Raw genomic sequence first — 47,800 nt, forward strand, 5'->3', positions numbered from 1 at the left:
TCCCCGCCGAGCCGCCGCGCCGAGGGGGCGAGGAGGACCTGCCCGCCGCCGGTCAGCGGCATCCGACCGAGCCGCCCCGGCCCGCGCCGGGCAACGGAGCGCTGCCCCGCACCGGCCGGCCGTCCCGGTTCACCCCGTTGGCGACCGCCGGCCCCACCACAGACCAGGCCGGGCCTGGCGTGGGCTGGCCGGCAGCGACCCGGCCGGGCGACGTCGACGGCCCCGCTCCGGGTAACGGCAACGGTGGCCCCCAGGCCGCCCCTCGGCGTTCCTTCTTCGACCCCAGCCCGGCCCGCGACCCGGCCGCGAGCGGGGGACGCCCCGGTGACCGGGCGGCCCCGCCGACCCGGTTCGGGCGAGGCAGCCAGCCCTTCCCTCGCCGCCGCCCGGCCGACGCGCCGGCCGACGAGACCGCGACGCGGGCCTTTCCGATGGCGACGGACCCGGCAGCCACCCAGCCGATACGACGGCCGGAGGGCGGCCTCGGCGCGTCCCGCCGGACGGACGCGCCGCCATCCGGCGAGGAGATCACCCAGCCGCTGCCGCCGCGCCGGCACAACCCGCTGGCTGAGGAGCCCACCCGCGCGTTCCGGATGGCCGGTGAACCTCCCCTGGCCGGTGCGCCCGGGCGGCCATCGGCGGAGGAGACGCAGGCGATTCCCCAGGACCGGCCGGGCCGGTTCGAACCGGCGGAGGATCTGCCGGTGTCCGTCGCGGAACCGGTCTCCGGGCCGCCCGCGCCGCGCCGCGGCTTCACGCCCATCGTCATCGAGGGCACCATCATCGAGTCCCGCGACCTCACCGACCCGGTCGAGAGCAGCGCGCCGGTCGACGCGCCCCGGCGGCCCAGCCCCGCCGAGGCCGCCCCGCCACCGTTCGGCTCGGCGCCCCCCGGTCCGGGCCTGTTCGGTCCGTCGTCACCCAGCCCTGCCGAGGCCGCCCCACCACCGTTCGGCTCGACGCCCTCCGACCCGGGCCTGTTCGGTCCGTCGTCCTTCGGTTCCAGCCCATCCGGGCCCGCGTCGTTCAACCCCGGTCAGCCGGCCCCGAGCCCGTCCGCTCCGCACCCGGTGATTCCGACAGAGGTCAGCGCTGCCGGCGGTGGCCTGGGCGACCCGCGAATCGACGGTCACGTCGACGCCCCGCTGCGTGACGACCGCGCCGACAGTGCTGTTTCCTCGGTCGGCCCGGCCGGTACGGACCAGCCCGGCGGCGAGGGCAGCGGCGCGAGCGTGATCGCGGACGACGTTCCGCGCCCGCCGGCCGACGAGCCGCCGCCGGTCGAGTTCGAGCCGGCCAACACGGTCGAGGAGGACCTGCTCAGCGCCGCCGGCTCGGGCAGCACCGACACGTTCCTGTCCACCCTGCTGCTGGCCCGGGTGCTACTGCCGGCGGCACCCGAGTCGGTCCGGGGAAGCCGCCCCGGGGATCCCGGCTTCGTCTGGCGTACCGGGCAGCTCGACGGCGAGACGTACGTGGTGGTCTACACGTCGTCGGAGCGCCTCGCCGACCATGTCGAGGGGGACGTCGACACGGTCCGGGTGAAGTTCGCCCAACTGATCCGGCGCTGGCCCGACGAGGACTGGTCGTTCGCGGTCAACCCGGGTACGCCGGTGGGTGCCAAGTTGCCCGGTGAGCAGATCGTCGCGTTGGCCAACTGGGCCGCCGAGGTGGGGCTCGGGGACGACCTGGAAGTGGACCAGGTGGAAGCGCCGGCCGTGGCCGAACCCGCCGCCCGTCCCCGGTACGCCCCCGCCGCGGTCGACCCGACCCGGCCGACGGTCATGCAGAAGGCGATCGCCCCCAGCCAGCTCGCGTACTACCTGGATCGTGGGTACGACCGGGTTTCCGGGTTCGTGCACCGGGCCGGTGAGCTGTCCCACCTGACCACACCGGCTCAGCTGCACGAGGCGCTGGGCCTCAGCTACCCCGGCTCGCCGTTCGCCCCGGACGCCGAGGAGATCTACGTGCTGCGCTGGCCGGCGCACCGGCCGAGCCTCTACCGCATCCCCTACGGCGGCCAGAACGAGCCGGCGATGCGAGCCATGGAGGGTTGGGTCATCGAACGTCCGCCGTTCCGGGGCAACGGCTTCGCCCCTGGTGAGAGCAGCGACGTGGTGGCGGAGTTCAAGGTGGACAGCGCACGGCTGCCGCACGGCGCCCAACTCTGGCGCATCGGCGCGGACGGCAGCGAGCGGGTGGTCGCCGAGCTGGACACCGACTCGGTCACCTGGCGACGGGTCGGGGAGGCGTGATGCGCGACGGTTACGTGGCCCGTTGGCAGGGCCGGGAATACCAGGCCAGCCCGGACGGCGACAACATCCGCCTCTACCAGCCCGAGCCGGGCGAGGGCTTCGAGGAGGTCCGCGCGGGCCGCTACGTCCGGGTGCTGCCGGCGAGCGAGATCGAGGATCTGGCGTACGTGCGGACCACCTGCACCTGGAAGGGGCAGCCGTTCATCGTGCTCGGGGAGCACGACGCCTGGCTGCGGGTGGAGTACACCGGTGGTCGCTGGCCGGTGGCCGAGGCGATGCGGCTGGAGGTCTTCGACTTCGGCGTCTACCAGGGTTGGGCGCCGGCCGCCGAGGTCACCGACCTGCGGGAGCAGCGGGTCTGACCGGTCAGGTCTTCGCCCACCGCAGGATTTCGCCGAGCACCAGCTCCGGTGCCTCCAGGTGCGGGAAGTGCCCCACCCCGTCGAGCAGTCGCCACTCGTACGGGGCGACGACGTACCGGCCGGAACCCAGCGCGGTGCGGGGCAGGGAGGCGGCGTCCAGGGCGCCGTGCAGTTGCAGGGTCGGGGTGGACAGCGGCTTCTGCATCAGCCGGACGAACCGGTAGCCGTGCAGCCGCAGCAGCGAGCGGAACGCCCAGCGGTAACCCTCCAGCGCGCAGAACGCGGCCTGCGGGATGCACATCGCCTCCCGGCACCGCTCGGCGTACGCCTCGAAGTCCGGCCCGGCCACCCACTGTGGGCCGCCCCAGCGGCGCATGATCTCGCCGACGGCCGCAGCCCCATCGCGGGTCAGGACGTGCTCGTAGCGGGGTAGCTGGAACTTCAACGCCGGCGTGGAGGCGGTGAACTGCCCGCGCGGGTCGGCGAAGATGGCGGCGCGCAGTCGCAGCGGGTGCGGTGCCCCCAGCACGACGAGCCGGCGAACCAGGGACGGGTGGAACGAGGCCACCGTCCAGGCCACCATGCCACCGAGTCCGCTGCCGACGATCGTCGCGGATCGTTCACCGAGCGCGCGGATCAGTCCGGCGATGTCGGCGGCGAGGGTGTAGCCGTCGTACCCCCGGGGTGGTTTGTCGCTGGCACCGTAGCCGCGCAGGTCGACGGCGACCGCCCGGAAGCCGGCGTCGGCGATCGCCGGCAGCATCTGGTGCCAGGCCCACCAGTGCTCTGGGAAGCCGTGCAGGAAGAGCACCATCGGCCCGGTGCCGCCCTCGACCACGTGGAACCGGCTGCCGTTGGCGCCGACGAAACGGTGCGTCCACGGCCCCTCGGTGAGGACACAGGACTCGTCGACGGCCCCGCCGCGCTGGTCGGTCATGGCAGACAGCCTAGGACCCGGTTGCCGCAGGCGACCCTGGCGGTCGCGTTGAACAGGGGAAAGCCCCGGGTTGCCCCGGACCAGGACCAGGGGGCTCGGGGTCGACTGTCAGTGGAGAAACCCGGCCCGGGACGTCCGGGAGATGGCGCACAAAGCGCGACGCCCGGGCAGATGACCTGCCCGGGCGTCGCTGGTTGGTGCGGGATCAGTGGTCAGCTGACCCGGATCTTCATCGAGGTGCCGTCCTGCTCCAGAACCTTGATCTTGACACCGGTAGCGGGGAGCTTGACGCCGTGGTTCGGCAGCTCCTCGTAGAAGTACTTCTTGGTGTCGTCGAACAGCGGCTCAGCGGCCTGGCCACGGATGTACTGCGGCTGGCTGTTGAGGTGCAGGGTGAACGAGTCCGCCTTGTTCAGGCTGAACGGTGCGTCGTACATCTGGACGCGGGCCCGCCACGGGGCCCCGGTCAGGTTGTAGATCGGGCGCGGGTGCGCGTCGATGTACAGGTTGCGACCCTCACCCGGGTGACCACCCGGGTTGGACGCCGACGCCGGGGCGGTGTTGTTGTCCGACCAGCGGGTGTTCCAGTACGAGATGAGCAGGCCCTCCTGGTACGCGTAGTGGTCCACCCAGTCCGGGCGGGTGTTCGCGTAGCCGAAGAAGTACGGGCCGGTCTTCAGGTACTTGTCGTACGAGACGTACGAACGGTTGCCGGCGATGTAGAAGTTGTCGAACAGCCGGGTGTAGGTCGCCCCGACCACCTGGAACTTCTCCAACGACCAACCGGCGTCGGTCTCGGCGCCGTCACTGAGCACGGTCTGACCGTCGGCGGTCACGGTGATCGCGTCACCGAAGAAGCCGCCCTCGGAGACGCCACCGTCGGTGACGTAGTGCAGGCGAACCTGCGCCACCTTGCCGGCGACCGCGGTCAGCGGGATGTTGATGTCCGCCCAGGCGCCCTTGCTGGTGCCGGCGAGGGCCGGACGCCCCGCGCCGTCGACGCCGATCGGCGTGCCATTGGCGGTGCCGTCCAGGTCGATCCAGGTCTTTCCGCCGTCAGTGGACGCCTCGAAGTAGAGGTAGTCGTAGCCGGCCTCGATGCTGTACTTGCCCTTGAGCGACATCGCCGCTGCGGACTTGCCGGTGAGGTCGAACGTCCTCGTCATCTTACTGTCGAGGTTGTCCTCATTGCCGGAGAAGTACTGCTTGGTGCCCTCGAACGGCGCACCGTAGTTGAACGTGTACTCCCGTTGCGGGAGCACGACCACGGCGGCCTGGGCCTTGTCCGAGTTGTACTCCTGCGGACCGAGCTCCAGGGAGCGCTTCTGCCCCGCCACGATCACCTCGTAGTCGAGCCAGCCAAGCTGGAGCTTGTTCCACGCGCCGAGGTCGCCGCCCCGGTCGCCGATGCCGGCGTCGTTCTTGGCACCGAGCCGGCTCTGGGCCATCAGGGTCCAGTGCTCGTTGCTGTTGTCCGCCGGGCCGTAGTCGTCCGGCAGGCCCAGGTCGTGGCCGTACTCGTGGTAGAAGACGCTGCGGCCGCCGTTTTCCGGCTGGATCGTGTAGTCGCGGATCCAGACGCCGGTGTTGCCGATCTGGGTGCCGCCGATCGGGAAGTTCGGCGGGCCGACGGGCGAGCTGTTGAACGCCGACCAGCGGTGGCTCCAGATCGCGTCCTCACCCTGCTGCGGGTCACCGTCGGCCTGGTCGCCGCCGGAGTGGACGATCTGGAAGTGGTCGATGTAGCCGTCCGACTCGTTGAAGTCGCCGTCGCCGTCGAAGTCGAAGCGGTCCCACTGGTCGAAGGACTTCATCTCCGCGGCGATCTGCGCGTCCGTCCGGCCCTTGGCCTTCTGGTCGGCGACCCACTGGTTGGCGGCGTCGGCGATCAGGTTCCAGGTGTTCGGGCAGACGTTGTCGGCGCAGACGGCCCGGTCATCCTGCGGGTCCGGCTCCTGGCCGGGCTCCGGGTCCGGGATCGGGTCGTCGGAGCGACCGTAGCGGGCCTCGTTGTACTTGACCTTGACCCAGTCGGTCACCTCACCGTCGACGGTGTAGCGACCCGAGGACTGGGCCTCGTAGTACTGCTTGAGCGACTCGTCGCCCGGGTTGGTGCCGAAGTAGAGCTGGCGGAAGTGCTCCGGGCTGAAGTCCGGCTGCCAGATGGTGGAGTTGTCCACGGCCCGGTTGGGCTCGGGGATCTTGTTGTGCAGCGGACCCTCGAACGTCGTCGGTCCGGCGATCTCCGGGTTCATGTCCTTGTCCGGGTAGGACGGGTGCCGCTCGTCCCCGAACTCGGCCAGGATCACGAAGATCTTGTCGGTCCGCTCGCGCTTGAGCTCGACGTACTGGTCCTTGGTCTGCTTCGCGCCAGCGGTGGTGCGGGCGTTGGCGCCCAGTCCGGCCGCCTTGGCGACCTCGCCGACCTTGACGACAGTGCTTCCGTTGCGCTCGATCGGCTTGCTCCGACCGCTCAGCACGTCGCTGAGCCCCTGCTCACGCAGTGCGCGGCGCTTCTCCTCGAGCTTGTCGGGGAGTTCATCCTTCAGCGCCTGTGGTTCGGCAGCGGCCGGTGCTGCGGCCGGCAGTTTGGGCTGAGGCGCCGCCGAGGCGGACGGGCCGAAAGCCAGGCCTGTCGCCGTCAGTGAGAGCCCGAGCAGACCCACTGCGACTTTGCGCACGTGGTACCTCCGGTTTGAGGGAACCGGCCCAACGGGGTACGGGCCGGTGGGAGATCGATCCCACTAGTGGGACCATTGGTGAACATAGTTACTGGCGGGACGGGTGGGAAGACGAACGCGTCGATTTGTTGCAAGATTTTGTTGGGAATGCTTTTCACCGTCACACCCCGCCGGTTCATCAGCCGCGTTGACCAGCGCGGCTCCGGGCGCGAACGTATACAACGACATTTTTCGATCAAGCCGATCGCACATACGACAGTGGGACCGGCAGCGTCTCCGCCACCGGCCCCACCGTCAGTTCTCGACCCGTGAAACCGTTACTTCTTGGCCGGGGTCACGTAGATCATGGCCGACGAGTTGTCCCCGGCGGCCTTCTTGATCGTCAGCGAGACGCCGTAGTTCACGCCCTGGTCGCCGGGGTTGCCGGTGCCCAGCACGATCGCGCCACCGCCCAGGGTCACGCCGTAGAACTCCGGCGCCGGGCTGCCGTCCGGGTTGGTGACCCGGGTGGTGTACGGCGCGTTGTCGCGCGACGGCAGGACCACCGACGCGTCGTTGTCCCGGGCGTAGGCAGCACCATCACGCATCTCGATGCCCGGGTACCAGCCCTTGGCGTCGGTGAACGCCTTCACCGGTGCCAGCCCCTTGAACTTCGTGCAGTACGCGCTGTACGGCTCGTCCGCCGCCTCCAGGCACTCGGTGAACGGGTACGTCCGCTGCAACGTGAAGGCCGCGTTCGACGACTGCGGACGGCTCGGCAGGTTGTCCGTCACCGACGGGTCCTTCACGGCCGCCTCACCGGTGCGCCGCAACGGGTCGAAGTGCGAGTCGACGATGAGCAATCCGCCCTTCGCGCCGTAGCTGGGCAGCGCGGTCATCTGCCCGGTGACGTGGTTGACGTCGCCGAGCGCGGTGTCCCGGTACCAGACCAGCATGCCCGGAGCGTTGTAGGAGATCCGGTCGACCTTCCACGCCTCGTGCGAGTAGATGGTGTCGTAGGCGTACTTCAGGCCCTTGTCGAAGCCGTCGAAGTTGCGCCACTCCGCCAGGTAGTACTGGGCGTGCACCTCGGTGCCGCTGGAGACCTTCCAGCCCCCGCCGGTGGTGTCGACGAAGGTGCCGCCGGTGGCCGTCCAGCCGTTGGCGCCGCCCTCGACGTCGTCACTCCAGGTGGTGGCGCCGCCGCCGGTGACCGAGAAGTCGTCGACGAACCAGTTGCGCTCCTCGAACGCCTCGTCGGTGGCCAGGCGCAGCCGCACCTGGACCGTCGTCCCGGCGTACGCCGACAGGTCGACGTAGTCGTGCCGCCAGCCGTCGGTGCTGCCGGTCAGGCCGTACTTCTTGCCGCCGAAGTCGTTCATGCGGCCGTTCGGGTCCGGGTAGCCGTCCGGCGTGGTGACCACCGTGCCACCCTCGTCGTACACCTTCTGCTCGGTCCAGGTCGTACCGCCGTCGGTGGAGAGCTCGACGAAGCCGTAGTCCCAGTCCTCCTCGATGATGTAGTTGTTCCACATCCAGAACTTCGAGTCGGCCGCCGCCGGCACGTCGACCGAGCGGCTCAGCTTGACGTCGGCCCACTCCTGATCGTTGTTGCTGTGCCACATCTTGGTGCCGCTGTGCGGGGTGGCCAGCGTCGTCACCTTGTCCGGCAGGTCGACCTTGATGCCGTCCTCGGAGTCGATCGGGGTGCGCGACGTCTGCCCGAGCTTCACCTCGCGCGGGTTCGACCCGGGGCGGATGGTCAGCGGGTCGGCCCAACCGAGCACCCACTTGTCCCAGATGCCCATGTGCGTCGGCAGCGCCTGGAAGATCTCACCCGAGTGCGAGCCCGAGGCCATCAGGTCCCAGAAGTCCACGTCGGAGTCGGCGTTGCCGGACGTGTCGTAGAGGTCCGGCAGACCCAGGTCGTGGCCGAACTCGTGGGCGAAGACGCCGACGCCGGCGTCCTCCGGCTGCACGATGTAGTTCGACGCCTTCAGGTTGGTGCCCGGGATGGTGTAACCACCGGCGACCGTGGAGGAGTGCGCCCACACGGCGTAGACACCCTCGGCGCCGCCGCCGCGGGACTTGCCCTGACCGGCGTGCACCAGCACGAGGTGGTCGATCACGCCGTCCGGCTCGAAGACGTTGCCGTCACCGTCGCGGTCGGCCTGGTCCTCGATGTCGTAGTCGGCCCACGGGAAGTTCGGGTCCTTCGCGACGAGCGCGTCGATCGCGTCGGTCGCCAGGCGGCCCGCGCCGGCCGGGTTGTCCGGGTGGCCGTTCATCGACTGCTCACGGCCGGGAACCCACGCGCCGGTCTCGTCCTGGAAGCAGCGGTTTGCCGCGTACCAGCCCTCCGAGTGCGGCACGGTGATCCACGGGCTGGCCTGCCCGTCCACCGTGTACGCGTTCTTGGACATCTCCAGGTACATGTTGTGCATGGTGCGACCGGACAGGTCGATGCCCTTCTTGCCGTCCGGGCCCTTCAGGTCCGTGCGGACCCGCTCGGTGATGCCCTTCTTGCTGTAGAGCATCTTGTTGTAGTGCTGCGGCGAGAAGTCCGGCACCCACATCGAGTTGTTGTCCTCGTGGGGCAGGCGCGCCGGGTCTGGGATCTTGTTGTGCTTCGGGCCGTTCTGGACCGTGCCGGGGACGCAGGTGCGGTCCTCGAACACCGTCTTGGGGACCATCACGCCGGTGAAGTCGTCGTTGGCCTTGTCGTTGAACTCCACCAGCAGCGTCAGCAGCTTCGCCGTCTGGGTGGTCGGGGCCTTCTTGAACTTGCGGGGGTTCTGACCCGTCTTCAGCGACTTGGCCTCGTCCTTGGCCAGCTGCCGTGCGGTCACCGGGTTGCCCCGGGCGTGCTTCTGATCGAACGCGCGCGCGGACTCCGCGGCAGGGGTGTAGATGCCACCCTTGCCCTTCACCTCACGGCCGGTGGTGTCCGGCTGCACCTCGGGCTCGGCGTAGTTGATGTAGTGCTCGTCGGCGCCGATCACCGCCTGGGGGGTGGCGGACGGCGACTGGGCCGCCGCGCTGCCACTCACGGTCAGTGACGTGGCCGCGAGGGCGATGGCGGGCAGTGCGACGAGTAGTCGTCGCCGCGCCCTGGACTGCGGTTTGTGGTTCATGCCGCTCCGTTTCTCGGGCATGGGGAGGAGGACGTTGGGTTGGTCGAACATCGATGTGATGCATGTCGAACTCTTCCAACCTGCGTGAACCTAAAGCACAACCGGCCGAAAGGACAGAGGTGATCTACGCCTGTGCCCGTTCAGCTTCTCCCGACTCCCCCGACCGACCGATGTGACAGCGCCGAGGCGGCACGAACCGAACCCGTAAGACATGACGGAGGGTGGCGGCCCGCACGGACCACCACCCTCCAATGAGTACGCCTACCGTCAGTCCTCGTCGGACTTCGTACCGCTCATCCCCGAGGAGATCAGGTCCATCACCGAGGAGTCCTGCAACGTGGTCACATCGCCCAGCGACCGGTTCTCCGCCACGTCCCGCAGCAACCGGCGCATGATCTTGCCGGAGCGGGTCTTCGGCAGCTCCGGCACCAGCATGATCTGCCGCGGCTTGGCGATCGGGCCGAGCGTCTTCGACACGTGGTTGCGCAGGTCGGCGATGAGCTGCTCGCCCGCGTCACCAGCGATGTCCGTGCTGCCCCGCGGAATGGCGAACGCCACGATCGCCTGACCGGTGGTCGGGTCGGTCGCGCCGACGACCGCAGCCTCGGCCACCGACGGGTGCGACACCAACGCCGACTCCACCTCGGTCGTCGAGATGTTGTGCCCGGACACCAGCATCACGTCGTCCACCCGGCCGAGCAGCCAGATGTGCCCGTCGTCGTCCTTCTTCGCACCGTCGCCGGCGAAGTACATGCCCTGGAAACGCGACCAGTACGTGTCGATGAACCGGTCGTCGTCACCCCAGATGGTGCGCAGCATCGACGGCCACGGCTCGCGCAGCACCAGGTAGCCGCCGCCACCGTTCGGCACCGACTGGCCCTGGTCGTCCACCACGTCGGCCACGATGCCCGGCAGCGGCGTCATCGCCGAACCCGGCTTGGCCGCGGTCACCCCCGGCAACGGCGAGATCATGATGGCGCCTGTCTCGGTCTGCCACCAGGTGTCCACCACCGGCAGCTCGCCCCGGCCGATGTGCTGCCGGTACCACATCCAGGCCTCCGGGTTGATCGGCTCGCCGACGCTGCCCAACAGGCGCAGCGAGGACAGGTCGAAGCCCGCCGGGATGTCGTCGCCCCACTTCATCATCGTCCGGATCAGGGTGGGAGCGGTGTAGAGGATGCTCACCCCGTACTTGTCGATGATCTCCCAGAACCGGCCCTTGTGCGGCGTGTCCGGGGTGCCCTCGTACATCACCTGGGTGGCGCCGTTGGAGAGCGGGCCGTACACGATGTAGGAGTGCCCGGTGACCCAGCCGATGTCGGCCGTGCACCAGTAGACGTCCGTCTCCGGCTTCAGGTCGAACACCGCGTGCGTCGTGTACGACGCCTGGGTGAGGTAGCCGCCGGTGGTGTGCAGGATGCCCTTCGGGCGGGCCGTGGTGCCGCTGGTGTAGAGGATGAACAGCGGGTGCTCGGCGTCGAACGGCTGCGCGGTGTGCTCGGCCGACGCGGTCTCCACCGTCTCGTGCCACCAGTGGTCCTTCTCCGACCACGCCACGTCCTCGCCGGTGCGGCGGACCACGAGCACGTGCTCCACCGACGGGGAGTTCGCCACCGCCTCGTCCACAGTGGGCTTCAACGCCGACGGCTTGCCCCGCCGGTAACCACCATCCGCGGTGATCACCACCTTGGCGCTGGCGTCCTGGATCCGGTTGCTCAACGAGTCGGCGGAGAAGCCACCGAAGACCACACTGTGCGCGGCGCCGATCCGGGCGCACGCCAACATGGCCACCGCCGCCTCCGGGATCATCGGCAGGTAGATCGCCACCCGGTCGCCGGCGGTCACCCCCAGATCGGTGAGCGCGTTCGCCGCCCGGCAGGTCAGCTCGTGCAGGTCCGCGTACGTGATGGTGCGGGTGTCGCCCGGCTCGCCCTCCCAGTGGATCGCCACCTTGTCGCCCCGGCCCGCCTCGACGTGCCGGTCCAGGCAGTTGTACGCGACGTTGAGCTGCCCACCCACGAACCACTTCGCGAACGGCGGGTTCGACCAGTCGAGCACCTCATCCCACTTCTTCGACCAGGCCAGCCGATCGGCCTGCTTCGCCCAGAAGGCCAGCCGGTCGGCCTCAGCCTCGGCGTACGCGTCGATGGTGACGTTGGCGTGCGCGGCGAGTTCGGCCGGCGGGGGGAACTGGCGCGTCTCGTTCAGCAGATTGGCCAATGCCTCGCTCATGCCGTGACTCCTCATCCTCGGGGTGACCTGGGTCTCGATGGCACGAGGGTAGTCGCGGGGCCTGCGACCGGCCACGGCTGCCCGCCGCGTCGCGCCGAGTGGCCCCCGCCGCGCGCCCGGCGGCCCGTCCCCGGCCCGGTCGCTGGCGGGGCGCCTTGATCGACTCGGGTTCATTGAAGTCGCGGTGTCTGCCTCGCCCGGACATCGCGACTTCAAGAAGTCCGTGTTGACCTTGCCCGTGCCGGGCCGAGACGGGTGGTCCCTGTCGCGTTGCGGGCGGGTGCGGCCCGCCGCGCCGGGCCGGGTCGTTAGCGTGGCGGGGTGACCACCGACCCGCTCGCCCCGTTGCTCGCGCTCGCCGACATCACCGCCGCCGTCGAGCAGGCCCGCGCGCGGTTCGACCAGGCGCTCGGGCACCGGGCGCTGCGCCGGCACGGTGGACAGGTCGCCGCCGAGGTCAGCCTGCGCTCCGCGGTGGCCAGTGCGGCCCTTGAGGGGGCCGGGCATGAGCGTGAGGCGGTCCGAGCCGGCACCGTCACCGACCCGGTGCTCCAGGGGGCGCTGCGGGTCGCCGGAGCGCTGCCGGGCCTGAGCGAGCTGTGGCCGAAGGCGCCCCGCCAGGCGCTCGCGAAACTGCACGTGCTCGCCGCACGGGACCTGGTGTCGGAGGCCGAACTGGGCCGCCCGGTCGCCGACCCGGTGGTCGCCACCCGGCTGGACGGGCTGGCCGGCCTCGTCGCCGGCGGCACCAAGGTCTCCCCGTTGGTGCTCGCCGCTGTCGTACACGGGGAGTTGCTGAACCTGCGCCCGTTCGCCGGGCCGTCCGGCGTGGTGGCCCGTGGGGCCGCCCGGCTGGTGCTGCTCGCCAGTGGCCTCGACCCGCGTGGCCTGCTCCCCGTCGACGTGGGGCACCGCGAGCGGGAGCCCGAGTACGTCGGCGCGGCCGGTGCCTTCGCCACCGGCACCCCGGACGGGCTGCGCTCCTGGCTACGCCACTACATGGCCGCCGTCGAGGTCGGCACCGACCAGCTCACCGCCATCGGAGACGAGATCCTCGCCGCCGCCTGAACGGTTGAACGGGTGGAGTCAGGCGGTGGTGGCGGCTCGGGTGCGACGATGCCGGCCGTACCAGGCGATGCCGATGGCCACTCCCACCCCGACCCCCAGGGCCGCCGCGGCCACCGGGACCGCGGGCCGTTCCCGCAGCCGCCGGCCCAGCGGGATCGGGTGCCGGAACTCCAGCACCGGCCACGCGTTCTCGGAGGCCAACTTGCGTAGCTGCCGGTCCGGGTTGACCACACTCGGGTGGCCGACGCACTCCAGCAACGGGCGATCGCTGTACGAGTCGGAGTAGGCGTACGAATCAGCCAGGTCATAGTCCCGGGCGGCGGCCAACTCGCTGACCGCCTCGACCTTGCTCGGGCCGGCCGCGTAGAACTCGACCTCGCCGCTGTACCGGCCGTCCCGCACCGTCATCCGGGTGGCGATCACGTCGGTCACCCCGAGCAGCTCGCCGATCGGCCGGACCATCTCCTCGCCCGACGCCGACACCAGCACCACGTCCCGCCCAGCCGCCTGGTGCTCCTCGATCAGGGCGGCGGCTTCGGCGTACACGTAGGGGTTGATCAGCTCGTGCAGCGTCTCCGCGACGATCTGACGGACCTGCTCCACCTGCCAGCCCTTGCAGAGCGCAGCCAGGTAGTCCCGTGTTCGGGCCATGGTCTGCTCGTCGGTGCCGCCCAGCCGGAACATCAGCTGCGCGTACGCCGACTTGACCACGTCACGCCGGGTGATCAGCCCATCCCGGTAGAACGGACGACCGAACGCCAGGGCGCTCGACTTGGCGATGACGGTCTTGTCCAGATCGAAGAAAGCGGCACTTCGGCCCACGGCGCGAAAGTCTAGCCGGATGGTCTATCGTCGGCGGGTGCCCGGGGTCATGCCACCCCTCAGACCTGCGGGCTCTCCGCTCCGCGTGATCACGCTCACACTCTGCGAGGAGATTTTCGCAGTGAGTGGAGGCAGCACCACTCGACGTGACGGGCCCGCTCAGGCAGACTTGTCCGTACGACGAGCTTTCACATCCTCGAAACAGGCAGACCCTCAGCGGTTGCACCCCCCGTGACCGCTGAGTGGTTCGGCTCGACCCCCCCGGAGCCGAACCTCCGACGACCCCCGTCTCCCCCCGACGGGGGTCGTCCCTTTCTGCTGGAAACGCTCCACCACAGCTCACAAGTCGTCCTCCGGGCCGTCCAGACCGTCCAGGGACGGCGTTTCTACGGCCGGAGGCAGCAGGGAGGCAGCAGGGCCGTCGAACGCCTCCAGGACCCGAGCGGCGTAGTCGTCCGGGGTGTGGGTGTACCGGTTGAGCGTCGTTGATGCCTGTTCGTGGCCCATGACCCGCTGCACCAGGTTGATCGGGACGCCGTCGGTGACCAGCCAGGTGGCGTAGGCGTGCCGCAGATCGTGGAACCGCATCCCGCCGACAGCCTTGGCCGCGACGCACGCCCCTGCCTCCCGTTCGGTGGTGAACTCGGCTGACCACTCGATGCCCTCCCGATCGGGCCACGTAGCGCGGTACCGGTACGTCTCAGGACCTGCGTGACAGACCGGTCTCAGGACCTGCGTGACTCGTCCGGCTGGACGATCTACGGCCAGTCGTAGGTTCTTCTGATGGGCGGTTGTGCCGTGCGGCGTGACGGAGCAGGAGAAGAAGCCCGAAGACGCCCGATATCGCGAGGGCGGTCAGGCCAAGGATGGCTGCGGCTGGGACTTCTCGTGTAGTGCCGTAACCCGCGCCTGCCGCGACAATTCCGGCGGCGCCCGCCGCTGCCGACACCTGGGGCAGTGTGAGCAACGGGAGCACGCCGCGTTCCGACCAAGTGGACAGGCCTCTGACAAGGATGACGGCCAGCGCGACAAGGCAAGGCCACACCATCCAACGAGCGTCCATCGACCTGCCGGTGTCTACCGCGAACCAACCAAGCAGCACCACGATCGCGACCGGGAGGGTCACAAGGTGTATCGCGACGGTTAGGGTCCGGCGATGGCGCCTTCGATATTGCCTGGCCAGGTGCCGTGCAGGAGCACTGTCCGGATTCACGGTGAGCGCCCGCTGGATGAGCTCCTTGAACCGCGCTACGTCGCGATCGACCTCGACGACGTTCCGGGCGAGCAGGCTCAGCGCCTCGTGGTCATCGGGCGCAAGCTCCACCGCGCGCTTCGCGTCGGCATACGAATCCCCGTCCCGGTTGAGCATGAGAAGAGCGAGCGCCCGGTAGCGGTAGGCAGCCACGTCCTCGGGGTCGATTTCGATTGCTCGACCAGCCGCATCGACCGCAGCGGCATGGTCGTCGAGACCAATCAAGGCGCCGGCGAGGCGGTGCCAGGCGATGCCGTCATCCGGGTGCGCGTTCAGGTGCTCGCGCAGCAGTTCGATGGCGGGCCCGAACTGCTCGGCCCGAACCAGCTCGCGCGCACGTTCGACCGCATCAACGCCGTCTCCGGACTGCGGTTCCATGCCGCTGCTCCTATCCCCGCCTGATCAGCCAGTGGAGAAGTATCGCCCAGATCTGCGGCGCCCGTCAGTACGAAAGTGCCACTCACTCACGCCGGCCGCGTCAGTTGAGGTTGGGCCCCTGGGCTTCCCCCGGTAGCTCGGAGGACGATCTGCATGGCGGCTTGGGCGGGAGTCAGGTGCGTGGTGTCGACGACCTCGGCCTCGGCATGCAGCCACGTGCGGGCCGCCTCGGCGTAGGGCTCGAGGTACTTGAGGCGGAAGGGAGACGGAACGGGGTGTTCTCCCTCGATGCGCCTGCGAAGGGTGTCTTGATCAGCGTGGAGGACGAAGTGCCTTACCGGGATGGCGTGTTGGGCGAGGCCCGTACTGATCTCGTGCCAGTACTGCTCGACCAGGACAGTCATGGGTATCACCAAAGTGCCGCCGGTGTAGTCGAGCACGCGGCGGGCGGTTTCGACGACGAGCTGTCGCCACGGCGGCCAGTGCTGGAAGTTGTCCGTCTCGGGCAGCCCCGGCGTGATGTCCATAAGCGTCTCGCCGACCTTCTCGGCGTCGAACACCCGTGAATCCGGGATCAGTTGCTGCACGAGCGAGCTGGTCGTCGTTTTGCCCGCGCCGTGGGTGCCGTTGAGCCATACGATCACGGAACACATTAACGCGCGTGAGTAACCGGACGATTTGCACCGGACCTGTAAGCGAGCGTCAGGCAGCGAGGCAGCAAAGAGGCAGAGCGAGCGCCGGTGCTGGTCGGCCTTGAATGGCAAGCGACGAGGGCCACCACCTGCTCGTTGACGCGTGCCACCACCAGTTGGCAGCGGTCGACAGCGTGGGACCGCATCCCCCCGACGGGGTCGTCCCTTTTCCATGGGAGCGCGCCACCGCAGCAGTAGTTCGCGATATGGGGCCCGTTCGCGCTATAGAAGCCGGGTTCGTCGATGAGCGGTACTGCTCGCCCCGAGTGTCGGCCCTGCCCGGTCGTGGACCATGCGACCGCCGCCTGCCGTGTAATTTGCCAAACGGGACGAGCTGAGGAGGACACAGGTGGCAGCAGGTGGCTTCTCGTCGAAGCGGCTGGCCCGGGTGCGGGGGTTTCTTGAGCACCGCGTCGAGTCCGGCTTCGTCCCGGGCATGGTGGTCGTCCTCGCTCGGCACGGCGAGGTGCACGTCGAGGCGACGGGTCATCTCGCGTTCGAGGGTCCCGGGTCGCATACGCCGATGGCGGTCGAGACGATCTGTCGCCTGGGCTCGATGTCGAAGCCGATCGTCGCCGCGTGTGCGATGACCCTCGTCGAGGACTGCACCCTCCACCTCGACGACCCGGTCGACGATCTCCTCCCCGAGTTGGCGGACATGACAGTCCTCGCCGATCCCCACGGCTCACTGGACAACACCGTCCCGGCGGAACGCCCGATAACACTGCGGGACGTCCTGGACGGCACCCTTGGCACCGGCATGGTCCCCGCCGAGCCGGGAACGGTGCCGATCGCCGACGCGCTGGACGCACTCGAGTATCAGTCGCCGGACGAGTGGATCCGCCAGCTCGGTGACCTTCCGCTCGTCCACCAGCCGGGTGAGCGCTGGATGTACGACACCGCCGCCAACGTGACCGGTGTGCTCATCGCCCGGGCCACCGGCATGTCCTTCGGGGATGCCATCCGTGAGCGGGTCTGCAAGCCACTGGGGATGTCCGACACCGCCTTCAGTGTGGGTAGCGAGAGCATCGGCCGGTTCACGACGGCGTACGAGCAGGACAACGCCGTCACCGGCGAGCCGATTGTCGAGGACGCCCCCGACGGGCGGTTCAGTCGACCGCGGATGTTCGAGTCCGGTGGCGGCGGGCTCGTCTCGACCGCCCAGGACTACCTGGCCTTCGCCTCGGCGCTGCTCGCCCACGGCGCCCACGGCGGCGAGCGCGTGCTGTCGCGGCCGGCGGTGACGCTGATGACGAGCGACCACCTGACCCCGACGCAGAAGGCCATCTCCGGGTTCTGGCCCGGATACTTCGACGCCATCGGTTGGGGCTTCGGAATGTCGGTCCGGACCCGCCGCACCCACCTCGGGCCCTCGGTCGGCAGCTACGGATGGCCCGGCTTCTACGGCACCGCCTGGTACAACGACCCCGCCGAGGACCTGACGACGATCGTGTTCATGCAGCGGGCGCACGCGGGCGACCAGCGGCTGCCGATGTGGCACGACTTCTGGACCACCGTCTACCAGGCGATCGACGACTGACCGCAGCGTTCGTTTCCCGGTGGGCGGCACCCGCCCTCGGCCGAGCGGTAATCCCGGGGCCCTCAGCGACACAAGCCACTGTGAGAGTCGCCGAGGCAATGGGGGTTCGGGTGGGTCCACCGAAGAAGCGGGACGAGGGCTGGTTCACCAGTCTCTACGCCGCCGAGTACGAGCACATGGTCCGATACGGCCTGCGCCGGCTCGCTGACCGGGATGCGTCAGCGGAGCTCGCCCAGGAGGTCTTCGTCGTCGCCTGGCGTCGCCGCGCCGAGGTGCCGGAGCGCAGCCTGCCCTGGCTGTACGGGGTGGCCCGGCGTCTTCTCGCGAACCAGTGGCGGTCGCGACGTGCCGCACCGGACCTCCTCTCGATCACCGATGTCGACCTCGAGCGACTGGCCGGATCGTCGGGTGCCGACACGAGCGTCGGGGTCGCCGACATCCGGACTGCTCTGGCCAACCTCAACGACCTCGACCAGGAAATCCTCCGGCTGGTCGGCTGGGAGGAGCTGACGGTGTCCGAGGCGGCCAGGGTTCTCGGTTGCACAGGGCCGACCGCCGCAGTGCGCCTGCATCGCGCCCGCCGCCGTCTTGCCGAAGCGATGTCGGACCGGCCCGCGCAGACCCGGCGTAGCCCGGTGTTGATGACCATTCGAGAGGATCTGTGATGTTCGGAGCAGAGCGAACCCGTACTCTTCTCGGCCCGGCCGACCCGGCCCGGAACGCCGCCGTCGGGCCACCGCTGGTCTCGGCGCGCGAGCTGATCGACCGCGCCGACGCCACCGAGACGGTGGCCGGGCGCCGTCGGGTACGCCCGACCCGCCGGCTGGTCCTGACGGCTGGGACTCTGGCGGTCGCGGCCGGTGCCGTGGCGGTGCTCCAGCCGTTCGGCGGGCCCGCACCGGACGCCCCGGGTGGGCCTGGAACCCCAGCGGGATTGGTGCTCGTGCCGGTCGCGTACCAGTTCGACGCGGATCCGCCAGCCGCCGGCCCCCAGCTGCGCATGCTGGCCGACAAGATCAAAGACGCGGCGTACGACCACCAGAGCGGGCGCTACATGTATCACCACACGAAGGTGTGGGGCGATCCGGTGATGACCTCCGCCGACGGTCGCCACCACGTCGCCTTCGCCGGGGCCTCCAAGGTCTGGCAGGCCGCAGACGGGACCGGCAGTCAGATCAACACCCAGTTGGAGCCGCAGTATCCCGACCAGGCGTCCCGGGACTACTGGCAGCGGAATCTCGATTCGCGTCCGGCGGTCGAGGGCACCCCTGCTCCGGCAATGATCCCGCTGCCGCCGGAGGAGCTCAGGCCGCCGTCGGCCGTCCCGGCCGAACTGCGGGAGCTGCTGAAGGTCGAGTACGGCGCGGGGGCGGCGAGCAAGGAGGTCAGCACGCTCTATGGCCGGTACGTCGTACCGCGTGCGACCCGAGCGGCAGTCCTGCGGGTCCTCGCCGACGTGCCCGGCTTCCGCTGGCGCGGGCAGGTCACGGACCGTGCCGGCCGCAATGGAGTCGCCGTCACCTTCGACGACCGCGAACACGACCAGCAATCTCTTCTGGTCTTCGATCCGAGGACTGGCGAACTGCTCGCCCATGAGCTGTTGACGCTGTCGCCCGTGCGGATCAGCTCGTACCAGGTGATCCTCGATACCGCCTGGACCGACCGGGTCGGCTGACGTCCGACTTGCGAGGCCGCTCCTCTCGGGAGCGGCCTCGCTGTCTTTCCCGCAGCGGCAGTAGCTGCGGAGTTACCTGCGTTCGTAGCAGATCGACTGTCTCGGCGGAGGTTTTCCACAGGCCACCAGGTTGTCCACAGGCGACGAAATCGGGACGGCTCGTGAGGCGGATTCCGAGCACTGTCGGCGGCATACCAGAGCCCGACCGCTGGAGGCCGCGATGCCACCCCGTACCACGGTTCCGCCGATCCGCCGGCTCCCGCTGGTCGTCACCGGCGACGACGATCTGCTCGATGATGTGCTCCGGCTCGCCGCCGTCGGCGGCACCGAGGTGGAGCTCGCCCGCGACCCAGCGGCTGCCCGTACCCGGTGGCTTCCCGCGCCCCTGGTGCTGCTCGGCGCCGATCAGGCGCAGGCCTGCCTGCGCGCCCGGTTGCCGCAGCGGCCCCGGCTGGTGCTGCTCGGTCGGGCTGGTCAGCTCGACCCCGGCTGGCAGATCGCCGAGCTGATCGGGGCCGAGCACGTCGCCACGCTGCCGGCCGCGGAGCCGTGGTTGGTGGACCGGTTCGCCGAACATGACCCGGACCGTCCGGCCGGCGTCGGTGCCCGGGTCGTCGCGGTCCTTGGTGGTCGGGGCGGTGCGGGAGCGAGTGTGCTCGCCGGTGGTCTTGCGGTGACCGCCGCCCGGGCCCGGCTGCGCACCCTCCTGGTCGACGCCGACCCGCTCGGCGGTGGCCTCGACCTCGTGCTGGGCTGGGAGCAGTTGGAAGGCCTGCGCTGGCCGTCGCTCACCAGCGCAGACGGACGGGTGGACGCCCCGGCGCTGGTGCAGGCCCTGCCCAGCCGGGGTGATCTCGTGGTGCTCTCCTGGGACCGCGGCGAGATGCTGGCGTTGCCCGCGACGGCCATGGCGGCGACCGTCGACGCGGCCCGACGTGGGCGGGACTTCGTGGTGATCGATCTGCCCCGACAGTTGGACGACGCGGCAGTGGTGGCCCTGCAGGCCGCCGACCAGGCGTTCGTCGTCGTACCGGCCGAGTTGCGCGCCACCGCTGCGGCCACTCGGGTGGTGGCTGCGGCCGCCCCGCACTGCGGCGCGCTCTCGGTGGTGGTGCGCGGGCCTGCCCCCGGGCGGTTGCGGGCCTCCGAGGTGGCACGCGCGCTGGGCCTCCCCCTGGCCGGCACGTTGCGCCCGGAGCCGGGGCTCTGCCGTGGGCTGGAACGGGGCGAGGCGCCGGCCGCCGGGGGCAAGGGCCCACTGGCTGCGCTCTGCCAACGGATCGTCACCGACCTCACCGGCGTGCCGGCTACGGGTGCGGCATGACCGCCGGGCCGGAGGACGACACCCTCGCCGCCCGGGTACGGCAGCGGATCGCCGCCGCCACCACCCCGGTCACCGCGGCGGCCATCGTCTCCGCGGTACGGGCCGAGCCCGCCGCCGCAGTGCTCGGCGACACCGCCATGCTGCGGATCGCCGACCGGGTGCGCGACGACCTCGTCGGGGCCGGGCCGTTGGCGCCGCTGCTGGCCGACCCGGAGGTCACCGACGTCCTCGTCAACGGCGCCCGGGTCTGGGTCGACCGCGGGTCGGGGCTGCACCAGGTCGCCGTCCCGATGGGCTCGGTGGAGGACGTCCGCCGGTTGGCGCAGCGGCTGATCGCCAGCGCGGGACGGCGGCTCGACGACGGCTCCCCGTACGCGGACGCGCGGCTCCCCGACGGCACCCGACTGCACGCCGTGCTGCCGCCGGTCGCGACCGAAGGTCCCTACCTGTCGCTGCGGACCTTCCGGCACCGGCCGTTCACCCTCGACGAGTTGGTGCGCCAGGGGACGGTGCCGCGACCGTTGGCACCACTGCTCGCCGCAGTCGTGGCGGCCCGGCTGGCGTACCTGGTGACCGGGGGCACCGGTTCTGGCAAGACGACACTGCTCAACACCCTGCTGGGGATGGTGCCGGCCACGGAACGGATCGTGCTGGTGGAGGACGCCGCCGAGCTGCGTCCGGGGCATCCGCACGTGGTGGGGCTCCAGGCACGCACCGCCAATGTGGAGGGGACGGGCGTGGTCAGCCTGGCCGACCTGGTCCGGCAGGCGTTGCGGATGCGCCCGGACCGGCTGGTGGTCGGGGAGTGCCGGGGCGGTGAGGTGGTCGACCTGCTGGCCGCGCTCAACACCGGCCATGACGGGGGTGCCGGCACCCTGCACGCCAACACGCCGTCGGACGTGCCGGCCCGGTTGGAGGCCCTGGGCATGTTGGGTGGGCTGCCTCGCGCCGCGCTGCACGCCCAGGTGGCCGCCGCGTTGCAGGTGCTGTTCCAGGTGCGACGCAGCGACCGGGGCCGCGTCCTGGAGTCGGTCTGTCTGCTACTGCCCGAGGGGCCCGAACGGATGGTGACAGTGGTGCCCGCCTGGGTGCGTGGCAGTGGGCTCGGGCTCGCTGCCCGTGCCCTCGGGGCGCTGCTGCGGGAGCGTGGGGTGGCGGTGCCGCCCATCCTCAGCGAGCCCTGGCCCGGATCGGCGGGTCCGGCATGACCGCCGAGACGATGCTGGTGGCGGCGCTGCTCCTGGTCGCCGCTGCGCTGGTGGCGTGGCCCATGCGGACCATTCGGGCCCGTCGACGTCGCGTGCTGGCACCGGGGCGGAGGGCCGCCGTCGATCCGGATGACGCCCTGGTGCAGTGGATCAGGGAACTCGGTCGCACGCCGGACGGGCCGGTGGAGCCCACCGGCGCTGCGCCGACCTCGGGTCATCCGGTCGGCATCGGGTTCGAGTCGGCAACTACTGCGGGTGCCAACGGAAGGCGTACGGCACTCGGCTGGCCCGAACGGGACGTCACCCGCAGCCCGAGGTGGCCGGGAACGGCAGGCGGGTTCACGCGTCCGGAAGGCCCGACGCGCCCGCCGGCCCGTCGGGATCCCCGACGCCCGACCGGCACCGCTCGCCCAGAGGTGGACCCCACCATGCTCGACGCCGAACGACGGCCGAGCGCATCGGCGGCCACGATCACGATCGGTGTCAGCGGTGTGGACGTAACCGGTCGGAACGATGTCTCCGGTCCGGCAACCGCAGACGGGCACGGCGACCTGGACGCCGACTGTCCGGGCGACGTGGCCGCCGGGGCAGCGGCCGACGGGTGCGCGATCGCCGGTTGCCGCGCCCACGGGCGCGTCGGCCCGACCGAGAGAAGGCCGGGTACGCCTCCGTCGGTGCGCATCCCGCGATCGACGGCCCGCGTCCTGCCGGTGGTCGGTCTGCTCGGCGGCGGTGTGGGTGCCGTGGTCGGCGGTCCGGTGGCCGCGGTCGCGGTAGCCGGGTACGGCACGCTGGCCGTGCGCGCCGCGCTGCGTTGGCGAGCGAATCGGGGTGCCGAACGGGACCGACGACGTGGGCTGGACCAGCTCTGCGGCCTCGCGGCGGATCTGCGGGCCGGCCTGCCCGTCCCACGCGCTCTCGAGGTCGCGGCCGGCGAGCATGACGGGGCGAGCCGCCTACGTCAGCTGACCTCGGCGGCGGTGCGGCTGGCCGACCGGACCGGCGCGCCGCTGGCGGAGCTTGTGGAGCGGATCGAGGCGGACGCTCGGGCGACCGACCGGGGTCTGGCCGCGGCGGCGGCCCAGGCGGCCGGGGCTCGGGCCACGGCCTGGCTACTGGCGGCCCTGCCGGTTGGCGGGATCGGGCTGGGGTACGGCATCGGCGTCGACCCCATGGCGGTTCTCCTGCACAGCACGGTCGGCGGCGCTAGCGCGGTTGTCGCGGTCGCCCTTCAGATCGTGGGCCTCCTCTGGGCGGAACGGCTGGGCGCGACGCCGGGGCGGGCCGGATGATGGCCCGCGGCCCAGCCGGCCCGCCCAGCTCAACCAGGCGGCGGCGGCCGGACGCGATCCGGCTCGTGGCGGTGCTGGCTGGGCTCGCCACGGCCATCGTCGTCGAGGGCTGGTTCGGGCTGCTCGGTGCTCTCCCGGCCGCGTTCCTGCTCGATGTCCTGTTGCGGCGGATCGAGTCGCCCGCTGTGCGTAGGCGGCGGCAGCAGGAGGCCGCTGACCTGCCGCTAGCCGCCGACCTTCTGGCGGCGGCGATGCGGGCGGGCGTTCCGGTGGATCGCTCGGTGTTGGCCGTCGCCGAGGCACTCGACGGACCGCTCGCCGGTCGGTTGGCCCGGGTTGGCCGCACGCTGCTGCTTGGTGGTGGCCCAGCGGAGGCCTGGTCCGCGCTGGACGGCGTGCCCGGCGCGGAGCGCCTGACCGCGGCGGCGTTGCGCTCGGCCAACAGTGGAGCCGCCCTGGCCGGCGCACTGACCCGGCTCGCCGACGACCTGCGCGCCGACCGGGCCACCGCCGCCGAGGCATCGGCCCGCCGGGCGGGTGTGCTCATCGTTCTGCCGCTGGGGCTCTGCTTCCTGCCGGCGTTCATTCTCGCCGGACTCGTGCCGGTGATCGTCGCCGTTCTCGGCGATGTGCTCTGACCCATCGAGAAGGGGAAACAGTCATGCGCAAACTCATCGCTCGCCTGCGCGGCGATGCCGGAATGAACACGGCCGAGTACGCCGTGGGCACCCTCGCAGCGGTCGCCTTCGCCGGGATCCTGTTGAAGGTGTTGACCTCCGGCAACGTCCAGTCGGCGCTGACCGCGGTCATCGACCGGGCACTGAAGTGATCGGGCGCCGGCGGGCCGGCCGCGATCCAGGGTCGAGCGTTCCCGGGCTGGCGGCACGCCGCGGGCGGAGGCTTTCCGTCCTCGCGCGGACCGTTGGCGGGGACCGGGGGTCCTTCACCGCCGAACTGGCGGCCGGCCTGCCGGCGCTTCTCCTGCTCCTGCTGGCCGGCCTGACCGCTGTCAACGCCGTCAGCGCACAGGCGGGCTGCCTGCACGCGGCCCGGGAGGCGGCGCTCGCCGCCGCCCGGGGCGCGGACGGCAGCGAGGAGGGTGGCCGGGCGGCGCCGCCGGGGGCGGCGGTTTCAGTGTCCGTCGACGGTGACCGGGTCCAGGCGACGGTACGCGCACCCGTCCGGACGTTGGGCGGCCAGCTACCGCGAATCACCGTGGTCGCCACCGCCGTCGCCGCCGTCGAACCGGGCACGCACGAGGGGAGTTGGTAGTGCGACGAACGGGCGATCCATCATCCCGCTCCGGTCGAGAACCGGCTGGCGGACGGCTCGTTGGTGGTCGGTCGGCCCCGGAGCGAGGTGGAGCTACGGTCCTGCTGCTGGCGATGGGGCTCGTCTTCGTGGTGTTCGGGACGTTCGGCGCCGCCATCGTCGCCGCCGGAATGGCGAGTCAGCGGGCGGCGGTGGCAGCCGATCTCGGCGCGCTGGCCGGGGCGGCGCGTGCGCTCGACGGCGACGCTGTGGCTTGCGCATCTGCGTCCGACCTCGCCGGTCGCAACGATGGCCGGCTGGTCGGCTGTCACCTCGACGGGCTGGACGTGCTGGTGACGGTCGAGGTGGCGTTCACGCCACTACCCGGCCTGACCCGGGTGGCTGCGGCGAGCGCCCGCGCCGGCCCGGTGCGGGGCTGACCCTCGCGGCGGCGTCTCTGCTCACCGCCGCCGCGTCCGGCACAGGGCGCGTCCGGCACAGGGCGCGTCCGCGGCAGGGCGCGTCCGGCACACGGTGCGTCCGCGGCAGGGCGCGTCCGGCACACGGCGCGTCCGGCACACGGCGCGTCCGCGGCAGGGCGCGGCCAGCGCAGCGCGGCCAGCACAGGCCGCGGCCTGTGGAGTCCCGGCTGACCCGCGTCGCGGCATCAGGTGCAGGTACGGGCCGGCGCGTGGTCGAAAGACCCAGGGGTCTGGTGGGTTTGGTGGGCGCTGTGGAGCTGAATCGTTTACGACATCAAGGCGATGCGTTTACGACATCAGCTCCAGAGGGGGATCGGACCCGTCAGGGGCCGAGTCGCCAACGGCCTGCCGGCCGGGAGCGCGGTCCAACGGCCTGCCCGGCCGGGAGCGCGGCCAACGGCACGCCGCCCGAGAGGGGGCCCAACGGCACGCCGCCCGAGAGTGGGGCCCGACGGCCTCCCGCCCAGGGATTGCGGCCCGACGGCCTGCCGGCCGGGACTGGTCGAGGTCCAGGTCCCGGCCGGCAGCCGAGGATTGGGTGGCTGCGACGGCGACCACCGAGGGTCACCGCAGTGCCCTGGTCCGGGCCGGGTGTGTCAGCGGGCCTGGAGCGCGTCGAGGGCGACGGCCATCGCGATGACCAGGCGACGGTCGATCTGCGGGTTCTGCACCTCGACGATGTACTTGTCGCGCAGGCCCCACTTCTTCACCACGGTGAAGACCGGCTGGCCGTTCGCGGTGAAGTCGAAGTGGTACGGCAGCCAGGACAGCGAGTCGACGAATCGGCGCAGCAGTGCCACGGGCATGCTGCGCTCCTGGCCCGTCACCTGCGGCAGGCCGCTCTGCTCGACGTGCCAGGTGGAGCGCAGCAGCGACTGGGCGAAGTCCTTGCGGAAAAGGCCGATCGGGTTGCCAGCGGCGTCGGTGACGTCGTACGTGGCGCCGAGGTCGATGCGCTGGCGGGCCTTGAAGCCGAGCAGAGGCTGCTGCTTGGAGTCGTCCGTGTAGATGGTCACCTGCTCCTTGAAGGCGAGCCGCTTCTGCTGCGCGAACGCCAGCAGTTCACCCTCGGTGCCGTCGGGGGAGACCGCCCGGACCTCGTACTGGTTGACCATCATGCGCAGTCGCTGGCGGATGTGGAACTGGTGCTGGCCCTGCAAGTTGTCGAGCTGCATGTGTTCTCCTCTGGGGTTGGTGCGCCGGAGTCTCGCACAGCCCGACAACCGTCGCGCCCCTGCTGCCCATGATCAGTTGCTGGGTAGCCGTCGAGGTCGCCGGACGACTACCCAGCACGGAGTGATCACTGGTGCCCTAGCAGGATCAATCCGGGAGACCTCAGCGACTGTCGACGGAGGTCGCGGCCCGCAGCGCCCAGGTGTTGAGGACCTGGTGGATGCCGCGCAGGCGCTCGTTGATCTGTTCCAGCCGTTCCGCCTGGGCCAGGGCGGCCAGTGCCGACCCCAGCGCGATCTGCTGGTCGAGGGTGAGATTGTCCTGGTCGATGGTGTAGAGCAGGTCGACGGTTTCGGCGATGGTGTCGGCCACAGCTTCTCCTCGGGCACGGGGGGCGATAGCAACATTGGCATCGATGGAAGCGCTCCCACATCATTGTGCCCCGTGCCATGCCGATTCATGCAAGCCGCTCAGTCCGGCAGGTTCGTCAGCACCACGTCGAGCACCCGGATCGCGTCCGGCTTGGAGAGCGGGTTGTTGCCGTTGCCGCATTTCGGTGACTGCACGCAGGACGGGCAGCCGGTGTCGCAGCCGCACTCCGCGATCGCGTCCCGGGTGGCCCGCAGCCACGCCGCCGCCGTCCCGTACGCCCGCTCGGCGAATCCGGCGCCACCCGGATGCCCGTCGTAGACGAAGACGGTCGGTGCCTCGGTGTCCGGGTGCAGCGCGGTGGAGATCCCACCGATGTCCCACCGGTCGCAGGTCGCCATCAGCGGCAGCAGACCGATCGCTGCGTGTTCGGCGGCGTGCAGCGCACCCGGCACGTCGGCCGGCTGGACCCCGGCGAGGGCCAGCGACTGCGGTGACAGGGTGAACCAGACCGCCACCGTGCGCAGCTCCCGGGTGGGCAGGTCGAGCGGCCGGGTGTCGATCACCTCGCCGGTGGCGATCCGTCGCCGCTGGTACGACACCACCTGGCTGGTGACGTCCACCTCGCCGAGGAACATGCCGACCGGCCCTGCGTCCACGTAGGAGCGCACCGACACCACGGACAAATCGGTGACGTCGCGGGCGTGGGTGGACCAGTCCGGCTCCTCGGCGCGCACCAGCGCGCACCCGTCGGCCAGGTCGAGCTGGTCGACCACGTACGAGACGCCCTGGTGCAGATAGACCGCGCCGGAGTGCAGCAGGAAGTGCGACGAGCCGCCGTCGACAGTGCCGAGCAGCCGGCCGGTCGACGACTCCACCACGGCGACCGGGGCGCCGCCCTCGCCGCGCAGGTCCACCTCGGGCCGCTCCCGGTGCCGCCAGTACCAACCGGTGGGCCGCTGCCGCAGCGCCCCCGCCGCGACCAGTTCGTCAACTGCCTCCTTCGCCCCCTCGCCGAAGAGCACCAGGTCGGCCGGGGTGAGCGGTGCCTCCACCGCGGCGCAGGCGAGCTGCGGTGCCAGCACGTACGGGTTGGCCGGGTCGAGCACCGTAGCCTCCACCGGCGCGCCGAAGATCGCCTCCGGGTGGTGCACCAGGTAGGTGTCCAGGGGGTCGTCCCGGGCTACCAGCACCGCGAGGGCCTCCTGCCCGGAACGCCCGGCGCGGCCCGCCTGCTGCCACAGCGACGCCCGGGTGCCCGGGTAGCCACAGATCAGCACCGCGTCGAGCCCGACCAGGTCCACGCCCAGTTCCAGCGCGTTGGTCGAGGCCAGGCCGAGCAGGTCGCCGTGCAGCAGGGCCCGTTCCAGCTCGCGCCGTTCCTCCCGCAGGTAGCCGCCCCGGTAGGCGGCCACCCGGTCGCCGAGCCCCGGCACCGCGTCGTCCAGCGCTCGTCGCGCGTTGGCGGCCACCACCTCGGCGCCCTTGCGGGAGCGGACGAACGCGAGGGTGCGTACCCCCTCGGCGACCGTGTCGGCGAGCAGGTCCGCGGTCTCGCGCAGCGCCGACCGACGGACCTGGTGAAGCTCGTCGTGCTCGCCCGTCGCCTGCGGCGGCACCGGGGAAGAGGCCGACGTGTCGGGTGGCAGCAGCGGCGGTTCCCAGAGTGCGAAGGTTACCCCGCCGCGGGGGGAGGCGTCCTCGGTGACCGCTGTCACCGGCAGGCCGGTCAGCCGTCCGGCCGCGGTGGCCGGGTCGCCGGAGGTGGCCGAGGCGAGCACGAACACCGGCGTGGCCCCGAACCGGGCGCACTGCCGACGCAGTCGACGCAGCACGTGCGCGACGTGCGAGCCGAACACGCCCCGGTAGGTGTGGCACTCGTCGATCACCACGTACGCGAGTCGGCGCAGGAAGCCGGACCACTGGGCGTGCCCGGGCAGGATGCCGTGGTGCAGCATGTCCGGGTTGGTCAGCACGAACCGGGAGTGCCGGCGGATCCACTCCCGCTCGGTGCGCGGAGTGTCCCCGTCGTAGCAGGCGGGGCGGACCCCCTCCAGCTCCAGCGCGGCGACGGCGCGCAACTGGTCCGCGGCGAGGGCCTTGGTCGGCGCCAGGTAGAGCACTGTGGCCCGGGGGTCGGCGAGCAGTGTGGCCAGGGCGGGCAGCTGGTACGCCAGTGATTTGCCGGACGCGGTGCCGGTGGCGACGATCACGTGCTGGCCCTCGTACGCCAGGTTGGCCGCCTCGGCCTGGTGCTGCCAGGGCGCGGCCACGCCGCGCCCTGTGAACGCGGCGCGCAACTCCGCCGGTGCCCACGACGGCCACGGCGCGGGCACCCCGGCGCGGGCCGGCACCCGCTCGACGTGGGTGACCGGGTCGGCGGCGCCCCGGGCGCGTAGCCGGCGCAGCAGGTCGGCCGGCGCTGGCCCGGGGCCGGGACCAGCGGATACGGTGGCCGCGGACGACGACTCCAGGTCGTGGCGCGGCGTGCCGCGCGCGGAACCGAAGTCGTTGGAGGTCACGCCCTGCACTCTCGCACTGGTGTTCGGAGATGAAAAGTCGGACACCGGGGTAAGGGGAAGCCTCCGCTGGCGTTCGCAGGCCGCCCCGGCGGTAGTGGTTAGATGCCCACGAGAGTTTACGGCTCTGGCGAGGAGGACCGATGGAGCTGTCACTGGCGACCCGCACCGTGGGCGAGCACACGGTGCTCGAGGTCGGTGGTGAGGTGGACGTCTACACCGCGCCCCGGCTCCGTGAACGACTCCTCGAACTGATCGACGGTGGCGCCCGTCACGTGGTGGTCGACCTCGGTCGGGTGGATTTCCTCGACTCCACCGGGCTCGGCGTGCTGGTCGGCGCGCTCAAGCGGCTCCGCTCGGCGAGCGGTTCGTTCGCGCTGGTCTGCGACAAGGAGCCGTTGCTCAAGATCTTCCGGATCACCGCGCTGGACCAGGTGTTTCCGCTGCACCCGACGGTCGACGCGGCGGTCAGCGCCGACTCGGCGGGCGCCGGCGCGTGATGGCGACAGTCAAGCTTTCGTTCTCGCCCGCTCCGGTGCACGTGCGCACCGCCCGCCTGGTCGGCGTCGCCGTTGCCCGGCGGGCCGGGGTGCGGGAGGACCTGCTGGACGAGGTGCGCCTGGCCATCGGTGAGGCGTGCACGCGCGCGGTGGCCCTGCACCGGCAGTACGGCCTGGCCGACCCGGTGCTGGTGGAGATGTCCGACGGTGGCTCGTACGCCGTGCGGGTGGTGGACCGGGCGCCGATCGAGGCGGGTATCGGTCTGACCGCGCTGCCGCCGGACGAGTTGGCCAACGAGTCGCTGACCGATGAGGCGCTGACCACCGGCGTCGGCTTCGCGCTGCTCGCGGGTTTCGTCGAGGACCTCCAGGTGCGCCCGGTCGACGAGGGCATCGGCACCGAGGTGCGGATGGTGTGGCCGGTCGGCCGCTGACGAGTTCCGCTGCGTAGGCCGCGTCCCCTGCTGGGGATGCGGCCTTCTTTGCATGGATGGGGCCCTATATCAGATTTCGTTTCATAACACAGCGACGAAGATCATCGCGACACGGTGCCACCTGGGTGTGACCTCCAACACTGCGGAGGGCTACAGTACCCGGGTTGTCAGCAAGTGACCTATCCCGCAGCCAGCGGGTATGGGTGTTCATCGCTGGTCCGCTGGTGGGTTGGCGCGCGCTTGCGAGTCCGCATCCAGGCGTCGGTCAGTGCGTCTCCACTCACCGGCGCGATTGTTCGGTAACAGGAGGACACAGATGTCCGAGACCTTGGCCGCCGACGGCGGCGGGCTTTCCCTTACCGGAAGCAATGTCACCTACGTCGTCATCGCCGCGGTTGTCGCGCTGGTGGCACTCGGTTTCGCTGCCGCCCTGACAAAAACGGTGCTGGCCGCTGGTAAGGGCACCGAGAAAATGCAGGAGATCTCGGGGGCGGTCCAGGAGGGCGCCTCGGCCTACCTGCTCCGTCAATTCCGCACCCTGGCGATCTTCGTCGTCGTCGCCGTCGTGCTGCTCTTCCTGCTTCCGGTGCACGACACCGATGGCAATGAGCTGGCTGTGAAGATCGGCCGCTCGCTCTTCTTCGTGGTGGGCGCCCTGTTCAGCGCGTTCATCGGCGGCGCCGGCATGTGGTTGGCCACCCGCGCCAACCTGCGCGTGGCCGCCGCCGCGCGGGAGCGAGTAGGCGGCCGCGAGGCCGCCATGAAGATCGCCTTCCGGACCGGCGGCGTCGTCGGCTTCCTCACCGTCGGCCTCGGCCTCTTCGGTGCGGCGCTGGTCGTCCTCGTCTACCGGGGTGACGCGCCCACAGTGCTGGAGGGCTTCGGCTTCGGCGCCGCGCTGCTCGCGATGTTCATGCGGGTCGGCGGCGGCATCTTCACCAAGGCCGCCGACGTCGGCGCCGACCTGGTCGGCAAGGTCGAGCAGGGCATCCCCGAGGATGACCCGCGCAACGCCGCCACCATCGCCGACAACGTGGGCGACAACGTCGGTGACTGCGCCGGCATGGCCGCCGACCTGTTCGAGTCGTACGCGGTCACGCTGGTCGCCGCGCTGATCCTCGGCCGCGCCGCCTTCGGCGAGCAGGGCCTCGTCTTCCCGCTGATCATCTCCACCATCGGCGTGCTGATCGCGATCATCGGCGTCTTCATCACCCGGCTGCGCGCGACCGACCGCAACGCCCTGACCGCGATCAACCGGGCCTTCTACCTGTCGGCGGTGCTCTCCGCGGTGCTGGTGGCGATCGCCGCCTTCGCGTACCTCCCGGCGACTTTCGGCGAGTTCGACAGCGGGCTCACCGACGCGCCCGGAAACCCCCGGCTGGTGGCCATCGGCGCAGTGGTGATCGGCATCGTGCTGGCCGCCGCGATCCAGGCGCTGACCGGCTACTTCACCGAGACCAACCGGCGACCGGTGCAGGACATCGGCAAGAGCTCGCAGACCGGTGCGGCCACAGTGATCCTGGCGGGGATCAGCATCGGCCTGGAGTCGGCGGTCTACTCGGCGCTGCTGATCGGCGCCGGCGTCTTCGGGGCGTTCCTCCTCGGCGGCAGCTCCATCACGCTGTCGCTGTTCGCGGTGGCCCTGGCCGGCACCGGCCTGCTCACCACTGTCGGCGTGATCGTCGCGATGGACACCTTCGGGCCGATCTCCGACAACGCCCAGGGCATCGCCGAAATGTCCGGCGACATCGACGAGCACGGCGCGCGCACGCTGACCGAGCTGGACGCGGTCGGCAACACCACCAAGGCGATCACCAAGGGCATCGCGATCGCCACTGCGGTGCTCGCCGCGACCGCGCTGTTCGGCTCCTACACCGACTCGCTCAGCAGCGCGTACGAGACGGCTGGCGTGGGCAACGTCGACAACGAGATCCTCAACGCGCTGAACGTGGCGAACCCGCGCAACCTGGTCGGCCTGATCATCGGCGCGGCTGTGGTCTTCCTCTTCTCCGGGCTGGCCATCAACGCGGTGTCCCGCTCGGCCGGTGCCGTGGTGATGGAGGTCCGCCGGCAGTTCCGTGAGCTGCCCGGCATCATGGACGGCACCCAGCGCCCGGAGTACGGCAAGGTCGTCGACATCTGCACCCGGGACGCGCAGCGCGAGCTGATGACCCCCGGCCTGCTCGCCATCCTCGCGCCGATCGCTGTCGGCTTCGGCCTCGGGCCCGGCGCGCTCGCGGCGTACCTGGCCGGTGCGATCGGTGCCGGCACCCTGATGGCGGTGTTCCTGTCCAACTCCGGTGGGGCCTGGGACAACGCCAAGAAGCTGGTCGAGGACGGCGCGTACGGGGGCAAGGGCTCCGAGTCGCACGCCGCCACTGTCATCGGCGACACCGTCGGCGACCCGTTCAAGGACACCGCCGGCCCGGCGATCAACCCGCTGATCAAGGTGATGAACCTGGTCTCGCTGCTGATCGCGCCCGCCGTGGTGGCCTGGAGCGTCGGCGACGACCGCAACGTCGGCCTGCGGGTCGGCATCGCGCTGGTCGCGACGCTGATCATCGTGGCGTCGGTGGTGTTCAGCAAGCGCAAGGGCATCGCGATGTCCGACTCGGACGCCGATGGCAACACCGGCGCGGGCAGCACCGATCACCGCCCGGAGACGGTCAACGCCTGATCCACTAACGGCCCGGGGTCCCCGGTCGACGGCTACGTCGACCGGGGACCTCGGGCCGTCCGGCCCGATGCCACACCTGGCCAAAGGCCGTACGCTGCAACGCATGCGTACGTGCCGGGCGTCTGCCGCCGGAAAGCTCACGGTGGTCCTGGCCACGATCGTCGTCCTGGCCGGCTGCGGCGGGGGTCCCAGCCCACGGGCCTGGGCGGCCTCGGTCTGCGGCGCCCTCACCCCGTGGCGCTCCGAGATCAACAAGCTGACCAGCAGCACTGACGAGCAGATGACCGCGCAGACCACGCCGGCGCAGGCCAAGGAGAACCTGGTGCGGCTCTTCGATGGGGCGGAGCAGGCCAGCGAGGCCGCGCGCCGCAAGGTGGAGAAGGCGGGCATCCCGGAGGCGGAGAACGGCGAGGCCATCTCCGCGGGTTTCCGTAGCTCCCTGGGGAAGATGCGGGACGCGTACGGTCGCGCCCGGGACACCATCGACGGCCTGGGCACCGGCGAGCCGACCGTCTTCTACGACGGCGTGCGGGCCGCCGTGGAGACCCTCAACAAGGAGTACGACGCCAGCGCGTTGGACACCAGCAAGCTCAACTCCGAGGAGTTGAAACAGGCATTCGACGAGGTGCCGGAGTGTCGCTGAGCGGGCTCGGTGACACCGGGAAGGCACAGCCGCCCCCGGCGCTGTTCCCCGCGCCCGAGTCCGACACGCCCACTTCCGGGCGACGCCGCGGCGGCGCGCCGCAGAACCGCTCCTCGCAGGACGGCCCAGGTCAGCAGACTGACGACGCGGGCCGGCAACTTGTCTTCTTCGGCGCGGACGCGGCCGAACCGACCGTCGCCGACCTGGCCGGGCTGCTCGCCGGGCCGGGTGAGGTGGTCCGGATGGGCGGCACCGCCCGGCTCTCGGTGCAGGTGGACGCCGCCTGGCGGGTGCACGTGCTCGTCGCCGAACTGGCGTCACGTGGGCTGGCGGCGAGCTGGGAGCCGACCGAGGGCGCGCGACACGCCGTGCGTACGTCGTACACCCGGGTCTTGAAGCCGCTCGCGGCCGCCTGGCTGCACGGTACGACGAAACGCCCGCCGGCCGCCTTCCACCTGACCGGCCGGCGGTTGCGGCTGTGGCTCGCCGCCGCGGGGACGCCGGAGCCTCCGGACTGCTTCCTGTTGCGACTGGGCGCCGACGACAAGGAGTGTTGGGAGCCGATCGGCGTGGCGCTCGCCTCGGCGGGGCTGGCTGGGACGCTGCTCGGCCCAGGTGAGGGCGGCCCGGCGTACCGGATCGCCGGCCGGCGCCGGTTGGCGCGGCTCGCCGAGCTGGTGGGCGGAGCGCCGGGCGCGGCGCCGGCCGACGCCTGGCCGACCCGCCCCTGAATCGGTCATTCCGCCCAGGTCGGCGGTGCCGGTCGGGTGTCCGGTGCCGGACAGCCGGCGGGTTGATCCAGGCGGAAAACGGGCGGGTCGGGCCTCGGTCGTGGGTCCGCCATCGTCACAGTGACCCGCTTCGAGCCCTACCCACGGTGTACGGTGGCGCCGTCCGGCAGTGCCGAGCGCGGCGGGGCGGCGTCGACCGCCGCGTCGAAGCGGTTTGCGGCCCGCGAAACCCGAAACGCGGGCGGCGCGTTACGTTGGACATCCGGACCGCCGGTGCGACGGCGGGGTCGAAAGCGGTCGCTGTCCGGGCGCCGGCAGGCCACGAGCAGGAGTGAGGTCGGGGAGAGACGTGCCGAGCAACGCTGGAACCACCCGTCTGGTCATCGTCGAGTCACCGGCGAAGGCCAAGACGATCTCGGGCTACCTTGGCCCGGGGTACGTCGTGGAGGCCAGCTTCGGTCACGTCCGCGACCTGCCGCGCAACGCCGCCGACGTGCCGGCCAAGTACAAGAAGGAACCCTGGGCCCGGCTCGGGGTGGACGTCGACAACGGCTTCCAGGCGCTCTACGTCGTCTCCGCCGACCGTAAGCAGCAGATCAGCAAGCTGGTGAAGCTGGCCAAGGAAGTCGACGAGATCTTCCTGGCGACGGATGAGGACCGCGAGGGCGAGGCGATCGCCTGGCACCTGGTCGAGACCCTCAAGCCCAAGGTCCCGGTCAAGCGGATGGTCTTCCACGAGATCACCAAGCCGGCGATCCAGGCGGCGGTGGCCAACCCCCGGGAGATCGACCGCGATCTGGTCGACGCTCAGGAGGCGCGCCGGATCCTCGACCGCCTGTACGGCTACGAGGTCTCCCCGGTGCTGTGGAAGAAGGTCATGCCGCGGCTCTCGGCAGGCCGGGTGCAGTCCGTGGCGACCCGCATCGTGGTCGAGCGGGAGCGGCAGCGGATGGCCTTCCGCACCGCCGAATACTGGGACATCCTGGCCACCCTCGCGGTGGCCAACTCCGGCGAGGGCCCGCGTGCGTTCAACGCCACCCTGATCGCCCTGAACGGCGACCGGATCGCCACCGGTAAGGACTTCGAGCCGACCACCGGCCGTGTCCGGGCTGGCGCTGGCGTCGTGCACCTCGACGAGAGCGGTGCCCGGGGTCTCGCGGCCCGACTCGACGGACGGCCGTTCACCGTCACCCGGGTCGAGGAGAAGCCCTACCGTCGCCGCCCGTACGCGCCGTTCATCACCTCGACCCTCCAGCAGGAGGCGGCCCGCAAGCTGCGCCTGTCCTCGCAGCAGACGATGCGCACCGCGCAGCGCCTGTACGAGAACGGCTACATCACCTATATGCGTACCGACTCGGTCAACCTGTCGGAGACCGCCATCTCGGCGGCCCGCCGACAGATCGTCGAGCTGTACGGCGAGCGCAGCGTTCCGCCGGAGCCGCGCCGCTACACCGGCAAGGTGAAGAACGCGCAGGAGGCACACGAGGCGATCCGCCCGGCGGGGGACAACTTCCGTACCCCGGGCGAGGTGGCCAAGGAGCTGTCCGCCGAGGAGTTCAAGCTCTACGAGCTGATCTGGCGGCGCACCATCGCCTCGCAGATGACCGACGCGGTCGGCTCCAGCGTGTCGGTGCGCATCCGGGCGGTCTCCACCTCCCAGGAGGAAGCCGACTTCGGGGCGACCGGCAAGACCATCACGGACCCGGGCTTCCTGCGCGCCTACGTCGAGTCCAGCGATGACGAGAACGCCGAGGCCGAGGACGCCGAGCGCCGGCTGCCCACCCTGGTGAAGGACCAGCCGCTGACCGCCGACGAGCTGGCCGCGCAGGGCCACCACACCCAGCCGCCGTCGCGCTACACCGAAGCGTCGCTGGTCAAGGCCCTGGAAGAGCTGGGCATCGGCCGCCCGTCCACCTACGCGTCGATCATGCAGACGATCCAGGACCGGGGGTACGTCACCAAGCGCGGCCAGGCGATGATCCCGACCTTCCTGGCCTTCGCGGTGATCGGGCTGATGGAGCGGCACTACCCCCGCCTGATCGACTACGACTTCACGGCCACCATGGAGAACGAGCTGGACGAGATCGCCGGCGGTGACCACGCGGCTGTCGACTTCCTCACGGCGTTCTACTTCGGCAGCTCCAACGGCGCCGGTGACCAGGACATCGCCCGTTCCGGCGGGCTCAAGAAGCTGGTCACCGAGAACCTCAGCGACATCGACGCCCGCAGCGTCAACTCCATCCCGCTCTTCACCGACGACGACGGCCGCGAGGTCGTCGTGCGGGTCGGCCGCTACGGGCCGTACCTGCAACGGGAGCTGCCCGGCGGCGAGCAGCCAGCACCGGCTGCCGAGGGCGAGGAGGGCGGCACCCAGGGTGACCGGGCGCCGATCCCCGAGGGCCTGGCCCCGGACGAGCTGACGCCGGAGAAGGTGCACGAACTGTTCCTGGGCGGCAGCGGCGAGCGCAAGCTCGGCGACGACCCCGGCACCGGCGAGCCGATCGTGCTCAAGTCCGGCCGGTTCGGCCCGTACGTGTCCAGCGGCGAGCGGAAGTCGTCGCTGCTGCGTACGCAGACCCCGGACTCGCTGACGCTGGAGGAGGCGCTCAAGCTGCTCAGCCTTCCCCGGCTGATCGGTGTCGCGCCGGACGGCGTCGAGGTCTTCGCGAACAACGGTCGCTACGGCCCGTACGTCAAGCGGGGCGAGGAGTTCCGTTCGCTGGAGTCCGAGGACCAGATGTTCACTGTCGGCCTGGACGAGGCGCTGGCTCTTCTGGCCGCCCCGAAGGCCCGTGGACGGCGAGCCGCGGCACCGCCGTTGCGCGAGATGGGCGTGGACCCGGCGACCGAGAAGCCGATGGTGATCAAGGACGGCCGGTTCGGCCCGTACGTCACCGACGGGGAGTTCAACGCGTCGCTGCGGCGCGGGCAGACTCCCGAGGCGCTGACCATCGAGGAAGCGTCCGAGATGCTGGCCGAGAAGCGGGCGAAGGGCCCGGCGCCGAAGAAGAAGGCGGCGGCGAAGAAGGCGCCCGCGAAGAAGGCCACGGCCACCAAGAAGACGGCCGCCGCCAGCAAGTCCACGGCCGCGAAGAAGACCACCACGGCCAAGGCGACGGCGGCGAAGAAGGCTCCGGCGAAGAAGGCCGCCCCGCGCAAGGCCGCGACCAGCACGGAGTAGCCCCCGCGCCGGGTGGCGCTTGTTCCGACGCTCCAGATCTTGGACAGTTTCCGTCTTGCCTGAACGGAAACTGTCCAAGATCTATTTTGTGGTGTTCCGGGTCACGTGTGAGGCTGAGGCCTTCGCGGTTTCGCCGGTACCGCCGTACCGTATGGCCATGCCGACAAGGAAGAGGCGTGCGGGCGGAGAGAAGCGGGAGGCCGTCCTCGACGCGGTGGCGGGTGTGCTGGCCACCCGCGGGTACGAGAACACCCGCTTCACGGACGTGTCCGCTGCCGGCGGGGTCGCGATCAGCACCCTGCAGACCTACTTCGGCTCCCGCGAAGACATGATCATCGAGGCCATGCAGGCGTTCACCGACCGGGAGGTGGAGGCCCTTCGGGCGGTGTCCGCCACCGAGGCCGATCCGTGGCGACGACTTGTCGCGCTTGTCGACCGCAGCCTGCACAACTCGGAGAGCACCCGGCAGGTCCTGGTCGAGTTCTGGCGCTCCGCGATGCGCGACGACGAGCTGCGCGACTACAGCGCCACCGTGCAGCAGCGCTACCGGGAGCCCTTCCTGGCCGCCGTCCGGGAGGGCGTTGCCCGGGGGGCGTTCACGCTGGCCCACGACGCCGAGGCGGTGACGGACCTCCTGCTCTCGGCGCTGGCCGGTCTGATCATCTCGCGGGTCCAGCACCACCCCACTCCGGCACCCGCGAACTTCCGCGACGTCCTACTGGTTCAGCTAGGACTGATGCTGGGCGTCAACGACTCCGAACCAACACCCGAACGGATCGAGGCACGATGACCACCGTCGAGATCACCCGGTTCCGCGTTCCCGCCGAGCGCGCGGACGATCTGCTGGCCGCGCGGCCGGCGATGCTGCGCGACTTCCAGGCCGATCGCGCAGGCTTCCTCGGCGCACGGCTGATCCGGTTGGCGGCCGACGAGTGGCTGGACATCGTCTTCTGGGGTTCCTCCGAGGACTACGCCGAATCCCGCCGTCGGGGCGCGAACCGGCCCGGCATCCAGACATTCTTCTCGCTGATCGATTCGGTGATCAGCACCGAGGAGGGCACGACGACCGACGTGGTGGGTGCGTGATGCGTGCCGCGTGGTACGACCGGCAGGGTCCGGCGCGCGAGGTGCTCGAGGTCGGCGAGCTACCCGACCCGTGGCCAGGCGAGGGCGAGGTGAGGGTCCGGGTGTCGGTCTCCGGAATCCACGTCGGTGACCTGGGTAAACGGCAGGGCTGGTGGGGGTCCACGATGACGTTCCCCCGGGTCGTCCCGCACGGAGACGGCGCCGGAGTGATCGATGCGGTCGGGCTGGGCGTTGATCCGTCGCGGATCGGCGAACGGGTATGGGTCTATCTCGCCCAGTCGTACCGCCCCTTCGGCACCGCCGCCGAATACACGGTGGTGCCCGCTCGGCACGCCGTGCCGCTGCCCGCCGGGGTGCCGTACGAGCAGGCGGCCGGGCTGGGCATCCCGGGCATCACCGCCCACCGGGCGATCTTCGGCGACGGGCCGGTGACCGGCCAGCGGGTCCTCGTCACCGGAGCCCTCGGCGCGGTCGGGCGGGCCGCGCTCGCGGTGGCCCGTCGGGGCGATGCCATCGTGATGGCGACAGTACGCAGCCCGGAGCAGGTCGAACACGCGCTGGCCGCGGGAGCGCACCACGCGCTCGACACCGCCGGTGGAGACATGGCCACCCGAATCCTCGACTACACAGGTGGGGAACCGATCGATCGGGTCGCCGAGTTGGCGTTCGACGCGAACATGGCGACCAACCTGGAGGTGCTCCGCAACGGCGGGGTGATCGCCACCTACGCGACCGGCGCGGCCGAGCCAACCGTCCCGTACTGGCCGCTCGGCTTCAAGAACATCACCGTCCGGTTCCTCAGCAACGACGACTTCCCGGAGGCAGCGAACGAGGCCGCCGCCGGTGAACTGACCTCCGCGCTGGTCGCCGGCGATCTGCGTTACCCCATCGCCGCCCGCCTTCCGTTGGCGGAGATCGCACAGGCGCACGAGCTGGCCGAACACAGCTCGGCCAGCGGCCGGATCGTCCTGGACATCTGAAGGGCCCCCAAACGACCATGATCTGGACAGCCGGTTTCCGTACCGCGGTGATCAGTCCGTACGAGCAGCTCCAGTTCGGCCAACCCCGGCGCTTCGCCGACCAGACCGTTCGTCAGGTGCTGCACCTGGCCGGCGGCGGGGACGCCCTGCGTGTACGCCTGACGAACCGCTACGGCCGCAGTCCGTTGACCATCGGGGCCGCCACTGTCGCCGTCGGCGACCGGCAGGCGGCCCTCACCTTCGGCGGTGCCGAGCGCGGCGTCGTGCCGGCGGGCGAAGAGACCGTCACCGACCCGGTCAGCATTCCCGTCGCGCCAGGCGCCGACCTTGTCGTGAGCCTCTACTTCGCGGAGCGGACCGACCTGGCCACCTACTCCCACAAGCCGGTCGAGGTCGCGCGGATAGGCGGTGGCAACCTGGTCGCCTCGCCCGTCCTGCCGAGAGGGGAGCAGGTCGAGGCCCGGTTCTTCATCGCGGGTGTGGACGTGCTCGCCGCCCCGGACACCGCCGTCGCGGTGGCCTTCGGTGACTCCTGGTTCGAGGGGGTCGGCACCACGATCGGCGCGAACCGTCGATCCGTCGACCTTCTCAACCGGCGGTTGAAGCGCGGGTGGGTGGTCAACCAGGGCATCGCCGGGAACCGTCTCCTGCGCGACGGCGTCGGCGAACACGGGCTGGCGCGCTTCGACAGAGACGTTCTCTCCATCCCCGCCCTGACCCACGTTCTGGTCCACTTCGGAATCAACGACCTTGGTCTTCCGGTCATGTTGGGCGAGCCGCCCGTCACCGCCGACGCCCTCGTCGAGGGCTTCCGTGCGCTGGCCGACCGCGCCCACGACGCCGGTCTGCGGATCGTCGTCGCCACCATCGGCCCGTTCGCGGGCGCCGGCCCGGAGATCAGCACCCCGGCGGGCCTCGCCACCCGACGCGAGGTGAACGACTGGATCCGTACGACGGACGCCTTCGACGCCGTCTTCGACGTGGCGAGCGCTGTCGCGGACCCGCACGCCCCCGACCACATCCACCCCGCGCTGGACAGCGGCGACGGCATGCACCTGAACGACAGGGGCGCGGAGGCGATGGCCGACGCGGTGAACCTGGACGACCTCGCGCTCTAGCGCTGGTCACCGCGATGGCGCCTACCGACGGGAGCCGTCAGACCCCGAGGACGTGGTTCAGGTGGGCGTTGGTGAAGACACGGTCGGGGTCGAGCCGGTCGCGGACGGCCTGGAAGTCCGCGAAGCGGGGGTACGCCGTGGCCAGTGAGGCGGCGTCGCGGTAGTGCAGCTTGCCCCAGTGCGGGCGACCGCCCAGCCCGGCGGCCACCTGCTCGAAGGCCCGGAAGTACGGCTCGTACGGCATGCCGACGTACTGGTGCACGGCGATGTAGGCGTTGTCCCGGCCGTAGCCGTGCGACAGCCAGATGTCGTCGGCCGCGGTGAACCGCACCTCCACCGGGAAGAGCACCTTGAACGGCAGGCCGTCCACGATCCGCTGGAGCGCGGCGAGCGCTTCGGGCAACGCCTCGCGGGGCAGGCCGTACTCCATCTCCACGAAGCGGACCCGACGCGGAGTGCAGAAGACCCGGTCGGAGCGGCCGGTGTACTGGCGTTCGGTGAGGGCGCGGGCGGACACCGCGCTGATCCCCGGGGCCAGCGCGGGCACGGCCCGGCCGAGTCGGCAGGCACCGGCGAAGACCCGGTTGGACAGGAAGTCGTCGTCCACCCAGCCGCGCCAGCGGGACAACGGCCGGTCGTTGGCGGGTACCCGGTCGTTGGCCTTGACCTGGACCCGGGACGTGTACGGGAACCAGTAGAACTCGACGTGGTCGTGCCGGCCGATCAGCTCGGGCAGTTCGCCGAGCACGTCGGCCAGTTCGGCCGGTCGTTCGTGGGCGCGCAGGACGAAGGCGTCCACGCAGCGCAGGGTCACCTCGACCAGGACGCCGAGCGCGCCGAGTGACACCCGGGCGGCGGCGAGGACGTCGGGATGCTCGTCGGCGGAGCAGCGCAGCACCTCGCCGGTGCCGGTGACCACTGTGATCGCCTCGACGAAGGTGGAGAGGCACCCGTAGCCGGCTCCGGTGCCGTGGGTGCCGGTGGAGATCGCCCCGGCGACGGTCTGCGCGTCGATGTCGCCGAGGTTGGGCAGCGCGAGGCCGTGCCGGGCGAGCAGGCCGTTGAGCGCGTGCAGGGTCATGCCCGCCGGCACGGTGACCAGTCGGTGGGCGACGTCCACGCTGACCATGGTGTCCAGGTCGGACAAATCCATCCGACGGTCGTCGGCGAGCGCGACGGCGGTGAACGAGTGGCCGCTGCCCGTCACCCGGATCCGACCGCCGTCGGCGGCGACAGATCGGACGGCTTCTGCGACCTCGGTCGGCGAGCCGGGGCGCAGGATCGCGTTGGCGCTGCCACGCTGGTTCCCGGCCCAGTTGGACCATCCAGCCCCGAGCGGTGCGGTGCGAACCATGCGCGCTCCTCATTCATGAATATGAACTGACTTCATATCAGGAACGTTCTAGCTGGTAAATACCGCAATTGCGATCCGCTCGTTGTACCGGTAGTCACGGACTCGTGACGTGGAGATATGTTCATCCGTCGAAGGGGGGTGGCGCAGAGTGTCCACACCAGCCGCCACGACCGGGCCGCTGCGCCGCGTACCGGTGCAAGGTCGAAGTGTCGCGCGGGTACAGCGCATGTTGGATGCCTGCGCCGAACTCGTCGACGAGGTGGGGTACGAGGGGCTGACCACCACCCTGCTCGCCGAGCGGGCCGAGGTGGCGATCGGGTCGGTCTACCAGTTCTTTCCGGACAAGCGGGCGATCGTGCAGGCGTTGACCCTGCGGACCATGGAGTCCTACCTCCAGCGCCTCGACGAGCGGTTCGCCTCGGACGAGATGACCCACTGGTGGGACGGCGTCGACGCGGGCATCGACGAGTACATCACGATGCACCGCACCGTCCCCGGCTTCCGTACCCTGCACTTCGGCGACGTGGTCGACCTGCACCTGCTCGACGAGCAGCGGGACAACAACGGCGTGATCGCCGACCAGTTGGCCCGGGTGCTCACCGAGCGTTTCGGGCTCACCGACGTGCCGAAGCTGCGCTTCGTGCTGGAGATCGCGGTCGAGGCGGCGGACGCGCTGATCAAGCTCGCGTTCCGCCGGAAGTCCGAGGGCGACGAGCGGGTGCTGCTGGAGGCGAAGGCGTTGATCCGGGAGTACCTGCACCGTCAGGTGGACGGCCCGGACAACGGCCGGTCCACCGTCGGCAAGCATGCTGAGGCGCCCCAACCGGCCTGAGTCGGCATGGGGTGCGGGCCCCGACCGGCGGTGAGGGCGGCTTCCGGTCTCAGAGGAAGGCCTGCCCCTCACCCCGGTAGGTGGGGACCGTCGCCACCACCGCGTCCCCCTCGATCAGGTGCAGCTCGTTGACCCGTTCACACAGCTCACCTGCCTTGGCGTGCCGGAACCACACCCGGTCGCCGACGTTCAGCCCGGCCGCCGCCGCTCCGGCCAGCGGAGTCTGCACCTCGCCGGCGCCCTCGGTGCCGACCAGCTTCAGCCCCGCCGGTAGCCACGGCCGGGGCAGTCGACTGTCGGCGGCCGGGCCGGAGGCGATCCAGCCACCGCCGAGCACCGTCGCCAGCTCCGGCGTCGGTCGGCGGACCACCGCGCAGGCGAAGAACGCCGCGGGGGTGGGCCGCCAGGCGCGGTACGCGTCGAACAGCGTCGGCCCGTACAGGCCCGATCCCGCGGTGATCTCGGTTACCGCGGGATCGGCGCTGGTCGCGGCCACGCTGCCGGTGCCGCCGCCGTTGACGAACTCCAGGTCGGCGTGCTCGCGTACCGCTGCGACCGCCGCGCCACGGCGGGCCAGCAACTCGCGGTACGACCCGCGCTGGGCCAGCCTGATCGCGCCCGCCAGCAGCGTCCTGCCCGGCGGCGCGTCACCCAGGCCGGCGATCTGCGCCTCGTACGACATCAGCCCGACCAACCGGAAGCCGGGCCGACCGGCGACGGCGGCGGCGAGCGCGCCGGCAGCCCGAGCGCTGTGCACCGGTGAGCGGCGGACGCCGACGTGCACCCGACCGCGCAGCGGTCGCCAGGAGGCGTCCAGATCCAGGCAGAGCCGTAGCTCGGCGCGCTGCCCCGGTGCCGTGACGGCGTCGATGAGGTCGAGTTGACCGGTGCCGTCGATCATCAGGGTGATCGCGGCGGCGAGCGTCGGGTCGGCGCCCAGCTCGGCGAGGGCGGCCCGGTCGGCGCTCGGATACGCGACCAGCACGTCGTCGCTGACGCCGGCGCGGACCAGCCAGATCGCTTCGGGCACTGTGAAAGCCATCACGCCCTGCCAGCCGGGCCGGGCGAGGGCTCGACTGATCAACTCCCGGCTGCGGACCGACTTGCTGGCGAGGCGGACCGGTTTTCCGGCGGCGCGATCGGCCAGGGCAACCGAATTGGCGTCGAAGGCGGTGAGGTCGACCACCGCGTACGGGGGGTCGAGGTGGGCAGTCGCCCGATCCAGGCGCTCGCGAAGTTTGTCGCTTTCGATGGCCACGTGTGCACGCTAACTGTCTGACGGAGAATGCGAAATACCCTCGCGTACGTCCGGGCTGCGGTCGGTACGTCCGGCGGCCTAGGCTCAGCGAGCAGGAGAATGTCGCCCGGGGGGTGGCCCCCACCGGGTCTAGAGTGTTGCACCGGAGGTGCCCAGCGATGGGCCGGCACGTGGAGGTACGGCCATCGAAAGCCAGAACAGCGGCGAGTCGCCCGGCGTGTCGCGCTCGGGTGACCAGTCGGACAACGCCGCCAAGCAGCCCAACGGCGGTCAGGTTGATCCGTCCGGTTATGCCGCGATCCGGTCCGTGCTGCGCATCCGGCCGTTCCGCCGGCTGTGGATCGTGCTCGGCGCCGCCTCCTTCGGTGACTGGCTCGGCCTGCTGGCCACCGCCCTCTTCGCCGCCTCGCAGGTGCAGGGCAGCACCGCCCAGGGCGCCGCGTTCGGCGGGGTCACCGCGATCCGGTTGCTGCCCGCGCTGGTGCTCGGCCCGGTGGCCGGCGTCTTCGCCGACCGGTTCGACAGGCGCTGGACGATGGTCATCTGCGACCTGCTGCGCTTCGTGCTCTTCGCCTCCATTCCGCTCTACGCCCTCAGCGGCGCCGCGGGCGGCCTGGTGGTCGGCTGGGCGCTGATCGCCACCTTCCTGATCGAGTCGCTCACCCTGCTCTGGATCCCGGCCAAGGAGGCCGCGGTCCCGAACCTGATCCCGCGGGCCCGGCTGGAAGCGGCCAATCAGCTCACCCTGATCACCACGTACGGCCTCACCCCGGTGGCCGCGGCCATCGGTCTCGCCGTGCTCGACCGCGGTGTCAGAGGCGCTGTGGGCGGCGACCTACCCTCCTGGGCCGAGCCGGCCCAGCTCGCGCTCTGGTTCAACTCCTTCTCCCGGCTCGCCACCGCACTGGTGGTGGCGTTCGGGATCAAAGAGATCAGCGAGGCGCAGCGCGGCGAGGCGGAGCGTGCCGAGCAGAGCATGTTCCGGCAGTTCTCCGAGGGCTGGAAGTACATCGGTCAGACCCCGCTCGTCCGCGGCCTGGTGCTGGGCATCTTCGGCGCGTTCGCCGGCGGCGGCATCGTGGTCGGCACGGCCAAGTTCTTCGCCAACTCGCTGGGCGCCGGTGACGCCGCGTTCTCCCTGCTCTTCGGCGCGATCTTCGTCGGTCTGGCGCTCGGCATCGGGCTCGGCCCGATGGTCGTCAAGGAGATGTCCCGGCGACGCTGGTTCGGCATGAGCATCGTGCTGGCCAGCGCCGCGGTGATGACCCTCGCCTTCGCCATCCACCTGTCCATGGCGATCGTCGGCGCGGTGCTGGTCGGCGCCGGCGCCGGGATGGCCTTCCTGGCCGGCACCACCCTGCTGGGTGGAGAGGTGGCCGACGAGGTACGCGGCCGGGTCTTCGCGGTGGTGCAGATCGGCACCCGGCTGGTCCTGATCCTGGCCATCGGGCTGAGCAGCGTGTTGGTCGGTGTCGGTGGCTCGCGCAAGCTGGAGATCGCCGACCTCGGCATCTCCGTCTCCTCCACCCGACTGCTGCTGCTCGCCGCCGGTGCCGCCGGCATCTTCGCCGGGATCAGCGCGTTCGGCCAGATGGACGACAAGAAGGGCGTACCGGTCCTCGCCGACCTGTGGGGCTCCATCCGGGGCCGTCCGCTGATGCCCTCCGAGCCGTTCGTCTCCGCCGGGCTCTTCGTGGTCTTCGAGGGCGGCGAGGGCGCGGGGAAGTCCACCCAGCTCACCGCGCTCTCCGAGCGGCTGCGCGGTCACGGCCGAGAGGTCGTGGTCACCCGCGAGCCGGGGGCCACCGGTGTCGGCCGGCGAATCCGGTCGCTGGTGCTGGACACCTCCGGCGACGACGCGCCCTCCCCCCGGGCCGAGGCGCTGCTCTACGCCGCCGACCGGGCGCACCACGTGGCCACCGTCGTCCGGCCCGCGCTGGTCCGGGGCGGCGTGGTGATCAGCGACCGGTACGTCGACTCGTCCCTGGCGTACCAGGGCGCCGGCCGGACACTGCCCGTCGACGAGGTCTCCTGGCTCTCCTCCTGGGCCACCGGTGGGCTCAAGCCCGACCTGGTGGTGCTGCTGGACGTCGAACCGCGCACCGGTCTGTCCCGGGTGGCCTCGCGCAACACCGGCACCGACCGGCTGGAGGCCGAGTCGGTCGCCTTCCACGAGCGTGTCCGGTACGCGTTCCTCGACCTCGCCGCCGCCGACCCGAAGCGCTACCTGGTGCTGGACGCGTCCCGGCCGGCCGACGAGATCACCGGGCTGGTGGTCCGGCGGGTCGAGGAGATGCTCGGCAAGCCGGGCGGCATCGTGCACCCGCGGCCGGCGCAGGGCCCGGACACCTCGGTGCAGCCTGAGTTATCCGACGCGGAGCTGGTGACGATGGAGCACAAGACCTGATGCCGGACGTCTTCGCCGACCTGGTCGGTCAGGACGAGGCGGTGGTCGAGCTGCGGCGCGCCGCAGCCGCGGCAGCCGCCGTGCTGCGTGCTGGCGTGGCCGCGTTGGTCACCGCCGGCCCGGCCAGCGGTAACGAGTCCGCTGCCGACGACGCCGCGACCGGCGGGGTGGATCCGTCCGCCGGGATGACGCACGCGTGGATCTTCACCGGCCCACCCGGCTCCGGCCGCTCGGTCGCCGCACGGGCGTTCGCCGCCGCACTGGAGTGCGTGCACGGGACCGGCTGCGGCGAGTGCCCCGGCTGCCACACCACCATGGGCGGCACCCACGCCGACGTGCGGATGGTGGTGCCGGAAGGACTCTCCATCGGCGTCGGCGAGATGCGCGCCCTGGTGCTCCGCGCGGCCAGCACCCCGTCCGGCGGGCGCTGGCAGGTGGTGGTCATCGAGGACGCCGACCGGCTCACCGAGGCCGCCGGCAACGCGCTGCTCAAGGCGATCGAGGAACCCCCACCGCGGACGGTCTTCCTGCTCTGCGCCCCGTCCACCCACCCGGACGACATCTCGGTGACCATCCGGTCGCGCTGTCGGGTCGTACCCCTGCGGCAGCCGCCGGCCGACGCGGTGGCCGAGGTGCTGGTTCGTCGGGACGGCATCGCGCCCGACGTGGCGCAGTGGGCGGCGGCGGCCGCGCAGGGCCACGTGGGTCGGGCCCGCCGGCTGGCCCGCGACCCGGAGGCCCGCAAACGACGCGAGGCGGTGCTCGCGGTGCCCCGCCGGTTGACCGGTGTCGGCGCGGCGTTCGACGCGGCGTCGGCGCTGATCGAGGCGGCCGAGGCGGAAGCTGAGGCGTCGGTCACCGAGGCCGACACGACCGAGCGGGCGGCACTGGAGACGGCGCTCGGCGCAGGCGGCACCGGCCGGGGCGCGGCCGGCGCCATGCGAGGCGCTGCCGGGCAGCTCAAGGAGCTGGAGAAGCGGCAGAAGTCCCGGGCCACCCGGGCCCAGCGGGACGCACTGGACCGGGCGCTGGTCGACCTCGCGGGCTTCTACCGGGACGCGCTCACCATGGCGCTGCGCGCGCCCGTCGCCCCGGTGCACACCGACACGGCCGCGCTGGCCGGCACCGGCGCGCAGAAGTGGGACGCCGAGGGGTCACTGCGCCGGTTGGAGGCCGTGCTCGCCTGCCGTGCGGCGATCGAGGCGAACGTCAAGCCGCGGATCGCGGTCGAGGCGATGATGCTCGCCCTCTGGAAGGGCTGACCCGCGCTTCCCGGCGTTGTCCACAGGCATCGACAGGCCCGATTGCGGTGCGGTACGGTCCCTGTGCCGTGGTGACGGTGGCACCACACTGAGTGATGGATCACCCGGGAGGAGTCGGCCGATGCCGCGGGGGGAGATCGACGAAGCCTGGATCGAGGAGGCGGTGCGACGCTACCGCCGGATCGAGTCCCTCCAGGCCGAGTTCGACCAGGCGGTGTCGACCGTTGAGGTGACCGTCCGCTCGCCGGACGGCCTGGTCGAGGTGGTGGTCACCGCCGGTGGACGGATCACCGACGTCCGGTTCCTCGGGCCGCTGCACACCCGCAGCCCGCGCGACGTGGCCGGTTCCGTGCAGGCCGCGGTCACCGCGGCGGCCGACGCCGCCGAATGGGCCCGGGAAAAGCTGCACAACGAGACGTTCGCCGCCTACCGACCGCTCGCGGGGGCCTGAGATGGACACACTGCGCGCGCTCTCCGCGCGACTGGACGAGGCGAGCGCCACGCTCACAGTCGTTTCGCACACCGTCACCGCCAGCGATCCGGCCCAGGCCGCGTTCGGCGCCGACGCACCGGGCCGCCCGGGCGAGATCGGTCGGGCGCTGCACCGGCAGTGGACCACCGCCACCGACGACCGGGCCCGGGAGGCCCGCGCCGCGGCCGGTCGACTGGCCGCCGCCGCGGCGGCCGTGCGGGAGGCCGCCGACCGCTACGC

Annotated in this window: 41 protein-coding genes; 29 read left to right on the plus strand and 12 right to left on the minus strand. The window is 71.2% G+C overall.

The window, feature by feature from the left end:
- The coding region (locus GUI43_RS25525; protein ID WP_146765957.1) for an SseB family protein at positions 1-2,255 on the plus strand (2,255 nt) is incomplete at its 5' end.
- Positions 2,252-2,617, plus strand: coding sequence for a UCP033725 family protein (locus tag GUI43_RS25530; RefSeq protein ID WP_112585716.1), 366 nt, complete (start codon positions 2,252-2,254; stop codon positions 2,615-2,617). The genes GUI43_RS25525 and GUI43_RS25530, both read left to right, overlap by 4 nt.
- 4 nt (positions 2,618-2,621) lie before the next feature.
- On the opposite strand, the gene GUI43_RS25535 is transcribed toward GUI43_RS25530, so the two are convergent.
- From GUI43_RS25535 to acs, 4 genes are all read right to left on the minus strand, one after another.
- Positions 2,622-3,554, minus strand: a complete 933-nt coding sequence (locus tag GUI43_RS25535; protein ID WP_112585718.1) for an alpha/beta fold hydrolase — start codon at positions 3,552-3,554, stop codon at positions 2,622-2,624.
- Positions 3,555-3,766: 212 nt separating this feature from the next.
- Entirely contained in the window at positions 3,767-6,220 is a 2,454-nt protein-coding gene (locus GUI43_RS25540) for an immune inhibitor A domain-containing protein (protein ID WP_112585720.1), read from the minus strand.
- A gap of 332 nt (positions 6,221-6,552) precedes the next feature.
- Entirely contained in the window at positions 6,553-9,348 is a 2,796-nt protein-coding gene (locus GUI43_RS25545; protein WP_112699983.1) for an immune inhibitor A domain-containing protein, read from the minus strand.
- 267 nt (positions 9,349-9,615) lie between these two features.
- Entirely contained in the window at positions 9,616-11,580 is a 1,965-nt protein-coding gene (acs, locus tag GUI43_RS25550) for an acetate--CoA ligase (protein WP_112602098.1), read from the minus strand.
- A gap of 321 nt (positions 11,581-11,901) precedes the next feature.
- Between acs and GUI43_RS25555 the strand changes: the two genes are divergently transcribed.
- Entirely contained in the window at positions 11,902-12,648 is a 747-nt protein-coding gene (locus tag GUI43_RS25555; RefSeq protein WP_112585724.1) for a Fic family protein, read from the plus strand.
- Between the two features lie 18 nt (positions 12,649-12,666).
- Here the strand turns inward: GUI43_RS25555 and GUI43_RS25560 are convergent, their stop codons facing one another.
- Both GUI43_RS25560 and GUI43_RS34715 read right to left on the minus strand, forming a co-directional pair.
- The gene (locus GUI43_RS25560) at positions 12,667-13,470 is read right to left on the minus strand and encodes an HAD family hydrolase (protein ID WP_030486293.1); all 804 of its coding nucleotides are present in this window, start codon (positions 13,468-13,470) and stop codon (positions 12,667-12,669) included.
- 339 nt (positions 13,471-13,809) lie between these two features.
- Complete coding sequence (locus GUI43_RS34715) at positions 13,810-14,058, minus strand: tyrosine-type recombinase/integrase (RefSeq protein WP_181541681.1); 249 nt, start codon at positions 14,056-14,058, stop codon at positions 13,810-13,812.
- Positions 14,059-14,626: 568 nt separating this feature from the next.
- Here GUI43_RS34715 and GUI43_RS25570 point away from each other — a divergent pair.
- On the plus strand, positions 14,627-15,124 hold the full coding sequence (locus GUI43_RS25570; protein ID WP_112730784.1) for a hypothetical protein: 498 nt from the start codon (positions 14,627-14,629) through the stop codon (positions 15,122-15,124).
- Between the two features lie 62 nt (positions 15,125-15,186).
- On the opposite strand, the gene GUI43_RS25575 is transcribed toward GUI43_RS25570, so the two are convergent.
- On the minus strand, positions 15,187-15,744 hold the full coding sequence (locus GUI43_RS25575) for an AAA family ATPase (protein ID WP_112699971.1): 558 nt from the start codon (positions 15,742-15,744) through the stop codon (positions 15,187-15,189).
- Between the two features lie 397 nt (positions 15,745-16,141).
- Here GUI43_RS25575 and GUI43_RS25580 point away from each other — a divergent pair, with 397 nt between their 5' ends.
- From GUI43_RS25580 to GUI43_RS25625, 10 genes are all read left to right on the plus strand, one after another.
- Positions 16,142-17,332, plus strand: coding sequence for a serine hydrolase domain-containing protein (locus GUI43_RS25580; protein WP_112699972.1), 1,191 nt, complete (start codon positions 16,142-16,144; stop codon positions 17,330-17,332).
- 110 nt (positions 17,333-17,442) lie between these two features.
- On the plus strand, positions 17,443-17,997 hold the full coding sequence (locus GUI43_RS25585) for an RNA polymerase sigma factor (RefSeq protein WP_145794991.1): 555 nt from the start codon (positions 17,443-17,445) through the stop codon (positions 17,995-17,997).
- Positions 17,997-19,007, plus strand: coding sequence for a CU044_5270 family protein (locus GUI43_RS25590; RefSeq protein WP_112585735.1), 1,011 nt, complete (start codon positions 17,997-17,999; stop codon positions 19,005-19,007). Before GUI43_RS25585 ends, GUI43_RS25590 begins: the two co-directional genes overlap by 1 nt.
- A gap of 220 nt (positions 19,008-19,227) precedes the next feature.
- Positions 19,228-20,331 (plus strand): septum site-determining protein Ssd, encoded by a 1,104-nt coding sequence (gene ssd, locus GUI43_RS25595; RefSeq protein ID WP_112585737.1) that lies wholly within the window; start codon positions 19,228-19,230, stop codon positions 20,329-20,331.
- On the plus strand, positions 20,328-21,539 hold the full coding sequence (locus GUI43_RS25600) for a TadA family conjugal transfer-associated ATPase (RefSeq protein ID WP_112602104.1): 1,212 nt from the start codon (positions 20,328-20,330) through the stop codon (positions 21,537-21,539). The genes ssd and GUI43_RS25600 overlap by 4 nt, the downstream gene beginning before the upstream one ends.
- Positions 21,536-22,831: a type II secretion system F family protein gene (locus GUI43_RS35040; protein ID WP_346265203.1), complete on the plus strand. Its 1,296-nt coding sequence runs from the start codon at positions 21,536-21,538 to the stop codon at positions 22,829-22,831. The genes GUI43_RS25600 and GUI43_RS35040 overlap by 4 nt, the downstream gene beginning before the upstream one ends.
- On the plus strand, positions 22,828-23,469 hold the full coding sequence (locus GUI43_RS25610) for a type II secretion system F family protein (RefSeq protein WP_249037849.1): 642 nt from the start codon (positions 22,828-22,830) through the stop codon (positions 23,467-23,469). Before GUI43_RS35040 ends, GUI43_RS25610 begins: the two co-directional genes overlap by 4 nt.
- Before the next feature lie 23 nt (positions 23,470-23,492).
- Positions 23,493-23,660, plus strand: coding sequence for a DUF4244 domain-containing protein (locus GUI43_RS25615; protein ID WP_081883916.1), 168 nt, complete (start codon positions 23,493-23,495; stop codon positions 23,658-23,660).
- A gap of 47 nt (positions 23,661-23,707) precedes the next feature.
- Entirely contained in the window at positions 23,708-24,103 is a 396-nt protein-coding gene (locus GUI43_RS25620) for a TadE family type IV pilus minor pilin (RefSeq protein WP_112699984.1), read from the plus strand.
- Positions 24,097-24,522: an Rv3654c family TadE-like protein gene (locus GUI43_RS25625; protein WP_258401692.1), complete on the plus strand. Its 426-nt coding sequence runs from the start codon at positions 24,097-24,099 to the stop codon at positions 24,520-24,522. The genes GUI43_RS25620 and GUI43_RS25625 overlap by 7 nt, the downstream gene beginning before the upstream one ends.
- Positions 24,523-25,160: 638 nt before the next feature.
- Here GUI43_RS25625 and GUI43_RS25630 read toward each other — a convergent pair.
- The 3 genes from GUI43_RS25630 to GUI43_RS25640 form a co-directional block, all read right to left on the minus strand.
- Positions 25,161-25,739, minus strand: a complete 579-nt coding sequence (locus GUI43_RS25630) for an LURP-one-related family protein (RefSeq protein WP_112699975.1) — start codon at positions 25,737-25,739, stop codon at positions 25,161-25,163.
- A 160-nt stretch (positions 25,740-25,899) separates the two neighbouring features.
- Positions 25,900-26,109, minus strand: coding sequence for a hypothetical protein (locus tag GUI43_RS25635; RefSeq protein ID WP_030334221.1), 210 nt, complete (start codon positions 26,107-26,109; stop codon positions 25,900-25,902).
- Positions 26,110-26,207: 98 nt separating this feature from the next.
- Entirely contained in the window at positions 26,208-28,580 is a 2,373-nt protein-coding gene (locus GUI43_RS25640; RefSeq protein WP_428842229.1) for a DEAD/DEAH box helicase, read from the minus strand.
- A gap of 188 nt (positions 28,581-28,768) precedes the next feature.
- On the opposite strand from GUI43_RS25640, the gene GUI43_RS25645 reads away from it, so the two are divergent.
- The 10 genes from GUI43_RS25645 to GUI43_RS25690 all read left to right on the plus strand — a co-directional run bounded on the left by GUI43_RS25645 (position 28,769) and on the right by GUI43_RS25690 (position 39,975).
- Entirely contained in the window at positions 28,769-29,125 is a 357-nt protein-coding gene (locus GUI43_RS25645) for an STAS domain-containing protein (RefSeq protein ID WP_112585749.1), read from the plus strand.
- Complete coding sequence (locus tag GUI43_RS25650) at positions 29,122-29,559, plus strand: ATP-binding protein (protein WP_030334228.1); 438 nt, start codon at positions 29,122-29,124, stop codon at positions 29,557-29,559. The genes GUI43_RS25645 and GUI43_RS25650 overlap by 4 nt, the downstream gene beginning before the upstream one ends.
- A 316-nt stretch (positions 29,560-29,875) precedes the next feature.
- Positions 29,876-32,236 (plus strand): sodium-translocating pyrophosphatase, encoded by a 2,361-nt coding sequence (locus GUI43_RS25655; RefSeq protein ID WP_112585751.1) that lies wholly within the window; start codon positions 29,876-29,878, stop codon positions 32,234-32,236.
- Positions 32,237-32,339: 103 nt separating this feature from the next.
- Positions 32,340-32,879 (plus strand): hypothetical protein, encoded by a 540-nt coding sequence (locus tag GUI43_RS25660; RefSeq protein ID WP_112585753.1) that lies wholly within the window; start codon positions 32,340-32,342, stop codon positions 32,877-32,879.
- Positions 32,870-33,610, plus strand: coding sequence for a hypothetical protein (locus GUI43_RS25665; RefSeq protein ID WP_112585755.1), 741 nt, complete (start codon positions 32,870-32,872; stop codon positions 33,608-33,610). Before GUI43_RS25660 ends, GUI43_RS25665 begins: the two co-directional genes overlap by 10 nt.
- Before the next feature lie 349 nt (positions 33,611-33,959).
- Positions 33,960-36,791 (plus strand): type I DNA topoisomerase, encoded by a 2,832-nt coding sequence (topA, locus tag GUI43_RS25670; protein WP_112602108.1) that lies wholly within the window; start codon positions 33,960-33,962, stop codon positions 36,789-36,791.
- A 157-nt stretch (positions 36,792-36,948) separates the two neighbouring features.
- Complete coding sequence (locus GUI43_RS25675) at positions 36,949-37,581, plus strand: TetR/AcrR family transcriptional regulator (RefSeq protein WP_170158788.1); 633 nt, start codon at positions 36,949-36,951, stop codon at positions 37,579-37,581.
- On the plus strand, positions 37,578-37,877 hold the full coding sequence (locus tag GUI43_RS25680) for an antibiotic biosynthesis monooxygenase (protein ID WP_091395413.1): 300 nt from the start codon (positions 37,578-37,580) through the stop codon (positions 37,875-37,877). Before GUI43_RS25675 ends, GUI43_RS25680 begins: the two co-directional genes overlap by 4 nt.
- On the plus strand, positions 37,877-38,857 hold the full coding sequence (locus GUI43_RS25685; protein WP_112699978.1) for an NADPH:quinone reductase: 981 nt from the start codon (positions 37,877-37,879) through the stop codon (positions 38,855-38,857). The genes GUI43_RS25680 and GUI43_RS25685 overlap by 1 nt, the downstream gene beginning before the upstream one ends.
- 47 nt (positions 38,858-38,904) lie before the next feature.
- Positions 38,905-39,975, plus strand: coding sequence for a GDSL-type esterase/lipase family protein (locus GUI43_RS25690; protein ID WP_211326762.1), 1,071 nt, complete (start codon positions 38,905-38,907; stop codon positions 39,973-39,975).
- Positions 39,976-40,012: 37 nt separating this feature from the next.
- On the opposite strand, the gene GUI43_RS25695 is transcribed toward GUI43_RS25690, so the two are convergent.
- The gene (locus GUI43_RS25695; protein WP_112699980.1) at positions 40,013-41,329 is read right to left on the minus strand and encodes a D-arabinono-1,4-lactone oxidase; all 1,317 of its coding nucleotides are present in this window, start codon (positions 41,327-41,329) and stop codon (positions 40,013-40,015) included.
- Positions 41,330-41,555: 226 nt separating this feature from the next.
- On the opposite strand from GUI43_RS25695, the gene GUI43_RS25700 reads away from it, so the two are divergent.
- A complete protein-coding gene (locus tag GUI43_RS25700; protein WP_112585769.1) occupies positions 41,556-42,161 on the plus strand; it encodes a TetR/AcrR family transcriptional regulator in 606 nt (201 codons plus the stop codon).
- Between the two features lie 49 nt (positions 42,162-42,210).
- Here the strand turns inward: GUI43_RS25700 and GUI43_RS25705 are convergent, their stop codons facing one another.
- A complete protein-coding gene (locus tag GUI43_RS25705) occupies positions 42,211-43,419 on the minus strand; it encodes an amino acid deaminase/aldolase (RefSeq protein ID WP_112602112.1) in 1,209 nt (402 codons plus the stop codon).
- A gap of 307 nt (positions 43,420-43,726) precedes the next feature.
- Here GUI43_RS25705 and tmk point away from each other — a divergent pair, with 307 nt between their 5' ends.
- From tmk to GUI43_RS25725, 4 genes are all read left to right on the plus strand, one after another.
- Positions 43,727-45,826, plus strand: a complete 2,100-nt coding sequence (gene tmk / locus GUI43_RS25710; RefSeq protein ID WP_091397387.1) for a dTMP kinase — start codon at positions 43,727-43,729, stop codon at positions 45,824-45,826.
- Positions 45,826-47,088: a DNA polymerase III subunit delta' gene (locus GUI43_RS25715; protein WP_112585773.1), complete on the plus strand. Its 1,263-nt coding sequence runs from the start codon at positions 45,826-45,828 to the stop codon at positions 47,086-47,088. Before tmk ends, GUI43_RS25715 begins: the two co-directional genes overlap by 1 nt.
- Positions 47,089-47,209: 121 nt before the next feature.
- Positions 47,210-47,539, plus strand: coding sequence for a YbaB/EbfC family nucleoid-associated protein (locus tag GUI43_RS25720; RefSeq protein ID WP_007454690.1), 330 nt, complete (start codon positions 47,210-47,212; stop codon positions 47,537-47,539).
- Position 47,540: 1 nt separating this feature from the next.
- Positions 47,541-47,800: hypothetical protein (locus GUI43_RS25725; protein ID WP_112699981.1), on the plus strand; the 260-nt coding region annotated here is incomplete at its 3' end.

Source organism: Micromonospora noduli, from assembly GCF_003264365.1.
GTDB lineage: Bacteria > Actinomycetota > Actinomycetes > Mycobacteriales > Micromonosporaceae > Micromonospora > Micromonospora noduli.

Coding starts and splice junctions, on each gene's coding strand:
- GUI43_RS25535 (WP_112585718.1), bottom strand. CDS start 3,554: ATGACCGACCAGCGCGGCGGGGCCGTCGACGAGTCCTGTGTCCTCACC.
- GUI43_RS25545 (WP_112699983.1), bottom strand. CDS start 9,348: ATGAACCACAAACCGCAGTCCAGGGCGCGGCGACGACTACTCGTCGCA.
- acs (WP_112602098.1), bottom strand. CDS start 11,580: ATGAGCGAGGCATTGGCCAATCTGCTGAACGAGACGCGCCAGTTCCCC.
- GUI43_RS34715 (WP_181541681.1), bottom strand. CDS start 14,058: ATGCGGTTCCACGATCTGCGGCACGCCTACGCCACCTGGCTGGTCACC.
- GUI43_RS25570 (WP_112730784.1), top strand. CDS start 14,627: ATGGCGCCTTCGATATTGCCTGGCCAGGTGCCGTGCAGGAGCACTGTC.
- GUI43_RS25590 (WP_112585735.1), top strand. CDS start 17,997: ATGTTCGGAGCAGAGCGAACCCGTACTCTTCTCGGCCCGGCCGACCCG.
- ssd (WP_112585737.1), top strand. CDS start 19,228: ATGCCACCCCGTACCACGGTTCCGCCGATCCGCCGGCTCCCGCTGGTC.
- GUI43_RS25600 (WP_112602104.1), top strand. CDS start 20,328: ATGACCGCCGGGCCGGAGGACGACACCCTCGCCGCCCGGGTACGGCAG.
- GUI43_RS35040 (WP_346265203.1), top strand. CDS start 21,536: ATGACCGCCGAGACGATGCTGGTGGCGGCGCTGCTCCTGGTCGCCGCT.
- GUI43_RS25610 (WP_249037849.1), top strand. CDS start 22,828: ATGATGGCCCGCGGCCCAGCCGGCCCGCCCAGCTCAACCAGGCGGCGG.
- GUI43_RS25615 (WP_081883916.1), top strand. CDS start 23,493: ATGCGCAAACTCATCGCTCGCCTGCGCGGCGATGCCGGAATGAACACG.
- GUI43_RS25630 (WP_112699975.1), bottom strand. CDS start 25,739: ATGCAGCTCGACAACTTGCAGGGCCAGCACCAGTTCCACATCCGCCAG.
- GUI43_RS25645 (WP_112585749.1), top strand. CDS start 28,769: ATGGAGCTGTCACTGGCGACCCGCACCGTGGGCGAGCACACGGTGCTC.
- GUI43_RS25655 (WP_112585751.1), top strand. CDS start 29,876: ATGTCCGAGACCTTGGCCGCCGACGGCGGCGGGCTTTCCCTTACCGGA.
- GUI43_RS25660 (WP_112585753.1), top strand. CDS start 32,340: ATGCGTACGTGCCGGGCGTCTGCCGCCGGAAAGCTCACGGTGGTCCTG.
- GUI43_RS25675 (WP_170158788.1), top strand. CDS start 36,949: ATGCCGACAAGGAAGAGGCGTGCGGGCGGAGAGAAGCGGGAGGCCGTC.
- GUI43_RS25680 (WP_091395413.1), top strand. CDS start 37,578: ATGACCACCGTCGAGATCACCCGGTTCCGCGTTCCCGCCGAGCGCGCG.
- GUI43_RS25685 (WP_112699978.1), top strand. CDS start 37,877: ATGCGTGCCGCGTGGTACGACCGGCAGGGTCCGGCGCGCGAGGTGCTC.
- GUI43_RS25695 (WP_112699980.1), bottom strand. CDS start 41,329: ATGGTTCGCACCGCACCGCTCGGGGCTGGATGGTCCAACTGGGCCGGG.
- GUI43_RS25700 (WP_112585769.1), top strand. CDS start 41,556: ATGTTGGATGCCTGCGCCGAACTCGTCGACGAGGTGGGGTACGAGGGG.
- GUI43_RS25715 (WP_112585773.1), top strand. CDS start 45,826: ATGCCGGACGTCTTCGCCGACCTGGTCGGTCAGGACGAGGCGGTGGTC.
- GUI43_RS25720 (WP_007454690.1), top strand. CDS start 47,210: ATGCCGCGGGGGGAGATCGACGAAGCCTGGATCGAGGAGGCGGTGCGA.